The sequence below is a fragment of the Paenibacillus sp. GL_099_B genome (genome assembly GCF_057835695.1).
This window is the reverse complement of sequence record NZ_CM174430.1, coordinates 1,787,259-1,843,041: the sequence shown is the minus strand read 5'-3', so window position 1 is coordinate 1,843,041 and position 55,783 is coordinate 1,787,259. Positions and strand designations below refer to the sequence as shown.

Below are 55,783 nucleotides of genomic sequence, written 5' to 3'. Positions count from 1 at the left end.
CGGACCCATACCCGTTCCAGGAATGCTGCTGTCTAATGAAGCTACATAAAGTGCATCAATCTCAAGAGGTTGCTCACGAGCCTGCTGTACCCAAGTTCCCAGTCCGCCTGTGTTCGTTTTGTATGCGGCAAGTCTTCTTGGAATGGTATCCGGCTTGTCGATCATCTCATCCAATTGTTGGGCCATCGTTTTGATCAACGCTTCCTGATCGCTGGACTGGCCTGACAGAAGACGAAGTTGCCCTGCCACTTCCTTCAGACGTTTGCTTTCTCCGCTAAATACCTCCAATAGATTCGGAATCTGCTTCTCCACCCGATAATCCCGGAATTCATCCGGCTTGGTGCCTGTAATCATCAGAATTCTCCGGTACATGGAGTTCAGGTTGTACAGGCTGTCTTCCACATTGCGAATAAGTGGAGCGAAGTCGCCCAGGCTGTTCTCCAGCCGAATGACATGTTTGCCTTTATCCAACTGAAACTTGTAAGCTTCCTCACCGCCCAGCACATCAATGCGATAGTCGCTTTGGTAACGGAACGGCGCCTTTGTCATCTCCGCAAACGGAATCTCGCCATCGATGGTCAGCTTGCGTGTGGAATAAATGCCTTTGACAAAATTTTGCTGAGCGGTAAAACCGATATGATAAAGTCCACTCTCCGGTACTTCCACTTCCCATTCGATCCACTGTCCTGGCAGACGCCAGTTAAAGCCACCAATCGTATTAATACGCACCTGGGAAGCGCTGTACGGAGATACGGCAGAACTTGATCTTTCACTGGTTGGATATAACGTAGGTGAAGATTTGGCAACAGCCGCTTCCCCTTCAATTCGGATGAGCACATCCTTAGGCTGACCGGAAGAATCCGTCTGCTTGGCTCCTGCGGTTTCCGCATAAGCAACGGCTGGCTTCTCATTGAATAGTCGTATGGATCGAATTACCATGGGTTCGCGGGAGGATTTTAGCGTTAACGTGTGCTTCCCCTTTTCCAGATAGAACTTGAATGGAGCCTGTTCATACCCGTCCGAGTCCTGAAATGTTTCTTCCATCCAGCGGGGCTTCTCCACTTGTTTTGGACGAAGATCATTGCCCTGATTATCCTGTTCAACAGCTTGTTTCTCATTGCCCCATACCCGGTCAAACTGCAAATAGGCGGCTTCCGCAAACGGAAGTTCACCGTCAATGTACAATGCACGCTCAATGGCCGAACTCTTGCCTTCTACGGGAAAATAGACAGCAGAGAGGTTGTACAGTCCGGTTTCCGGTACTTCAACTACCCAGTCGATCTCACCTGTCTCCCCGGTATGCAGCGATACACCCGGCTTGCCCTCATAATTATTCAGCTTGCGTACCTCTTCACCCTCTGCCCGTATGTAGTCTCCTGCTTCGATAGTCATATCCACATTCGGTCGTGAGGCCTCGCCTGCTTGGGACAGATATTGTTCATATCCGTTCTTCTGCCTCGTCTGCTGCAAGATGGCATCCACCTCAATGGCAGGCAAACTGCCAGAAGGCACAACTGCACTCTTTACACCTGCACCGGAAGTAAGCAAAAGTATGACGCAGGCTGCCGCTGCTGCAATGACTATGGGCAGGATCCATTTCTTTCGTTGTAGAATTCCAGCCATCCTACGAGCCCTCCTCATCAAGGCTGATGCCAGCAATGCTTAATTGGTGATACAGGAAAAGAGGTACCCGTGCGTTAGCCCGGACACGAGGCACCCCTGTCTGAACCATGCTGGTATTATGGTTTGCCAAGTTTATCGACTGCCGCTTGTGCCTGCGCTTTATACTTCTCGGCTGTTGCTGTAACGGAAGCATTGTTTTTGATAATGTCGTTTACATAGTCACCGATTGGATAGCCCGCGTAAGCGTCATCCAGCAGGATGCGGCCTGTTCCCGCGATATGCTCGCGAATCATGGCGATGTCCTTCTCGTCGGTATAACGGCTTTCCAGGTAATCCTGACCTGGGTACTCTTCAATCTGCGGAATGTCGAAGGTTTCTTCATAGATTTGGTATACAATTTTAGGATCTTCTACACCTTTTGGAATGAATTTTGCTGAGGCAGCGTTGTTGGCGTATGTTACATCTTTGTTGCCCTGAGGACCGTTCGGAATTGGTACGACTCCAGCAGCAAAGGTGATATCGCCCAATTGCCATTCCGCAGCAGTGAACAAGGCCACATCTCCATCCTTGAACGTGTTGCTTTCCTCCCAGTTCGTTTTGTCACCAGTTTTGACTTTCACAACATTCTCCACGTTATACAGGCGTTTGACGAATTCGGCAGCTTCAATCGTTTTCGGATCGGACAATCCTTCTTTTGAATGTTCGTCATCTACGATCGTGCCTCCATTGGCTGCAGTAAAGTGACGAAGCACGTCAATGGCCCAGCCGGAGAACCCGTATACGTCAATTTTCCCGTCGTTATCCGTATCTTTGGTCGCCTGTTTCGCCAGTTCCATGAATTTATCCCAATTCCATTCGCCTTTGTTATAAAGCTCCTGAGGATCAGGCAGCGACAACTTCTTGAATAAGTCACGGTTATAGTGAAGTCCCAGACCGATGCTGGTCGGAGATTCAAATGCGTAATAGTTGCCTGCGATGGCAGGGTATTTCGTGATCAGGTTTGCCTCTTGGTTGATGTTATTCTCAGCTGTGGTGAATTCGGAGATTGGCAGCAGTTGCCCTTTGAGGATGGCGGGTAGTGCGGATTTGTACTCCATCTGAACCATGTCTGCGAACGGTTCGCCAGCCAGCGCAGTCGTTGTAAATTTGTTCATGTATTCTTCGAATGGCACGTTTACAAACTCGATTTTCACGTTGTATTTCTTCTCGACTTCAGCGATTTTATCCAGTCTCGCCTTATCCGAAGCGGTCTCCCCCGCTGGCTTCAGATCCCACCAGGCCGCAACCTTGATGACACGTCCACCCAGATCAGGTACATCGACTGCCACTTCTTCTGTTCCGCCTTCTTTGTCTGTCTCGACGGTTCCAGTGCTATTGCCCGAATTCGCTGGTGCATCATTAGCCGGCTGAGCCGTTCCCCCACCACTGCAAGCGGATACAAAAAGCATTACGGCCAATAACATGAGCGGCAAAACGTTCCATTTTCTAGTCACGATTTTAACAACCTCCCCGAATGTGTATACAAATCATGGTCCGGCATAACTCCCTGACTTTCATTCACCCTAATAAAATTCGATCACCACCACCATTTGTTATTTTACCGTTTGGTTTTGACAAACAAAATTTAACATAGCATAATGTAAGCGTCAACATTTTTATTGTTAACATTTTCTAATTATTCTGATAAAATGCTGTTATATCGCTTTAAAACCTTATGAAATAGCATATTATCCAAATACCATTCTGAGTACTTTCATATTCAAAACGAAATCCATTTTGCTATTTTTGTTATTTTATAAAATAACAAAAAGATAATATCTCATTCAAAATTCGCCTTTTTCTCCTGCAACATGTCCATCGCCGAGGTCTATTTGCGTCGTTACATGTATGAGACACTAACATTTCCACTTCTACAGCCGTTATTAGATTAAGAGAAATACATCATGATATACTATATAAAATGAACTTAACATTTACACGATAACGGAGAGGACAGAAAAAATCTGGAGAAGCGAAGCTAAAAGCTTTCTGAAAGAAAGCTGCTTCGAAAGCATAGGCTTAGCCTTTATCACCGGATTTCCCATTTGAGAAGGGATTCATAAAATCTGGGGATTACAGCGATCGAAAGATTGTTCTGGCCGCGTAGTAGTCTAGTGTAAAATCATTCGTTCAACTTATAGAGAAGCAGATTTATTTCGCAATGTAAGGAATACGGCAGAACTACGAGTGTAAGGATGGTATGATGAAGACGAAGGTAACAATTCAGGAAATTGCACATTTTACAGGTCTGTCGAAATTTGCGGTCTCAAGAGCACTGTCCGGAAAATCAGGTGTTAGTGAGCAGACACGGGACGTTATTCTTAAGGCCGCTGGCAAACTTGGATATTTCAAAGATAACAGCATGTTGTCTGGTGATATGTATAGCAGCAATGAACTTCAGGACCCGCAGAACACGCGGTGGAGCGGCACCATTTTGATTTTGTTTCCTAATGTTCGTTATCAGAATCAGGAATCCGTATATTGGGGGCCTGTTTTTAACGGGATATCCTCCAGACTGAACCAGAAAGGCATCAATATTCTTACTCTGACAGAGCCTTCTGCGGATCAATTATTCACATTGCTGAATCCGGATGCCATTCGGGGCATTATTACGGTTGGTTCCATCTCGACACCTATTCTGCTTGAAATTAAGCGTCTGGGCATTCCTGTTGTCATGGTGGATCATCTGGACCCCGTCTTTCATAGTGACAGTATTTTCACAGACAACTTTGCTTCCATGCGTGACATTATGCTCTATTTGCTGCGCAAGGGATTCAAACGGTTTCAGTTTGTTGGAAATACCAGTGATGCTCACAGCTTCTATGAACGATGGGTCGCCTATACTTCGGTATTGATGGGTCATGGATTGGAAATGAATCAGATCCCCGAACTAAGCAGCCCGGATGTGGATGATTTTCGCAAGACGTTCACTTCGGTCATTCATGAGGGGAATTTGCCTGAGGTTTTTGTCTGTGCCAATGACTTCTATGCGTTATACACCATCGAGGCTCTGGAGAGCATAGGGATTAGTGTACCCGATCAGTGTGTAGTCACCGGTTTCGATAATGTGTACGACAATATCCCTGTGCTTGCCACGGTTAATGTAAACAAGGAACTACTTGGTGCGCGTGCGGTCGACCAGATGTTATGGCGTATTGTGAACCCGGAGAGTAATGTAGAGAAAAAGCTGATTCTCGCTGATGTGATGATTCGGGAACAGTACGGAAGACATAGCGGATAAAACGGCAAGGTACCCATAGACACCAAAACACCCCCATAACCAGTGTTCGGCTGGCTTGGGGGTATTTGAATTTGAATGCCATATAAAAATAGTTAATGTTAAAAGTCCATTCTACGTATCTGTCCGTACATCATCCCAATCCTGATCCAGATAACAGATCAGCCAGTTCAGCGCACGGTGACGTTCGTAGGCCACCCCGCCATTTAGCCCACCGGGAGGTGTTTGATCCTTCATACGACTGTCTACACACACCCAGTTGTACCGGTAGATTAGGTCCGCTGCATCCAAAATCTCACTTTTTGAGCGAAGGTGTGACCCGGCTACAAAAGCTTCAAGATCGTCACATTGCTGCAAATACCCCACATCTTGTCCTACGTTACAAAGATTTACCGGAGCTCCAAGTTCCTCGACATAGCCTAGCGCCCATAACATCACATGATAAGCCTCATATCCCCATGAAAAGGAGATAACCTCCTGATGCTCTGCCCCATGCTGCTCCACAAATCTTCTCTCCACAGGTGAAAAAAATGAAGCTGCATCATACTTGTCGATTACTTCCTGGACCAGCGCTGCTGTATCTTCTGCGCTCTCCCCCGCTCCCAGGCATTCACCTTTGAGAGCTGCAATACAAAGGGCTACCGCGCGCTCTGCAACTTGTTCCACACTGCGGATCGTAGTATGCTCATCCCCCGCTCTTGTAGGCAAATGAACATTGAATGGGATTCCTTGCTCCGTTAGAAGTTGCTCGGAGCGCTCTTTGCGCAGCATTGCAGATTCTGACGGGGGTCTGACATCGTCCAGAAAACTGGTGTGCGCTGTTACTTTGTAATCCTCTACTTCGGATTCTCCGTTGACATCCAGCAGCAGCTGACCTTGCGCATTCAGTAAGGAGCCACCTCCCCAGAAGATGACTGCATCCAGAGCATCGGCCAAATGCAATAATTCATTAAAGAATTCTTCGGAAATGTCCTCTTCTGTCTCGATTCCAACAACCATATTCAGTGTAGAGCATTTAATAAGTACCTTTTCCTGTAGCGAAGCATTCTTTCCCTCAATCTGACTCAGAAATCCCAGCATCCCCTGAATCATTGCAGTAAATTCTTCAGGGTGGGTCTGGCTCGTCATGATATTGAAGCCCTTTGTCTTCTTACTAAATAACTTCTTGCGTGTAACTTGAATATGAGTTTTGTCTTCCTTACGCTCAATTGTATCCTGAGGGTATATGGATTGAATCATTTCAAACAACTGATCCAGGTCAAACTGCGAGCTGTATATCGCACAATTTCTCATGAGGTTCACCTTCTTCTTTCTATATAAGTTCAACTAATAAATATTTACACTCGCACTCCGATGACAGAACAACCTTCCGATCGCTGTTATCCCCAGATTTTATTGATTCCCTTCTCCTAAGGGAAAAATCCGGGGATAAAGGCGAATACTTCGCTTCTTCAGGTTATTTCTGCCCTCTCCGTTATCGCGTAAATGTTGAGTTGAACATATATAACTAGTCCTTATACGGATCGAATTCGTTCCCTCCGGCCATCGCGACACCTACGGGGCGAAGGGTATGGTTGATTTTCAAGGTATGCGCATGCGCATTCAGCACGTCCTGCAGCTTTTTGTACACAAATGGACTTTCATCCGTTCCTGCACCCCGAAGCTCCACACCATAAGCACGAATCGCCGCTTGCATCTGTTCCTCGCTGATCTCGCCGCCCATGCGTGTACGCAGCTTATAATTCATTTTGCCAGCCGCCTGGGTTCGGCTCATAGTGCGCCCTGCACCATGTACGGTGCTGCGGAAAGACTCGGTATTCTCTTCGCTGTGGACTCCTTCCACAATCACTGAGATATCTCCCATGCTGCCTCCCACAAAACCGAGCTGGCCCGGTGCCAGCGGCGTTGCTCCTTTGCGGACCACCATCACTTCTTCGCTCATATGCTGTTCTTTCCAGGCAAAGTTATGATGGTTATGAACCGAATACTCTGCACTCGCCCCAAGAATGCCGAGCACCTGTTCAATCACATAATCGCGCCCTGCGTATGCATACCGGCCTGCCAAAGTCATTCCGTCCCAATACATATCACCCAGTTCACTCTTGAGATCAAACAGTGTTGGTGGTTGGTCCATCGATTCTCCCGGCGCTTTGCCACTGAATGCACGTCCGGCAGCCAGATTCAGAAACCCACTGGCGACCTTATGCCCAAATCCACGGCTGCCAAAGTGGTTTGCAATCCATACTTTACCCGTCGCCTCTTCAACAAAAATATCGACAAAATGATTGCCGCTGCCTACCGTCCCGAGCTGGTTGCGCGCGAGTGTCTTCAACTTGTGCTGTAGTCCAGGCTCAATGGAATCAAACAGCTTCCAGTTGGCATCATCGAACAGCTCATGCTCGACAGGATTTGGATTGTTGCGTCCTACACCGAAGGATATGGTCGCATTAATTTTATCCATAATGACAGCAATCTGATCCCGGATATCCTCCCACATCAGGTTGGTGCGCACAGCCTTGTTTCCGCAGGCAATATCATATCCAACCCCTGACGGACTGATCATGTTCCGGTAGGCAACGACGCCCCCGATGGGCTGTGAATATCCTTTGTGATGGTCTGCCATTAGAGCCACGCCCAGTACATCTCCATACTGCGAGCAAGTCACCGCCTGACTGACCGCATTCTCCAGCGGCTCCCCCCAGACTTTAATGTTATCTACAATACGCATGATCTGGTTAACCTCCTTTTGTCTTTACTAAAACTTCCAATGAAATATGTACGTTGAAATATATACGTCCCTACTCATAACTTTCTTTATTTTACCAAAGAGAGGCCCTTCCCGAAACTATACATTCCTTCAGTTCAATGATATCCGTATAAAGTAAAAAAAGAGAGCTAGGCTCTCTTTTACATGATCAGTCCCTATTTTATTTCTTACTGATCTTAAACTTGAACTCCCACGTCGCTGTGTTACCCGAATAACGGCCTCTGTTCTCCGTCACGACAACCGATAGAGTCTTGTTGATTGATTTGGAAATGGAGGAAACTTTAACGTTCATACTTTTGCTTCCCAGATCAGGGATTTTGTCCTGCTCTTCGGCATTCGCTAGTAATTTCAGCGTATCTGTAGGTTTCAGATTCAACGTGACCGACGAACCCTCGTCCAGGCTCTTGCCGTTCACACTTGCCCCTATGGCCCATTCATTACCAACGGAATTGTTCTCCACCAGTTCTGCACTGACAAGCGCCACGGTTACTTTAACCGTCTTGGCAGCGGCATAGGATGTTGGGGAACATACAGCGAATACCAAACTCAGAATCATCAAGACATTAGCCCATTTTTTGAACACGAGAGTGCCTCCCTCATATCAGTTCATTTATTTCAAGACTATGCCTTATTCGCCCTGCTCCTTAAGTAGTCCTTCTACCTATTAGACATTTCCCGTGCTATATTGATTAATTAAAATGCTTCCGGTAACCCTGAACTTTCTCATCCTTGAAACCTAGTTTTTCATAAAAAATATGAGCTTCTTTGCGCTGATCGCCAGACACCAGAATCATGTATTCACATCCAAGATCTCTCGCAATGTGCTCAATCTGAAGCATAAGCTTCTGACCAATTCCCTGTCTGCGTACCTGATCGGATACAATTACATTCTCCACAACCATGAAGGGGTTGCACTGACCCGCCAGATCCATACATTCAATACCCATAACCGATCCGGCAAGTTCGCCGTTGTAAAATGCACCGAGTACATGGTAGTGTCCATTTTGTTGGATATAGTGAAACATCTTCTGCATTTGCTGTTCATTGGTCGGTGTACCCATCAATTCGTTGTATAACTGGCTTAGTGCTGGTAAATCCTCAAGTTCGATTGCTTTAATGGAAACCATAATAGCCCTCCTGATTTTGTCCTATTTCGCATACGTTGTCTTAAGTTAGGTCCTTTTTAAAATAATAATGGCTGTGTCCGGTAGGTGCATTCTCGATCGTTGTGATCAATTGGTAGCCATGCTTCTTGTAAAATTCAGGTGCCTGATACGAGAATGTGTTCAGTTGGATGAAGTCACAGGATTTCTCACGCGCAATGCGTTCAACCTCACGCAGCAGTTGAGAACCATAACCTTGTTGCCGCTGATTTGCATCCACCCAAAGAATATCAACCTCCAGCCAGTTCCAGCAAAGTGTACTAAGCACACCTGCAACAATCTCGCCGACCTCATTTTTGATATTGAAATTCAATTCTTCATAACGATGCCTTAATTCCTCGCTCACATGCGCAGCATTAAATGCGATAAGTTGCTGGCGAACATACTCTGAATCCTCTGAAGTACTTGGATTGATGTTTATTTGGGACATCCTCTTCTCCTCCTTCTCGTCATTACTTCGTGGTAAACATCTGAATAGGACCTTCCCAGTCAGGCACTCTAACCTCTTGGTATTTATTATGGGTATAGCGTGCAATGACTTTACGCCAGAAAACCTGAGCAGGCTCATTCGTCTCCATTTCCGCTACTTTCCATGTCCCGGGAAAAAGGTTGAACATATCAATGGCGGCTTGCGCACCAATTCCCAGCTTTCTGTATTTTTTCATTACAAAAAACTCTGCCATTTCGTATATGCTCGTTCCCTGTTCACTCTCGATTTCACGAACCAGTGCGAAGCCGGCCAATTGTCCTTCTACCCGAAACAAAAAAGGGTGTCTGCCCGCTTCTGTCCAATAATGATCCAGATACTCATACTCATATAACCCGTTTTCGTTGACGTCTTCCGGGTCATATTCACTAAAATCATATTTGTACAATTCCATCAGATTGCGCAAAGTTGATTTATGTTGGTACTCCGCTTGATGAATCGATAACATGAGTGTACTTCCTCTTTCCGTTAAATTCTGCAGGGGTTCTTTATTCAGTAGTCTCAATACCCCGCTCTGTACCTTCATCAACACTTCTCCACCTTTGTACCATCCTCCTTTTTTTCACAAAAAAAAGAAAGGACAGACTGTATATCATACAGCTGCCCTTCTTCCGATTTCTTTAATGTATTCCTCTGTAGCCATCCTCTGTCTACAATGAATCTTTTATCACTCGCTTGTAATACCATATGGACAACAGGCCGAAGATTGAATACAACAACGTATACACAATCATAACGATTACAGTCGGTGTGGCAAGTTCTGTACCGAAGAAAAACCAGCCTGATTTCACGGCAAAATAACTATGGCTCAGTCCCACAACAAGAGGAATGCCGAAATTAAACAACTGCTTGAACTGAATTCCGCGTAACAGATTGCTTTGCGTAAACCCGAGTTTGCGCAGAATCGTATAGTTTGATTTCTCTTCTTCGCTCTCATTCATTTGTTTGAAATAGAGGATACACCCGGATGTAATCAAGAAGGTGAGTCCCAGGAAACCAACAATGAACATGATTAGGCCCATACTGGTACGTTGATTATTTCTGAATTCAATCTGGGAGAAACTTGGGGCCTTCAACTGCAGATCTGCAAAAATGGCATACGCATTCTCTTCTTGTCCCGAATCTGTAATTTGCACACCGTAATAATCGGTCGCTCCCCCTTTTTGAAGTTTCGGATCAAGATCCTGCGCAAGCTCCGCATAAACCGATTCATCCACAACCGCCACGGGCGTACCCTGGGTATAGTATACGGGAAGGACTCCCTGTTTCGTGGTCCCGATTAGCTGCTGGTCAATCGTTTTCTTCAACCCGTGTAGAACAATGGGACCTTCATCCCGAATGGAAAAGAATTGCTGAATCACATTGCCATATCCCATGAAAATGACTTCGCCTGGTTTCAGATCAATGTTATCTACCATGCTGTCACTTACTACACTGCTGAACAATCGATCTTCCGACAGGGAATCATTCATCACCTTGGTTGCATCAATTTCAATATACAAAGGTTGTCTGTGCTTTTCTTCATATGGAATTTGTTTGTTATCCAACTCAGCTACAAAACGATTTTTCGCATTCGCCTGTGCAAATGAAAAATCTTCCGGCAGGCTTTCCTTGGCTTGTGCCTCTGCCGAATAATAGGAAATGTAACTGAGCGACAACAAACCTATGGCGAGTGCCGATACGGTAGTAATAATGGTCAGCAGCAAGGCATTCGACCTCATGCGAAACATGATGGAGGATAACGACAATACCTCATTAATGGAGAGATAGCCTTTTTTACTTTTGCGAATCAGATTAAAGAGAAAACTGACGGAACCTTTATAGAACAGATATGTCCCCAGAATAACCGAGAACAAAATCAAAATCATTGTGTACATTAACTGCTGCATATCCAATTTCTCGACACTAAACAGCCGCGCAGACAGTATGTAACCGAATACGATCAGAGCAATACCCAAGATACCCATCAGAATCTGCCCCAAAGATAACTTCTGTACCTGCTGCTCCGTTGTAGAAGATACTCGGAAGAGCGATAGGATGCTCTGTGCTCGGATAAACAGGTAATTCATCAGCATGATGAGCAAGTACATGACCGCAAAGACAATCAGCGTTTGCAACAGCGCCATCGGTGAGAAATATAGTTTTGTTATCGCATCAACGCCAATAATTTTGAACAAAATCATCAATATCAGCTTGGAACCCAGAAACCCGATTAGAATACCGATAACCATAGAACCAAAGTAGAGAATGCAATTTTCCGCACTCAAGATGCCAAATATTCTCCCTTTCGTCAGTCCGATCAGCTGAAACAAACCGATCTCCTTACTGCGTCGCTTGATAAAGATTGTATTGGCATAGAGCAGGAAAATGCCCACAATGACAATCAGTAACACGGAGGATGCGCCGATCGCAGCCGCTCCTTTCGTTGATTCAGCAACCTCATCCATGGAGGGATCATACTGTAGTGTCACAAAGGAAAAATACAGCGCCACACTAAAGATCAGGGCGAAGACGTAAAGATAATAATTCTTCAGGTTTTTCCTCAGATTGCGAAAAATGATGTAGTTCAGACTCATGGCTGCACACCACCCAATACGCCCTGAGTTTTGATAATATCGTTGAAGAAGGATTGCCGGGACTCGTCTCCTTTATTTAATTGAGTGTAGATCTGACCGTCCCGAATGAAAATCACCCTGCTGCAATAACTCGCGGCAAACGGATCATGGGTGACCATAATAATGGTGGCCTGATGTTTGCTGTTCATATCACTTAATTTGCCAAGCAGATCCGAAGCCGATTTGGAATCGAGCGCACCTGTCGGCTCGTCAGCGAAAATAATGCTTGGATCATGCACAAACGCACGCGCGGCCGAAGTCCGCTGCTTCTGTCCACCCGAAATCTCGGACGGATATTTGTCTTTCAGCTCATATATGCCCAGTTCACGGGCAATTTGTTCGAACTTCAGGTGTGCCTCATGCTTCGGCATACTCGTAATCGAGAGCGGCAGCATTACATTTTCTTTCACTGTGAGGGTATCCAGCAGATTATAATCCTGAAAAATAAAGCCGAGATGAAATTTGCGGAATTCAGCAAGCTGTTTCTCCTTCATGCCAGTGAACTCCTGGCCCTCAATATCAATCGTGCCCTGACTTACCCGATCGATCGAAGAAAGAACATTCAACAGCGTCGTTTTCCCCGAGCCCGAGGGTCCCATAATCCCAACAAATTCACCTTTACTTACCCCGAGATCAATCCCCTTGAGGACTTCCTGTTTATTTAATTTATTGCCATATACTTTATGAATTTTTTTGGCTTCCAGTATCCACATATCCCACTCACTCCTCTTTGGTATATCTCTATCATAGGCGGGATGTTTCAATTTATCGTGCGATTCACCGAACAAAAGCAAAAAGCATGTGACAATGTTGTCACACGCCTGCAAGGTGGATCATGTCATTTTTTCGCGGGAAGGTTAGCTTGACGCTAGTACCCTCTCCGGGAGCAGACTGTACCTTAACGTCTATACGAAGTGCTTGTGCCACCTGTCTACTCAAATACAAGCCCATTCCCGTAGCCGTCCCTTCCAGTCTGCCTTGAGTTGAAGTGAAGCCTTTATCAAAGATACGCGGTAAATCCTGCGCTTCGATCCCTCGTCCATAATCTTGAATGGTCAGTATGATATGCCCATCCTGTTCCTTGCTTTCAATGACAATGTCAGAGGAATGACTGTATTTCACCGCATTGCTAAGCAGCTGCCGTATGATAAAACCTAACCATTTGCTGTCGGTCAGCACCTTGGTCACATGTAATGACACGTCGAAGCCAATCCTTTTGGATATACACCACGACTTCAAGGCCCTAATCTCGCCATTCAAAATCGGTTCAAGCTCTGTTTCTTCCACAAACAAATCATTATGCATAAATGGAATACGCTTCTGGTGAAGCTGCTGATCGAGCAGTTGGTGAATTCGCAGCCATTCATACGTCATCTGGCCCTGCAGCTTGTCATCCGGCATACGTTCAATCATCAATTGCAGCGCGGTTAGCGGTGTCTTCACCTCGTGAATCCAGGCCAACATCTCATCCTTCTCCTGCTCCAGCAAAATAAACTGAGCTGAGGACTCCTTCCGATAACGTTCGGTCTGGGAAGTCACAGCATCGTGCACAATCCGTTCATAAGGGCTTTCAGCGATATCCAAATCTCCTGGATCATAGGTATGATCCCAGGCAGTTAATCTTTTGTAGAAACGCGTCTCTCTTGGATATCTCGCCCAGATAAACACGATGCATACGACCACATTCAGCACGACGATATATGATACAGATCGGAATGGAATGGACGTGTCGATATAGGCTACAAATAAAAAGATGAGCTGCATGCTTATAAGCAACACTAGCCAGCTTAGCTTTTCCCGTATGTACTTACCAATCATGTTTCAGCCTCTTCCGTTGCCATGTAGCCCTGACCAACTTTCGTTTCGATATAGCCATCGAGTTCCAGCGGCTCCAGCTTTTTGCGAAGGCGATTGACGTTGACCGTGAGTGTGTTGTCACTCACAAAATGTTCATGATCCCACAGACTGCGAATCAGGTCTTCCCGGGTCACAATCTGATTTTTGTGCTCAACCAGCACTTTGAGAATGAACATTTCATTTTTGGTCAAAAGGACAGATTCATTGTCATAGGTAAGTGTATTTTTCACATATTCAATGGTAGCCCCACGCCATGTGCGCAGCTCAACCCGCTCTGTATTGTAGTTATATACCCTACGCAGGATCGCCTGGATCTTGGCAATCAGCACATCGAAATGGAAGGGCTTCTGGATAAAATCATCTGCGCCCAAATGCATTGACATGACCATATCCGTAGGATGATCCCGTGAGGACAGAAAGATAATCGGCACATTGGAATGGGCTCGGATCATGCGACACCAATGAAATCCGTCATACTGGGGAAGCTGGATATCAATAATGACCAGCTGTGGCTGAATGGCACTGTATTCCTGCAAGACTTTGCCAAAATCCTGCACGCCATACACGTCATATGACCACTGGGATAACCGTTCTTTGATTTCACTGAATAACGATTCATCGTCTTCAATGAGCATAATTTTAAACATACCCTCACCACGTTTCTGTTCTTCTTGGGCCGACCAAACAATAAATATACAGCAAAATGACCGTTCCGCGTACGAATCGTTCTTCCGATCGCTGTTATCCCCAGATTTTTTTATTCCACCTTTCAAAGGTGAAAATCCGGGGATAAAGGCGAGCACTCCGTTTCTTCAGAATCGATTTCGTCCCCTCCACTACTTTCGCTGCTTATTGAACAATAAAAATTGTCGAACCAAATAAAATAATTAATTCTCACTACGTTTCAGCGCTCAAACAAAACACATGCTCCAGATTCATCAATAGAATTCTGGAACTATATGGAGCAACTCAAACGCAAATTAGTACATTTGATTACCCCTCCAAGGTGTGTAGAACCTTGCTTGGATCACTGATTTCTTCCATCCGTTCGATCAATTGCTTTGCGACATCTTGTGGCGATCTTAATTGGCCTGCTTCATAGACCTGACCGAATACCTCAGACAGTGCAAATTCCTCTGCACTTTTGCCTCTTGCCACAGCCTGTAGCTCAGTATCTACCATCCCTGGATCGAATGCAATCACTTCAACGGGATTGGGTTGCCCGGATTGTTCCATCGCTACGCACTGGGTGAACATGTTTATTCCAGCTTTGGAAGTACAGTAAGATGCCATTGAAGGTGCCGGATAACTGCCAGACCCCGACGATACATTGACTATTTTTCTGCGTGTGTTCAGGTGGTTGGTATGTTTTATAAAAGATGAAGTCAGAATCATGGGCGCTGCCAAACTGATGTTCAGATTAAGACTGATCTCCTCGGCACTGCACCGATCTATCGATTTCAACGGTTCCAGCATCGCTGCATTGTTTATGAGCCCGATGAATTCAACTTCTTGCGGTAGAATCTGTTCCAATATGCCTGAGACAAGATCGTCGATGCTATGAATATCTGCCAGATCAAACTGAACATGCTGGTAACGCTCGTAAGCTTCCTCCAAGTCAGACGTTCCGCGTGCAATACCGTAGACGTGATCTCCCTTTTCCAATAACAATTCCGCAAGCTGTTTGCCGATTCCTTTGGATGTACCTGTAATGATAAAATACCTTTGTCCCATATTCTCCCCGCCTTTCTCTCACTCTGTGCAATATTGGTTAAACACGTCAAATCTATGATCCTTCATCTATGACTACACGTTTGGTTTTCTCCACAATGTCACCCACAGGATGGGCAAGCCAAAACAATCTTCATCCTGATCCATCGCCTTCATCGGTCGCAGCTCCACGCATTCAAAAGGATCTTCAAGCAAATAGCGAAGCTTTTCCTCCGTAAAAGCCAGCCCGCCTTTCATCGACTTCTCACGGTATACCTCCCAATCGTCCATAACGCTCTCCGGTCCACCCTGACCGCCAAATCCTGGAGCAAAGCATGTCATTCCAAAATACCCTCCAGGTTTAAGTCCGTTCTGAATCATCTGTATGTAGGGAATTCGCTGATGTGGCAGCAGATGGTGAAGACAGCCCGAATCATAGACCAGATCGTACTCTTCCTGTGGCGTGAGTTCAAATGCTGATTTGCATTCAAAATTCACTTCAAGCTGTTCCTCCACAGCTCTTTCCTTGGCCCAGGCAATGGCTGCCTCTGAAAGATCATAAGCATCTACTTTATAACCCTGACGTGTTAGATATATTGCATTTCTTCCCGGGCCACAACCGAGCTCCAATGCTTTGCCCCCAGGTAATATTCCTGAGTTCACATGTGCTACCAGATTTTAATCCGGTTTGTTTGGAAAAAAGGGAATCGGCCGGTCTCGATCCTCGTAAAAAGGTTCCCAAAATTGCTTCGCTGATCTGAATTCTGCGTCATGCATGTCATATAGATCCTGGACATTTTTAATCGTCTTCTCCATAACCACATTCCTCCTCGAATCCATATAAATTATCTTTCATATTCCCTCTTATGTTTCGATCTCTGTGCTCACCATTTGCCCGCTTCATCACGGTTTATACGCTAAATCAACTACCCTCTATTATAACATTTTTACCCAATCCAACTCTATTTTTCTTGTATGATTCCGAGCCAAAAATGGTCTATTTACATGTAAAAACGACGTTTAGAAGAAGGAACTTCCTGTCTCCCAGACGTCGTTTGAATCATTTGTATTCATGACTCGATCAGCTTAACTTCTTCGTTAGATACAGCACCACATCGTCATCGATAATCGTTTCATCGCCCCACTTTAGATAACGATCATGCTTGTGAATGCCCTGACCATCCGGTATATATCCACGACGGGCATACAGAATTTGAGCTTTGCCATAATCGGAAAATATCCCGACACCAATCCCGGCAGTATCGGTTCGTTCCTGAATAACTTCCTCTGCCCGGTCCATCAAACGTGATCCAATTCCCTGACGCTGATACTTGATCAGCACATTGAAATCATTAATTTCCGGAATGCCTTGTTCCCTGAACGACGGGTAATACGAATTCCACAATACATTTACGTAACCGGCAAAAGCTCCAGCGAGCTCCGCTACCAAAGTCACCCGTTCACCATTCTTCTGTTCTGCAAGATATTGAATGTACTGCTCTGCCGATTTCACCCAACCCTGTTCCTGGAATGCCTGCGAAATTACAACCGCATCCCCTTCATCCAAAAGTCTGATATGTATATTCATCGATGTAATCTCCTTAATAAGTTATTTATTTCACTGCTAGATTCCCAATCTGCTTCTAAGCGAGGTAATATGGGCAACGTGGTGTCTGCCATGCCATGCATATACGCCCAAATTGTAGTCCAGTCTGGTCGTTTCTTTGGAAGCGGGATGATAAAAGGTTTTGGCATAGTCTACATCTGTTAATGTGTTCAGTAGCGCTACCCAACGTCGATGCAGCGCATCCAGGATTTGCAGGGAAAACTCGACATCCAGCTCCCGCGAATCACTCAGTTCAGCCCATCGCTCCTCGTAATATGGTCTTATCGTGGGGTTATCCTCCGTCAGTGCCAGCTTGAAACGAACCATGCTATTCATATGGCTATCTGCCATATGGTGTATGACCTGTTTGAGCATCCAGCCACCTTCCCGGTAGGGTAACCTCAATTGGTCTTCACTCAATCCTTTGACCGCTTCGCGGGCGCGCTCCGGCAACTCCGCAATATCCTGAATCCACTGCTTCCGCTGCTCTGATGTGACCTCGCCTGTATATTCAAATGTTCCAATCGGGTACCTCAAATCCATCGATCATTCCTCCTTGGTTAAATGGTTTAAATATACACAGTGCACCGCCTATGGGGCATACTCCATCAGCCAGCAGTCTCTCATCTGTCCTTCGTGCAGCTCATGTTCTGGTAACAGTCTGACCTTCCTGAGACCACACTTCTCGTAACAGGATATGGCTCGTTCGTTCCATGATTGCGGGTCCATGACCACTTTCCGAGCTTGCTTTTCGTTGACTAGATAGCCCAACATTGATTTTACTAGTTGTGTACCAATACCGCGGTTCCAGTAATCAGCTTCTCCAATAAACTGATCTGTTCCATAGATGATTTCATCGGTGTCTCCATAACCATACTCATTCCGTTCTTCCTCCTCCAGTTCATAGAACTGGATATAGCCGATCGGTTTACCTTCGTGTTCGACCATACAACGATGTGCCGTATCCTCTTGTCTATAAAAGTGCTCTCTGACCAAATTCAGATCATGCGGCCGATCACGGCCTTCGTAATATTGAAGTACTGCTGGGTCAGACAACCATTGAGCAAGGCGCTGTTCATCCTTTTCATCCAGTAAACGTACCGTAATCATCTCATTCCATTGATAGATTAGCATCACTCTGCATACTCCTTAATGATTTCCAGAGGCTCTCCTGAGACCCAGCTCAGGTCTTTGCCCAGTAATTTTTCCTGATGAACATAATAGATCATCGGTTGCCGAATCAGTTCTGCCTCCTCACCCAAAGGATGAATGGTAAAACGAACCTTGTACGTGCCCACTGCATCAGGTATGGAGAACCCCGCAAATTCAGTAATCGCTGTTGATGACAGCCTCTGTAACACTTGACGAAGAATCTCTTCCATTGCACCTGTGCTGCCGACGGAGCTAGGTCGAATAAATCGGTTGTCCTGTTTGTCATAAAAAGATATTGAACCCCAGCCAGCTACAAGGGGATATATAGTGTGCTGACCTTTATCTTCTTTTGTGCGTGTAATGGCTATTTGCACCTCGTATTCATCCGTAGCTGTCTGCCGAATCGTCCCCTTCATGTTAACATCCTGCGCTGTAATGCTTGGAGCCAGATTATTATATACAATGAAAGCTGCTACAATAATAATCGCAATGCCTGTTAGCCAAAATATCGTACTTTTTCGCATGTATTCAACCCCCAAGCTGATTAACCGTAAGTCTGAAGTAATTCACTCTCCATTAGCTTCTGTGTAACGCTGTCCAGTTCCGGAGAAGCAGACCAATCACTATGTGTATACAAACCATATTTAATCGTATGGATAACGCTATTAGCTGACATATATAAATTATGGTGTACTCCTGGTTGCACAATGATGTGATTTCCTTCGCCCATAACTCTGATTTCAAGCGTCTGATCTTTTACAAAATTTGCATAAGCAATCCAACCAGACTGCACAACATAGAACTCGGTTATATGGTTATGAAAATGGCTATTTTGCCATGCTCCCTGAGATGAAGCTATCGTTCTGCAATAATAACCGCCATCCTCTGAAACCATCTTGTATTTCCGTTCCCCGTTAACCATCTGCTCGAAGCTGGTATTCACATTATCTGGTCCTAAATTTTGTTCTAAAGTTTCTCTATCCAAAACACAACCTCCAGATCTGAAATACGAAGTCAGGCAATCATATTTTATAATCTTTCTTTAACGCCTTACGGCCTTCCAGATATATTTGTGCTCACGCACAGCAAGTCTCCCCTCAATCTGAATTTCCTTCAGCTTAACTTGAAGCTGCTCATGGTACTCAGGCTGTGTGTAATCCGGGTTGCCAGGGATATCGGAAAGAAAAATAGCGAACTCTGTTTCATCAGGGAAGACCATTAGGGCCTCATTGAATTCCTCAATTTCAATGTTTTCATACTGATTTGTATGCAGCCTTTCTCGTACCTTGCTTACATCGGTATGAATGCCAAAGATCACGCCACCCTTTCGCAGCAATCTCCCATGTTCAATAATGGACGTAGGTCCTCTGCGGTCATAGATCAGGTCGAACTGTTCGTCTTCGAAGGGCAACTCTGTTTTGGTTGTAGCGCAGACAAATTCAACATTGCCAACGTCACCGGCCACAAGCCCAGCCTGAGCGATACGCAGTAGCTCCTTCGAGTTGTCAAAACCCGTAATATGATCGGTATAGGCCGACATTTTTAATGTGAATTCACCATGACCACAACCTGCATCAAGCACAGATTTATACTGAGGCAGCAACTGCATTAAGCGCGCTTCAAATACATCTTCTGCGGAATTGCCCTCCCATGTAAATACCGATCTGCCCTTGTATCCTCCGTTACGTTGTCCGATCATGTCATACCATTCCATGCCCAATAGATATCCCCCCAGAAGAAAATCCCATATTAAACAACATTCGACACAGATAAGTCGATTTCCCTGTCCATAGGTTAACTTTTTTCTCACTTAAGAGTTTTATCTATCCTCATCTTGTGCTTGTTAAAATTTGAAACGCTTCTCTCGTAGGCGCCGTATTATGCTCGAAGTCGTATTTTGCCACTTGGATAAACCAATAGGATGTGGAGGTTGAATGAATGTCTTTTTTTAAGAAAATGTTAGCCAGTGTAGGTGTTGGAGCAGCCAAAGTAAATACAGAATTACATACACCTGAGGTTACGCCTGGAGGAGTCATCTCTGGGATCGTGTACATCGAGGGTGGAGACGTGGAACAGAATGTAGACCGCATCTACCTTACGATCAAAACCCATTACATACGGGAGCACAATGATCGAAAAGTAAATGAAACTGCCGTTGTAGCCAAATACTTGCTTACCGAAGGTTTTATATTACAGCCTGGCGCCAAACTGGAGAAATCCTTCTCATTTGATCTACCAGAAAACCTTCCAATTACACTGCATCGTGCAGAGGTATGGGTTGAAACTGGGCTCGATATCTCCAGCGCCATGGACCCCTCAGACCGGGACAGACTCCATGTAGTTCCTACAAAAGATATGAACACTGTGCTTGATGCGATTGATCTCCTTGGTTTCAAACTGCGTGAAGTGACCAATGACTATGCTCCAAAGCTTGGTGGCAATCTTCCATTTGTACAGGAATTTGAATTCGTGCCAACGAGTAAGTTCCGTGGTTATTTGGATGAGCTGGAAGTACTATTCTACCCGATGGGAGATTCACTGGAACTGTTGCTCCAGATCGACCGCCGCGCACGTGGACTCGGTGGCATTTTCTCGGAGGCGATGGGGACGGATGAGAGCTTTGTCCGACTGCATCTCTACGAGAGACACCTTGCACGGGGTGCGGATTCGGTTGCCCAAGGTCTGGAAGAAGTCATCTCCAAGCATCTATAATCTATTAAAAATAGATCCAAAAACAAAAAACAGTTCTCCTACCAACTTTCATTGGTGTAGAACTGTTTTTGGCTATGTTTTTCTTTTATTAATAAACAATCAGGAACGCTGTGTCCAGCGCTGTATCCCCGATCGAAGTCCATAGTATGCAGCAGCAAGCAAGAGAAATCCAACGGCAGCGATCAGAATGGAAGTAGAATCCCAACGGGCGATGGTGCCAAAAGCAACCTTGGACTGCAACATCATAACGGATGAATCGGTGTTCATCATTTCAGGTGTATGATTCAGCGTCATTAACATTCCTTGAACGACATTCCAAGCCATAAAACCCAGTGTGAATAGCAAAGTTACCAACAGGGATTCCACACCTAATTGTTTGTTGATACTCATCATTTTGCCTCCTCATTTACGGTTTGACAACACTTTGGAAGTTATAAAATTCACTACATCATCTGTTGTTTGCCCATCCGTCTGAATGTACTCTTCAAAGCGTGATCCATGGAATGCTTCGACACACTTAACTGCTTGTTTAAAAGTCCACCCATCAGGCTTATCCCCGCGCTTCAACAATCTCTCATGTAATGTTTCCATGGATGTCATCAGGGTAAAATGAAAAAGGTCAGTATCTAGCTCTTTCAGGCCCCGATGGATGTAACTGAACTGTTCTGACTTGTAGATGGTCATTGGAACAATCAGATGTTTGTCATACTTTTGCCTGATTTCACGGGCGACTTTCACGGTAAGGACTTTCCACAGCTCCATATCCTGAAAATCGTCCGTTTTCTCCACTTCCATTCGGACGTCATCCGCAATCACGTTTCTTAACATGTATCCAATCTCTTCAGGATCGTAGATCATGCTGTTCGGAATTAGCAGCTGCAGCTTGGTTGCAGCAGAGGTTTTACCCGAGCCAAATGCCCCATTAATCATCACAATCATAGTGACGCCCTCCTGCGTATCATATTCAATTAGACAAGAGGTGCTCCAACTCCTGTTTCAGGCGATCTTTGTTCGTATCCACATATTGATAAAGGAGTTCAAATACCTCTTCATTATCCGATTGCATACTTAAATTACCCGCTTCCAGCTCCACCCGTTGCAAAACCTCATGGATCTGCTGTCCATGCGTATTCAGGGTCGTCGTTACATCCTGCTCGGAGAGTGCATTCACATTTTCTCTTAACTGCTCAGGCGTTACACCACTTTCGGATAACATATGCTGGATATTCTTCAGAATCTCTGCATCTGCATCATTGCCTATGCGCTGCATTGCTTCCGTCGTTTCACCCAGAAACTGCCCACTCGCATTTTCAAGAAAACCAGTAATGCCACTCATGGATAGCTCTGTATCCAGATCTATGATCAGGATGGTATCTCGCAATACTTGTGGAAGTTCAGGTCCACACTCCCGAATGGTCGTAAATTCCGTACGATACAGATCCATGGCAACACTCCCCACCACTTCCTCACCCGACATGCTGTCAAACTGATCCAAGGGTAATAATTGCTGCAATTCTTCCTGTAATTTGTTCATCTCTCTGCCTCCTGTATCTCTCTATCTATATAAGTTCAACTAATGAATATTTACACTATCACTCCGATGACAGAACAACCTTCCGATCACTGTTATCCCAGATTTTTTTGACGCCTATACATCATAGCAGAATATATTAAATAAGTTTATCCGATGCAAGTTTGCACCAAATCACTTCCCCGCACACTTTACACGGAATATGGATAAAGTTAACCTGCACTTGACCTTTGGAAAATGATCCGCTGTTATGATCTTGTCATCAAGAGTCTTGGGAGGGGTTATGATGCGCCTGGCCTTGTTCACCGACACCTATGTTCCGGAAACCAATGGTGTTGCCGGTACGCTGCACCGCTTGAGTAATCACTTGAACCGCAAAGGAATTGAGCATCTGTTATTCACACCGCAGTCTGTTATTGAAGGCAACGATGCCGCTCCGGTCCGTTCGGTTACCAACATCCCCTTTTTCCTCTATCCGGAATGTCGTATCGCCTTACCTAATCGAGCATCCATCCATCGAGAGCTAAATACCTTTCAGCCAGATCTGCTGCATATTGCCACTCCGTTCAATATGGGTCTTTTCGGTCTCAGATATGCGCTCAAATATCAGCTTCCACATGTCATCTCCTACCATACTCACTTCGATCGGTACCTCGAATACTACAAGTTGAAAAGTGTCATTCCTCTGTACTGGAAGTATATCCAATGGTTCCACCGAGCCTGTGATGCAACATTGACACCGTCTCAGGAGACCTTAAACTCATTGCAATCAAAAGGTATTCAACGTCTGAAGTTATGGTCCCGCGGGATCGATTGCAGCCTGTATTCACCTGATAAACGAAGCTCCAATATGCGTACTCGCTACAACATAACGGCTCCTCTAATTTTACTCTACGTTGGACGAATTGCCCCGGAAAAAGATATCGCTACCCTCACCCTTGCCATGCAGCAGTTGCCAGAACATATGCAAGCCCGTGTACACTGGATCATTGTAGGCGATGGGCCATTGCTTCCCAAAATGCGTATGCAATCCCCACCCAATGTCACTTTTACGGGGTATCTACATGGTGAAGATCTTGCTGCTATGTATGCTTCGGCAGATCTCTTTGTGTTTCCTTCCTCAACAGAAACATTTGGCAATGTGGTGCTGGAAGCGATGGCTTCGGGATTGCCGGTTCTCGCTGCGAATGGTGGCGGTGTCAAAGACTTGGTCACACATCATCGAAGCGGTGTTCTGTTCGAGCCGGGTAATGCGGATGCATTGATTCGAGAGATATGCCTCTGGGGAGATCATATGGATCAACTGAGGAATATGGGTCTTGAAGGCCGAAATCTTGCTGAGCAGCGTTCGTGGGATCACATTTTTGACAGGTTAGTTGGTGATTATGAGGAAGCCATTGAGAATCGGAGAAGACGCACGAAAGATCGAATCATTATAGCTTGATTTTCATAAAATAACCGAATTGAATAATGGATGATCACTGCTGCTCCAAGATCCGCCTATTGAAGTTTGGATATTCATATCCTTCCTCCTTCCAATGAGGAAATTTATATTTAATACGAAGTATTAAAAAAAGAGCGGAGATGGCTAATATCCTCGCTCTTTATAACGCCGTCTACAGACGGTTAAACGTATGGCTTTTTCGATCAGAGATAGATCCCTTCCCCGGTCAAGACGTCTAACATTACACAACTGGTTCAAAGGATATCGTGTCTTGCATAATACTCCATTCTACCCTCGGTCTAGCCGCTGCCCCTTCTGCATTCAGGACATTACCGATCCATATCTCATCGGTCTCCTGATTCTGCAAAAAGTGCCGGATCGCTGCTTTAATCAGAATGGATGTATGTAAATCCAGCAGCTCATCCAAAGGTACCCAAAATAAATCCCCTTCGTCTGATGGAATAAAGGCTCGATGTGTCGTCTCACCAAAATATACAAACTGCTGCCGAACTTCACCTTCGCTATACTGCAACAAAACATATCGAAGACGGAAATTTTCAATTTCCGCTTGCTTGAACCCCGTCTCTTCTTCGATCTCCCGGTAACTGGCAGTCATTGGTGAATTAAGCTCGCCGTGCTCCAAATGCCCACCAATACCACCCCAGAACTCAAAATCGAACAGCCTGTTGCCTGCTTTTTTCATCATCAACATGTCGTTGCCATTACTTAAAAACGCCGTAGCCATTTGTCTAATCTCCATGTGCACCTACCTCACTGTTCTGTTATGTAATATTGTGTTGTTTGAATCTAATCTGACGATCTTTTCTAGAGTAGGCCTTTTAGTTCACCAAGATGCTCAATAGCATGCAATGGTTTGGTTGTAATGCTGTCCTGCCAAGGCTGATTGACCTTCATCCAGATCGTGCTCATGCCTACTATTGCCGCTCCTTCAACATCATTGACGGGATGATCTCCAATGTAGATACACTGCTCGGGAGAGAGGTTGAAATGATCCAATGCCAATTTAAAAATACGAGGATCGGGCTTTTTGACTCCAGCCTCTTCCGAAACGATAATATGATCAAAATCATCCCGGATACCAAGTTGATCGATTTTGCCGTACTGAATCTCGGTTTTACCATTGGTGATTAAACCTGTTTTATATTTTCCTCTTAGATGCTGAACCACTTCTCGCGCCTGCTCCATCAATACAGCACTTCTCACATACTCTCTGCCATAGAACTCCATAAGCTCCGCGTGAGGTGGATTCTCAGCCCAAGGTAATTCATGGAGCAGCTCGTTGAACAACAAATCTTTGTCCTTGTAACCGTCCTCATCAAGCTCAATAATTCGTTTAAGAATATCATCCGTAGTCTCAAGATGAGCAAAATAAGTGTTGATCAAGCTCTGGCTGAAGCCTACAAAGGTACTTGTTCTGTTGAGAATCGTATTGTCCAGATCAAAAATAATTGCTTTAATATGATCCATCGTCATACTCCTCCTGTCTGGTCTGTAAAACGTTCTTTCCTCAATAGTTGCTCCAGTTTCCGATTGGTTTCGGCCTGCTCTTGAATTAACCGTTTCGTATTACTTTCTATGCTGATGAGTGTGACCGTCATAATAATTACACAAATGATCCCAATAAACCCCATAATACTACTCACCTCTAACGTAATGTTTATTCTATTCTGTTAGCTGCGACTACCATGAATTATAAACATGCAAACCCAACCTTAGATCAGACCAGGGCTGGGTTTACCTTGTAAAACTCATTTTCATTTCTTCTTTTTGTGATAATGGTAGCCTGTGCAAAGGCCCTTTTGTTTGGATTTCGCGGAACAATTATGTCCACCATTTTTGTCCAGTCTACCTGGATGGGCATAAGCTGAAGAAGATACACCAATAAGTACGACAAAAGACAAGATTACAATGACAACCTTTTTCATAAGTCACCCTTCGATCACACCCTATGCTTTAGGGCTTAATTCATCCTCCATCATTCTACATGAAAACCCATAATTAGGATATCCTTATTACTCCAAAATTTGCTTATTCTATGATTTTAAACTTCCTCAACGCATGTGTGATGCCATCCTCACTTGCTCGCAGTGTGACATAGTCGGCACTTTGTTTGACGCGCTCTCCTCCGTTTCCCATCGCAATGCCAAGTCCCACATACTCTAGCAAATCAATATCATTTTCACCATCGCCAAAGGCCATTGCTTCCTCTTTCGATATATTCAGGTGGTCGAGCACTTTCCCTGCCGCTATCGATTTGGATACTTCGTTCTCTTCCAGTACGTTAGACACGTAAGGATGAAACCTCACGAATTTTAATGCAGGGAATCTGGATTGGAATTTCTCCACTTCGTCTTGATCGGCATATAAACAAATGCAATACACTTCCTGTTCCAAAGAACTGATGCTCAAGGGGTACTCCATCAGACCAAGCGTATCTCTCAATGCATCGATGACACGCACATCCGTTGTGCATAAGCCATTCATTTCGAATGACTCTGTAAAATAAGAAATACTGCTGCCGTTCAGCTCGGCAAATTCACTGAATTCTTTAACCATTCGTGCAGAAAGCACCGATTTATGTATCACTTCTTCACCGCTCTTGATCAATGCCCCGTTAGCCGAAATCATGGTATCAATACCGAGTTTCCTGAAATCTCCGCATAAATTGTACGGTCTGCCAGTGACCAGCACGACCTGTATGCCCCTACGAACCAATTGTCGAATCGACTCCTCTGTACTTGGAGAGAGACTTCGATCCTTCTCACTGAGTAATGTACCGTCCACGTCCATAAATACGATTTTAATCAATGGAACACCTCCTATGCTATATCAATTGAACTAAAGCATATTTACACTTGCCACTCCGATGACAGAACAACCTTCCGATCGCTGTTATCCCCAGATTTTTTTTGATTACTATTTTCAAAGGGGAAAATCCGGGAATAAAGGCGAACACTTCGCTTCTTCAGGTTATTTCTGTCCTCTCCGTTCTCTTGTAAATGTTTAGTTCAATTGATATAGAAATTAAAAATTTCAATTCAAAAGGCAAGTGCACAGTAAACTTAGTAGTCTTCCTGCACTTGCCTTTACATTATCGAGTCTGGACGTTCTGGCTCCGCTCCATATACCACAGCTGAAACGCCTCTACCGCTTCAAGCGGTATATCGTTTAGCGTATGATGCAGAACAGGTTTGGCACGATTCACGGTTTGAATCGAAGCAACTCCAAACCAACGTTGCAGTAGATTCCGGGTGATCTGTACCTCAATGACTTTCTCTCGCTTGGAGATGTATAGTGTCGAGGTTAATGCACCCGTTCGCAATTGGATAAAGTTCTGATTCAGGACGTATCGAGTATGGAGAAAATCAGTTATTCTGCATATGCCAATCCACAGTAACAGAATAGCGGAAATCATCCACCAGGCCTGACTCTGTCCCAGAATCACTGGTTTGAAATAAAACAGTAACCCTGTTGCAATGATCCACACCCAGCTTGGTGTCAGCATGCGCAGCCATAATGATTTGCGTGGAAGCTTTTGCATCTCCTGCGTAACCTGATAGGATGGCAGAATCTCTGAGATCATATCGTAAGCTTGCTTCACAGGCAGAAAAGGATAGAGCGAGTTAACTTCCTGTTCGGATTCTCCCACACCACCTGCTGTCGTTAGTTCCACTTCTGCCAATCCTAGCAGTCTTTTCATCGGAGACTGTGTGATTTTCACCGCCTGTACTCGTTCTTTCAGGATCGAAAATGCGGTCTGTTCCAACATACCCTTCGTAATGTAGATACGTTTGCGATCAGAGGATATTTGGAAATCACCATACTTCACAAAGGTTCTGACAATACCTAGCATAATGGAAACAGCAATAAGTCCAGTAATGATCAATGCGGTAATCCACCAGGTATCCAGCCATGTCAATAGGATGCTTTCCGTCACTTTTTCATCGGGAAAGAAATCTTTTATCGACGAATAGAGCGATCCAAGAATCGGAATAAGCACCAGAAAGCTGAGCGACGTAAACGAAGCTTTGAATATATCTTTTCGAGTGGACTTGTAATGGACATTCCGTTCAACCTCTTCTTTTACAGGTAGTTGAATATCTTCTTCCAGTGTTACGTGTTCAGGTCGCGTCACTAGTTCCTCATTTGGTTCTACAGCATCACTGACGACATTCGCTTTCGACATATGCCCTGCTACAACCTTTTCAAGCCGATCCGATTCCGTAAGTGAAACGACTTGCAGCTGAAAAGTAGAATCTTCTCCCTTGATGCCCGTCTCAAAACGGATGGATGTGACTCGGAACAAACGATGAAACAGCGACGTATGCCGGTTTACGTTCTGAATTTTGGTATAGGGTATCGTTCTTCTTGTGCGATTAAACACCCCACTGTAGATCTGAAAAGCCTTATCATCTGCGGTATAACGTAGTGTAAACCAACTCCAGATGATGCTTATCACACTAACCGCGATAGCCACATAGAAGACGATTCTGCCATACATAATCCACGTGGACGCCGAGCCATGACGGAGAATAAATAAAAAAACGATAAATGCAAAAGAATTTTTCACCAGTTTCCACAAACTCCAGAGCATGGCTAACGGGTGTTGTCTTTTCATCTCGTTCATTCATCCACCTCATTAACCCTTGCATAGGACGCAATCTGATTACGCAGTTCAAGCGCCACTTCCTCTGGCAGCGCCGGGATCGTATGAGATGAACCCATCGTGCCAACCGATACAGAATATAGGCCATATTTTCTCAAAAGGGGACCTTGGTTCGTCGTGACGGATTGTACTTTGGCCATGGGAATGATCTGATGTACCTTTTTCAAAGCCCCATGTTTCAATTGCAAGAACTCCTCATTCGCATCGTAATACCAATGCTTGTATAACAATGAAGGCCGGATAAAAATCTCCCACACCGCATACAGCACTGATATGGCAGTCAATCCCCACAGCAACCAACCAATCCACGCCCTCCATCCATAGACGGAATCCAGAATCAGCAGTGCTGCAAGCACAATCAACCCTATTCCGTTCGATATACTCGCACTGATTCTCCATATGGTTATGGCATCCGGCGATAAACGTTGCTCGGGTGTACTCTGTATGTACTGCATATCTTCACTCCTTTTTCTTACTGTACGAAGAATAGTCCTCTATCGATGCAGAAAGATTGACTTAGTAAAAGAGATGACCCCCGTTCAATACAGGTCGTCATCTCTTAGTCATTTTATTTTGCAGCAAAATCCTTCACATCACATAACCACACCATATGGTCCGTGCCTTCACCCCAGTAGTTCTTTGCCACGGCATAGGATTCTCCAAACTTCCGCTGCCATTTCTTCTGCGCTGTCCGGTACCCACTATCCAGGCAAAATTGCGTAATCTCACGTCTCTGAAGTTCAGTAGCCAATGCCTGAATGAGAGCAGAGCCAATTCCCCGACCCTGAACCTCTGGCAGAACGTAGAGACTACCCAATTCCCCTACGTGGTTCAGTTGGTGGTCTGTGCATTCTTGAATCTCCTCGCCGCAAGGTCCATACGAAATGGTGCCCACGACAGTGTCTTCCCTTTTGGCCAGCAAGAAGAAAACATTCGATTCCTGGTTGTTGTCAGGATGCAAAGCTGAGTAAAGCATCGCTTTTTTGTGTTCAATTTCATCCCGTATGTCTTCGTGCAGGGAACCCAGCCCTTCCTGTGTAAATGCATTCGTTATGGATGTCTCGAATACCCGCCAGGCACCCTCTATATCCGATGATGTTAAAGGTTGAATGGTAATCAGGTGACTCATATGACCGTCTCTCCGTTTCAATAGCTATATAAATTAAACTAAAGAATATTTACACTTGCCACTCCGATGACAGAACAACCTTCCGATCGCTCCCCAGATTTTTTTGATTCCTATTTTCAAAGGGTAAAATCCGGGGATAAAGGCGAACGCTTCGCTTCTTTAGGTTTTTTCTGTCCTCTCCGTTATCGTGTAATTTTTTGATGAATCTATATAGTAAACTGACTTACCGATGTAATTTGTAATCTTCTATGTCAGTCCGTATAACTTTGAATCAGTTTCCTCACTCGGTTTGCATCCTCTATGGGTATGCTGTATCCTACGTGGGTATCCTCATGGTTAACCAGAAGGGCTGACTGCTTGGGATCTTTGCCTATGGAAAAATCATACTTGGTTAAGGACCCATCTGCATCTGTTAAGTCCATCTTGTACTCCACGCTATAATCAAGACTTCCCGCTATACGCTCCGCTTTGTTTATAGCCTCGATTACGATTCCAATCTCAACCGGATCTTCGAATTCCACATCCTCACACGCTTCAATCGTGAAGTTGGGGTTGCAGGTTAATGTAATGAGCGAAGGCAGAGCTTCTTTCGGAATAGAATTAGTTCCATTTGGAGGATTGCAACCTGCAAGTAGCACTACAAAGAGACCTAAGAGAATCCCTGCTTTTTTTATTAGCATATGAACCTCCCGATTCTTACATAGAACATGAGCGTAAACGCTCTACGTAATCATCTGTATTTAGCTCTAGATGCTTATGCTGACATGCTGCAACTCGGTGTCCCATCCTTAGAGCAACACTTTTAAACCCTGGGCGGTATCGGCCACGAAAGCACTTATCTTTATGTCTGTAATGAATTTGGGGAATATAACCAGTGTTCAAGCCTGCACTCGCTCTGTTTGTATCCTCACAAATAACTGCTCCAAATCCGTATGAAGATCCGGCTGTTCGTTAACGAGCAGGCTTATGTATTCCGACCCGCACTCATAGAAAACAAGACGATTAAACGGAGCTGAATCCCCCATATGATTGATTTCCAGTCCCAATTTCTCCCGAATTCGATTCTCCAGATAGCGCGCGTAACCTTCGTTCCATTCCAGCCAGTTGAAGTACTCCCCTTGTTCTTCACTCAAAGAGCTGATCAAGGCTACTCTCGCCTCTTTCACTTGCATGAGATCCTTACTCTTCAAGGCTGACAGCAACGAAGTGATCCGCTGGACAACCATCTCATTGTCATAAGGAAACTCATAATCCAGTTCCCATGTTACACGTTTGATTTGCTCCATCTTATGTTTGATCTCAAGTCGGTCACCCATGTCGGTGTAATGCTCATTTACGTAACAATGGACAAATTCATGAAAGAGGTAGACTTTCTGCTCAAAATTTTGGAACGCCGCATCCGTCACCACTGCGCACATCCGCTCATCCATGTGATGCACTCGAAACGCCGCAAGGCATCCTTCGGGAATATTCAGGTCATCCGGGACGGTTTTCACCCATTCATATTGCTGCGTCTTGGACGAATAATCATAGATATATAATAAAGTTTCAAATGCCACAACCACGGGATAATAGTCTGCGAATAAAGGATGTATACTGACCAAATCTTTTTGAAGCTCCTGCAATTCGTTGATTTGCTCTAAAAAAGTATCCATGTCATTTACCCTCTCTTTAGTTGAATGATGAATTAATCATATCAATAGAACAACAATAAAACACTGAGAGAAAAATGATAATTCTATTGTTGAGTGATATTTCTACAGCTTAGAACCGTTCTCCTCGTTTCTCATATAGATAAATGTCCAACGCCTGAATCCCGAGTTTAGCAAGTTTGATAAATAAAATGAGGGCATATACACCCAAACCGAATAACACCAAGTTAAATAAAACTGCGAATGTTGAAAAGAATGAAAAGCTCATCACACTTCCTCCTTTTTTATCAACGTACTGAATTCATAATTCATATGATCATCATTATTTATAAATAATCAATTTATTAATTCTCCAAACTATTTTAGCATATTTTACCTCCCTTTACTTTCTTCAATCAAATCACTCATTCTTGATAGGCTGAATTCTAATCATTAAAATCAAAAAATCTTCCCCCGAACATCCGGCAGGAAGACTTTACTTAAGACTTTTTTTATTGGATACGTTCACCGCTTACCACATGCCAGTGTTGATGCTTCGAATCCTGGTAAGTCCCCAGGTTAGTTACGATTTTGGAAGAACCCGTCTGGACAACCATGTCCGCAGCAACCTTTTTGATAACGCGCATAATTTCCAATAATAGTTCATCATTATTATCTTCTTCCTGTGAAATGAATGATTGGATATGGATCTTTGGAATAACAACAATATGATGCTTGTAGTATGGTCGGGTATGATGATAAGCCAGCACCTTGTCTGTTTCCATAACGATATTTACTTTGGTATTACCACTAAGCACTTCATCACAATAAAAATCCTGTGTCATATACGATCCCCTTTCACTACTTAGTTAATATATCCCGCTTTTTTCAGCACATATTCCGTGAACGGGTTAATTTCTGGGATTGGTATACTCAGATCAAAATAACGCAGTTCCAGTCCTTCATCATCCATGACGGTTGGTTCGCCCTGAATTTCAGTAGCTTCATAGACAGCCATGATATTATACACTTCATCTCCATGCGGATACTTGTAATACATGTCCTGACCTGAGAAAACGGTAATGAGTTTATATGCACCCGCTCTCAGTCCAGCTTCCTCATATAATTCACGGGCAGCAGCTTCCTCCAAAGATTCTCCCGGTTCCAATGATCCGCCAAGGGTTCCCCAATCCAGACTATCTGCACGTCTCTGCAACAGCAGATGGCCCTGCTCATTGAAGACCAACACACATGAACCAGCCATGATTAGAGGACGCGAACCCACCAGCTTTCTCAACTCCATGATATATCCCATAAAGATTTTCCCCCGTCTGTAATCAGATAAGTTCAGCAATGTGCTCTAAGACTTGGATTTAGTCAAGATTCCTTTGTCTACGGAATTTTGGATAATCTGCTGTGCGTACGTCCACAATGTTTCGGAACCGTTCTCAATCTCCCGATTTCTATTTAACACCTGTTCACTTGTAATATTGTATTTCTGCCACGTATCTCCCTCATTCTGATGATTGTGGATCAACGGCTGCAACCGATCCATCGACGAAGCAAACTGCGCTTCATGGGTCTCCTTTGCCTCAAACTCTAGCCACAGGTTCAACAGTTCTTGGGCCTGTTCCTCCGGTAAAATCCCAAATAGTCGATGCGCAGCCTTGATCTCTCGGTCATATTTATCCGCATGCCCTACCGTATCGTAGGCAAATGTATCTCCGGCATCGATCTCAACGAGGTCATGAACAAGAAGCATCTTAATGACTTTGAGAATATCCACCTCCTTGTTGGAGTGACTCTGCAAAATCAAGGCCATCATCGCCAGATGCCAGGAATGCTCTGCATCATTTTCAAGTCTGTCGCCATGGATGATTCTCGTTTTTCGTTCAATCGTTTTCAGTTTATCAATCTCAATAAGAAATTGAATCTGACTCTGTAATGATTCGTTCATTTAACTCTCCTTTCAGCATTTTTTTCCAAACCCCATCAAGAGAGATTGTACCAGTAAACTCTGTAATCAAAGTTCAGAGACATACCCACACCCTCTGCCAAACGGATTGAACCTTCATTATCTGGGGAACAATCCCAATACGGATGAATACCTTTAATCCTGCATTCTTCTACAAATGCTCGCGCTACCCTTTCACCGTAATTTCTTCTCTTGTATGCTTCGATAGTTTCAATATCAATTGCATGCCACTGATCTGATATAAACGCCGAAAAGCAAACACTCGCGATATCCTCGCCTTGTACTGCAATGTATCCAAAGCCATGTTCCAAGAACTCATCCATGTTATCCCAAAAGCGTGAGACTTTGTCCTTCAGAAAAGATAGATTGTTGAACTTCCCAGCTTTCAGTAATGCCTCGTCTAATTTGAGAAGCCTGACAACCTCATTCTGAGAAGCATACCCTTCATGAATACCCTGATGACTTAGATGTTCAGTCATACCTTGGTCTGAATCCAATGTGAATACATGCTGAATATCGCTATGGAGCTCTTTATTCGCGGCCATATGATGAAGTACATCTTCCCAGCTTTCATCCGCCACACCTACCTCAACTGTGTGGATATTTAATCTTAATAACTCAGGTTCTATGTGTTCTTTCATGAATTCTTCCAATTCGTTCAGGAAGGGTTCACTTCGAGCGTCTCCGATCAACTGAAAACCGTTTTGTCCCGTCACCCAAATTAACGCTGCTGTGATATTCGCTGCATCATCAACGTAGATTCGGCCAGGATTCAACCCAGATACCACGGCCTTCACCTCAATATTTCTGTATAAGTCCGTGAAGTGCCTCAACTTATAGAATTCATGCTTATTAAGCTCGCTAATCATCAGTTCATTCCCTCCCGAACGACACTCAGGAAATACTCACGATGATCCGGATGACAGGCAATCAAATATGGCTCTGAATTCATGCCTTCAAAGGGAATCCCTTCAAAATCCATAACAATGGCACCTGCTTCTTTCGCCATTAATATGCCTGAATACAAATCGTCTCCTTCCGAATTGTAGAGCACAATGCCGTCAATATCCCCCTTAGCTAACATGCACCACTGTAAGGTTGGAGCCCATAATCGCATCATTCGTTTGAAACGAACATCCAGATGTTGACGTAGCCGTACAGCCTTCTCCTCATTTTGCACCTGATGTCCCTGAATCCATCCAATGGTCCCTTTATGAATATGCTCTTTCTTTTGGACTTTCATGGGGTTCTGATTACAACTTGCCCCATTCCCACGTGATGCCACAAACAAACGATCCACCAGAGGTTCGTAAATAACTCCGAGGACGGGTTCTAAACGATACATTAATGTAATGGAAACGGAAAATATCGGTAGGCCAATGGCAAAGTTGTTTGTTCCGTCCAACGGATCAATCATCCACAGCCAGCCACTCGGGCTAAACGAATGGTTTGTTCGATGACAATCACTCCGTTCGGTTACTGGATCCGTATTTCCCTTTTTCTTTTGTTATTAAAGCTTTCCTTTATATGCATATTTCATAGATCCGAGTCTCTTCATCATCTAGCAAATATCCTTTACCGATATACGCCCAGTTATTTTTTTCATAATAGTCCGTCAAATCCGTACATAAATACAGCTTATCGTAGCCCTTCGTCTTCACCTCATTAATCGCATGATTCTGTAGTTGCCCACCAAGGTTCTTGCCTCGGTATTCTGGATCAACATGAAGGCACGCAAACCACGGGAACAGATCCTGGCGGCTATTCAAATCACTCCTTAACAGAGCATATCCTCCAACAATCCTGTCCCCATCCAACAGTACATAAAATCGGGGTACATCACTCTCGGTTTCCACGGAACGCTCAATGCAATCCCGGTAAAAATGATAACTTGATTCCGAGCCCCACTGCTTCCAAAAGTATTGTACAGCTGTCTGCAGCATGTCCGGCTTTTGCCGAATATCAACTATCTCAAACATCACAGTCTACCTTCCTTATTATGTTCTTGTATATTTTTGTGGTAATAGCTGCCCAATCGTTGTTTTAGAATAACCCTCTTCTCCCTGCAAGATGACCTGTGTGTCCTTCCCATAATCACTAATCAGTTCTCTGCAAATACCGCAAGGAGATACCACATCTAACTGGATTTCCGCTCCGTTCGGTGCATCATTAGGATCAACTTCGGGATGTCTTACGGCCACGATCGTTTCGAATTCATGTTCCCCTTCCGAAATGGCTTTACCTATAGCAATCGCTTCCGCGCATACTGAGACACGACCGATATAGGCTTCCAGATGTACCGCCGTAAATATTTTTCCAGATCGAGTTCGTACTGCTGCCCCAACGTGATGCTTGCCCTCCTGATACAAACGCAAAATTACGTTCTTTGCTGCTTCAATCAGTTCCAGATCCTCTGTCGTTATAATCATCATGATGTCTCCTTTTTATTTCATCCAACATGTACTTCGCATAATCCAGAAGTAAATCATCACTTAGATTCACGCTTTCCAGCTCTCCGTTATATTTTGCTATACATTGTGAGATGACTTCTTTGTACTTCGGTAAAATATGAATGAGTGCCCACTCGCCTGCTTCTCGCTTGGAGTATATAACCGACTCTTTCACATACAATAGAACCCGTGATAGGTTCAGAACATAGTAGACAGGATTCTCCGTTATTTCTTCCATAGCTGAACCAACGTCAGATGTAATAGAGGCCAACATATATTCACGTTTTACGGGCTGGAATAACTCCTTAATCGGTTTGCCGACAAGCACAATTCCACGGTCAACAATAACGGCCAGGTGTGCTACCAGATCCGGATCTTCGTATCCACCGCAAAGATATTGATCATCAGTTCTATACTTTTCCCGGTGATACCCCGAGTAATGAAACTCAAATGGAGTCGGAAATGTCAGTTTAGCAACCGTAGACTCCAAAACAATACTAAGTTCAAACCCTGTGACAATATGCATTTCATCTTCGGTCTGCATCAATCTCTTCGCAATCCTTCGATAGGTATCAGCAGACAGCTGCTCCCGGCATACCACCAGTATATCGATATCGCTTTGATTGGGATGGAAGCACCCCATAGCCATGGACCCGTGCAAATAAATTCCTACCAAAGAGTCCGAACATTCTTCTTGTAACAAATGAGAAACTGTATGTAGTATCGCCTGTTCATCCACCTAAACCCTCTCCTTCATTTACGTTGTTACGTATCCAACTCCACTTTCATTTCTTCCACAAAAACAGCCGTGCCTCGTATTCTGACATCCATGTCCTGTCCATTTCTGACCACACTGACATGAACTTTCCCATCTCTGCCAATCTCATGCCCTTGCTCCACAACAAAATGAGTCTGATCCATTCCAGAATTCATATACTCCAAATAATAGGCACCCATCACACCGGAAGCTGTTCCCGTAACCGGATCCTCCGTAGTTCCCGAAAAGGGCGAGGAAAAATGTCTGGCATGCATTAGCGCATCTGAATCGCGGGTTTCCAAAGCAAATGGATGCAGAGAAGCTTTCGGATTTTCATCTAATATCTCAGGAAATAGAGAAGAATCCGGTTTCATTTGTTGGAAAGAAGTCAGTTTGCGAATCGGTATCAACAAAGTCCAGGTGCCTGTACTTCCATAAACTATAGGTGTGGATAGATCAATATCATCCGTGGTTAGATTAATGGATTTTGCCAGCTTCTCTATGTCACCTTGAATGGCATGAAACGGGGTTGATCCTGCTTCATCTCAATGTTGACCGTATCGCCATCCTGCTGGAACTGAATCGGCAATATGCCTACATTAGTCTCAATAGTGATCGACTGTTTATCCTCCAGTAGCCCTCTAGTCTTTAACCCATACATGGATGCCATTGTTGCATGGCCACACAGATTAATCTCATGACCCGGTGTGAAATACCGTAATCTAACGTCTGCAACTACTGAACTCATCACGAAGACCGTTTCATTAAAGCCGACTTTATGCGCAATCTGCTGCATCGCTTCTTCACTGAGGGAATCGGCATGAAAGACGACTCCAGCCGGATTTCCTTTACCAGGAACCATGGAAAAAGCATCATAATGATATACAGTGATTTCACTCATTGTAGTCCCACCTTATTTTCAGTTTATACGATGTGCATCGCCATATGACTCTACCACTTCACCATCGATAATAATCCCGCTACCATCTTTGCAAGCATAGATTGTTGTAGAATTGGCACGCGCGTAATCTCGTAATGATTCCAGAGCTTCTTCCGTTCCATCCCAATGTGGTGAAAATTCAAAATCAACGAGCGCCAGAGCCTGCTTGTCCATTAATCCAACATGGTTCTCGTCTGCATCTTTACCATATCCGGCCATTTCAATCGTTGGTGTAGTTAGAATACTACCCGCGCTAACTCCAATCAGAATGCCGCCCTTGTTCACATAGGAACGCAACAATCCCATTGCATTTCTCTTCTGCAATAAACTTAGAAAATAAAATGTATTCCCTCCAGATAAATGAATCGCATCGGTTTCAAAAATCGTATTGAATCTGTTTCCCTCGTATTCTAGGTCTAGATCATAATAATCAATTGATTTGATTCCCAGTTGATTATAGTAACGTCTCGTATGCTCGAAATATTTCCGTCCCGGGTCGGAACACGAAGGTACATAACCAATGGAAGGCTGGTCAGAGTTGAACAAGCTCAATATCCTCTGATTTAGTTGGTGGTTAGATTCGAAATATAAATCACTTAACAAAACCAACTTGGTCATCTGAATTCCTCCCTCTTTGTTCACTAAACTCTTTTTCTAAAATGGAGAAGAAATATTGATCCGTCCATTGATTGTTCCACCAAAGTTCTTCCTTGAACACAGCTTCCCGTGTCATACCTACATTCTGCATCAGCGCAGCCGATCGGACATTCTGAGCATTGCACATACCTATCACTTTATGGGCGTGTAACCCGTTGAATGCAAATTCTAATAAAAGATTCGTAGCCTCACTTCCGTAGCCCTTCCCTACATAATTCGGAAGCAGCGCGAATCCGAGTTCCCAGCTTTTTCTATGACCTACATAGCTCCACATTTGGATAAGGCCAATTGGTTCACCTTCTGGATCTTCCAAACGACGAATAATGAAATCATAGGCATACGGCTTTTCCTCCACAGTAAAAAAATGACTACGATATTTATCGCGAACTTTCTCCGTATCCGTTTCAACGGTCTCCTCAAAACTCCATATACTCGCATCACATTCAATTTTGCTTATAAAGTCGAGGTCATGTTCTGTGACAGGTGTTATTCTTATCTTCTGTCCTGCGAACTCCATTTCAAATTATCTCCTTTGTTTGTTTAGGCCGTCGTTCCCCTAGGACTATTGCATCTGCCCATTAATATATCTTCTATGACTTGAAGATGCGTCCTGAGCCCACAATTCCAACTCGATTCTACTAACCAAAAATTGATCTTGAACCTTGATGAAAGGAAACATTTTTCCTTCAAAGAAACCCGATGCCGAGAAACTTCCTTGTTCGGCCTTAATAATGTCCATCACCTGTTCTTTAGTCATACTCAGATACTCCGCCGTTTCTTGGATCGTCATTAATGTTTTATTATTGTTCGGCACATCCTGTTCCACTGCCTGAGTCGATTCACTAGCTCTCCCCTGATTTGATAGCAACAGGCAGCCAACTATGAACGATATTCCCAAAATGACACTGGCTAGTAAAATGGAGATCGGAATGGATTTCATTGTTTGGGAGTCTCCCACTCTGTATTAAGCATACCTCTACCAATATTCCATTGGGCAAGCAATGCTCGCTGTCTATTTTCCAAATCAAGATATGGTGCTGCAATACAGGAAAGTGTGTCGAACAGATGGATAAAATGAGGGCCCTCCTTAAAACGTCTAAGCCCGCCATACCCTTCATCATCCGCAGCCCATACGATCTTTTTGATCCCCGACATTAATATGGTGCATGAACACATGGGACAAGGTTCACATGTGGTGTAGAGAGTCAGGTCATTCTTCGTGTAGCGCTTCTTACTTACATCCAGCAAATGTTGCCCTGCCTGACGAATAGCATCGACTTCAGCATGTGCGGTGGGATCACATTCGGAGAAGACTCGGTTTCTTCCTTTACTAACGACATCCCCATCCGCATCCACAATTATCGCACCAATCGGATATGTTCCTTCTATTAGCGCCTGATCTGCTTCTTCCAGAGCCAAAACTAAATATTCATAGTCCGATAATCTCACGAAAAATCCCCCTTAGTTTAGATATTGATCTTTTATATTAGAGATCTCTAATCGTGTAATGCCCAGCTTCGCCTAGAAAGTCACTTCGGGTTAACCCCTGCTCTCCAAGAAAAGCTCTATAACTTGTTATCGTACCATCATGTGAAATGATAAAAGTACTCCCGCCCTGCTTTCTGCACCATTGAATTAGCTGTCCAGCATAAACCTCAAATAGATGTTCTTCCATTCGATTAATCCCATCCAACCAGCAGTCAAGTTCAAAATCAAGAATTTGCAACCCTGTATACTGAGTATTTAATTCGTCTTTCGAATAGATTTGATCACAGCGCAGAACAGAGAACTCCGGATTTTGAGGGAACATTCTCGGGCCAACGAGTGGACAGACCGTCAGTTTAGCTCTTGATGTTAAGAGGGATGCCGTTTCTATTGTTCGTTTCGTAGGACTCACCAACACTATGTCTTCTGGTAAGATTTTAATCTGATTTCGTAATTCAGTGGCCTGCCTCTTTCCTTGTTCAGTAAGTCCCGGATGCAACTGGTTTAGCTGATAAGGATAATGAAGCAAATGTTCAGCGTGACCATGACGAATAAATGTGAGATCCACATGCCCCTCCTATTTCTGAACGTAATGCTTAAGGCTCCCATAATTTTAACTGCTTCCAGGTTACTTTGCCGACCAGCCCGAAGATAATCCCTCCACAAATCCATTAACAAACGATGGAATAAAAAGTACAATCAACAAAATTAAACTCCCTATACCCCATCTAATCCATGTTTTGCGTTTGCTCCTTACACCTATGATGAACAATAGAACGGTAATGACGATTAGTGTTGCCTCCAGAAATAACATGAAAATAAACCTCCATTATGTATTGTATTACCGCACGAAGAAATCTCGTACTTGTACTTTAGTATCTCAAAGTGAAATTTTCAGAATCTTCTCCAGTTCCTCCTGGCAAGCAGCGCGGCTATATTCTGAATTGTCCAGCCAGTGCTTGTCCATCTTCAATAACTGATAAATCTCGGTCTCCAACTCTTTTCTTGCCTGAAGAACTTTCACCGTGCCTTCAACACCATGATATCCTTTCGCGAGTCCCCATCCTTGATTTGTGTAATATTGTACGAATCCAGCTGACCATTCCTTGGGTCTTTCCTGGATCGCCTTGTTAAAGGTATGTGCAAGATCCTCCTGATGAATATAGATTAGGAGCGGATTCAATGGTTGAACGATGCGCTCCAATTCCAGAACATATTGCACGTTTTCTTCTCTGGATTGATTGGTTTTCACCATACCTATGGTCAGTGGGTTTTGAATGAAACAACATTCGAATATGGTGATGGAATCATCATCCGCACTTATCACGCTTTCGGTAAAACTCCGCCATTTTTCGGTGATCAGCTTCACATTTTGTTCAAAAGGCAGTTCATAAATATCTTTGTTAAATATCTCCTGCACCACATAATCAGGGAAATCCACTCCGGATTCCTCTTTCATTTTGCGATACGGAATCAGGAAACCATCCTGATAGGCTGTAGCTTTACTCTCCAATATATGTTTACACGCCACGTGAGCATCCACCAAAGACCTGAACTCTTCCGCAGAATAAAAGGCAACACCATCATAATCAGCAGGGTGATCCAGATTCCCCTCCTGGATGAGTCGCACCTTTTTGCCCTGCTCAATCAGAATCTCGGATACCATCTTGGCAATCGTCGACTTTCCTGAACCCGGTAATCCCTCAATAAGTATCAATTGTTTTGTCATGATTTCATCACCCTTAACTTCATTCCATTCAGTTGTTGTTAATCGATGTCTGCAAAAATCCATTTCGCAGCATCGCCATCCGCTTTCTTTTTCCAAAACACCATGCTAGAGCTGACCTCTTCCTCGTTCTCTCTTAATTCAGTAACCATCACAAGTGCTTCATAAAGCTTCTTTTGCTCTCGAATGTTGATATCACTCATAGAGATGACCTTGCGAACTTTAAAACCTGAGAATCCTGAAGCTGGCACGCCTGAGACTGGCGACTGTGGATCAAAAAGGCTCATATAGCCCTTTTCATCCTCTTCCCATAAATAACGCATGCGGGAATTCATCAGTTTGACGATTTCCAGTTCATCACCTGTATACTTCGTTTCATCAAGGTAAACAGGAGGAATGCCTCTGTCTTCTTTGGGTGTTTCTGCTTCATCGTCCTTCTGCTTGATTGCTTCATCAGTAACGCTTTCCGTCACTGGAATCGTTGGTTTCTGTACAGCTTCATGGTTTGTTTTATCCTGACAGGCGATTAAGAATAGAAATAATAATGACAACGCAATTAACTTTTTCATATCCAAGCCTCCAACATATGCACAACTTCGCCAAGATCTTTGCACTCATAATCCGGTGTAATCTGTTGCGGTTTGGATTTACTTTTCCGATTCAACCATACAGCCTTAATTCCCGCATTTTGTGCTCCTTGTACATCACTGACCAGAGAATCCCCTATATGGATCACTTTATCTCGCTGCAAACCATACCTATTGATCGCTTCATCAAACATCTCTGACCTTGGCTTATAAGAACGAACATCCTCGCTGGTAATCACTCCGGCCACTTCAATGTTATGTGCCTTCATTGCGGCTTTCACGTCATCCGTATCGATATTGGAAAGGATATATACCGGAACTTCAAGAGAATGAAGAAAGGGAATTGAATCAGCAAATATACCAGGGTTACGCCAATGTGCCAACTGTTCCTGATTAAGCGACTCAGCTTGTAGATCCGATTTGAAATGGAGAAGCGTTTCTGCCAGAGATTGCACATTCAGCATTCTTTGCGTGGTAAACTGGCTGCCGTGGCTTGCATAAAACAATGTTGAAAAAGCCTTCCACCAGTAAGCACCGATCTCATCCGTTGTACATTCCACCTGCGCTGTCGCTTGAACTTGTTTATAAATTACGGGTAGAATATCATCATCTTCATGAACAACTGTCCCATAGAAATCAAGGAAAATAGCTTTCATTCTATTCCTCCTACTGGAATAATCTCAATCCCCGAAAAACTTCCTATGTATGTTAAATTTTCTCTGTAGGTACATCATAACCCATAATGTGGAATTTGCGAATGAACCAAATAACGTAATCCTCCCCCTCCTTACGGATTTTGCTCAACACAAAAACCACGATGCTCTGCATGTTTTCATCATACAAAGAAGCGTGGTATGTATAACCCCTTTCCAACATCTGAACAGCAACCAACTATCTTTTAAAAAACATGTTCATTACACCAGTGGCTTTAATGTTGATCTCATTACCCTCAACATCCATAAAAGTCTCATTATACGTAGTAAAGATTCCCACATGCTGTATATGCCCGCTTCTGAAATTAAGATTTTTTTCCTGGCCGTTCGTGATCTGTGTATACGTCGTTCCTTCATTAACATCGTAGGAGACATGTATACCATGCTCGCTTTCCATCCATTTATAGAAATCGGTTCTGGATGGATTGGTAAAAGCCAGAATCACAATTATGATAACTATAACACTAATAGCTATGGTTAATTTACTTATCCCATTTGCTCTATAATTAGCTGCTTTGTTATCATGCGTACTTGCCATTGTATGACTCCTTTCAAAGTTCCATTTAACTCATTGGTTGCTTTGCTTGCTCTGACTATGATCTGTTAAGCAACTGCTCGTCAAACCATACATCCTCATAATCTTCTGCAATCACAAACCGCCATCCCGGCGCAAGTCCGAGGTACTTCTTGATTTTGGGGTCCCAGTCATCGATGTGTATGACATGTAAAGGTACGAAAAAATCATCTGCCTCCGAGTATTCTTCCGCCCAAATATACCATCCGGTTGTATCTCCCTCGGGCTGAATACGCATTCCATGGATCGGTTCCAACTTCTCTTTGACGTTCCAGGCGATTCCGATCTTATGGTGTAGTTCGCTCGGTACATAGTCGGCATTATATTTCTGACACATCTGCATCTGTTCCTGGATGGAATCAGCATTTGTCATCATTAATCACCTCACTTCTCACATGTTGGATATGACTAAGGTTGTTCATAATATTGTTTATAGTAAGAGACCCATTCCTCCTTGGAAAAATCAACAAAGTCATATGGCTCACACTTTCTAAGATAGTTCAACTGTTCTCTCACTTGATCCCCATCCTTCTGTTCCAGATAGGTCACTGTCTTCTCATAACCGGCACCACACAGAAGCTGCACATCAATATAACTGCTCGTATCCTGATTCTTGCGTTTTGCCTTCCAGATCAGCACAGTGTCCTCTGCATTTCCGATGCAGAACACCATAATACATAAGGTTTTGAGATACTCATGATCTACTGCTTCTTGATTCTCAATCTCTTGCTGCAACAACTCTCTGATTTGCTGCCTATGTTTGGTATCTGGATCTAAACCATACAACTCCAAAACCTTTTCTTCGTTCATTTCAGTACCCCTTGCTTACTTCAGAATATTATTTAATTCTTCCGCTTTTTTCCTGCTATCTATTCTAGCATAGAAATAGAAACCAATAATGTGCAGTACGATGGATAGGACCCACATTCCAGGGAACCAGGGAGCAATCAATAGGAACATGTCTGTAGAAAATAACCATACGATCGCCATTCCTCCTGCAATATTAAATGTGGAAGAAATGACGATATTCCACACCGGTTTCATCGTAAAGTAGTTCCAAAGTGCATTGTACATTACGCCAAACAGTATAGCGGCAATAGCTGAAATCCCGGCAATATTCCATAGGTAACCCATTTCAAAGGACTGACTTTTAGAGAATAGTGTCAATAACAAGGTGACCCACAACGAAGTTACTGTAAAAACCTGAAAAAATGAATGCTTCAACTGACTAATCATGATAATTTCCCCCTAAAGTTTTTAATATAGAATCGGCTAACAAAGTAACTGGAACCATCGTTCAGATCAACCTGGATCCTGGCATGGTCTGTTGATGAAAATTCGCTAATACAACGTGTGTTGATAATCGTTTGATTGTTGATTTTCACAAAATGGGATGATCCCAAATCCTGTTCCACAAACTTCAGACGTTTGTTGAGCAAATACCTTTCGCCTGTGATGACACGTACACAGCACAACCGATCCTCTGATTCAATCGCGACCACCGAACTCAACTCGATTTGCACATTGCGATTGTTCTTGGCATTGATGACAACAAGTTTTGTTTCCGATTGGCAGATCGCTTCTTGGATACTGTCCCAATGGGACTTCTCATCAGGACGGGTTATGACCTTGGCCATGCTTTTTTCCATTAACAGTTCCTCTTCAAAAATGACTTTCATTTGCTGTTCCTCCTCTCACAACTCATATTACAAGCAAAGCCACGACAAACCCACAGTATTGCGTTTTGTTGCATGAAATTGCAGGTTTGTTACATCGGTACTGATTTTTCAGCGTATAGACACGATAAAAAGGACTACTCATTCAAGAGTAGCCCTCCGTGTCTCTCTTTCAGACTGTCATCTGGAATCAGGTTACCGAACTGTTCTCCAGATACATCTCCTGATTTTGCCGAATTATTTCATTCATGTGTAAAATAGCTTCCTGAGCAGCGGCTCGATATTTAGCGTATAGTTCTTCCGTTCTTTGCAGCAGGATTGGGTCTTTCTCCAAATCCGCAGGCAGGACCTCACGCCACGTATCTCCAACTTTATTTTTATCTGTAATCAAACGCTCGATGTCATCCAGCAGAGTTACCATTTCATTTTGGTTAAAATAGCGCATCCCATTCTTAATTCCATTCCAGCTCTTCATGTCAATAATGTTATACGCCGAAAACCAATAAAACTCTGCCAAGCTCTTCGTATGGTTATGATAGGAATAGAACAAAAATATCGCTTGTTGTCCTTCATGTAATCGCCGATATACCTCTACTTTTGCTGCAACATCTTTACCCCGAACGGAGATCAACATCGGTTGGACGCACAGCCAGCTAAGCTGCTCAGAGCCTAAATCTTCTGGTTTGACATTAACTTTCAATAACATGCTCCTCTCTACTTGCGATAATTGTACATTCGAACTTCACTAGTCATATGTTAAGGATTCTTTGGTGTTTCTACTGCGGGATCACTCTCTCCACCCATTCTACGTCTGGACGTTTCTTTCCTGCCTGTCGCTGGAACATGGTTAGACACTTTAGCCAATCCGAATTTGGGCATATTCGCATAGATGGTCTCATATGAACCGGATTGAGCTTTGTACGTTTCATGATAAATCCCCACGCTTCCATCCGATCCAATGGATTGGTTAAATCGTTTCCAAGCATCCAAGTGTAGGCCACCGCGTGCGTATTTCTCCAATTCATCATAAGATCTCCAATATTGCAGCAGAGTCACTCCACGCCAGCTCATAAAAAATTCCGTCCCCAGAAACCCGGTATCTGGGTTCATGTACAGTTCTTTAATCATCGGGCCCATGGATTTAAAAACAGGTAACCACTTATGTATGGCCCACAAGCGATTAACTCTCATTCCAATAATAAAAACAAAAAACTCGCCTTCGATCTCAGCCGAATATCTTCCCTTGTGTATGTTCGCCACATTAGTCCTCCTTTTTTAAAATTGATCTAACTAGCTAATATTAAAAGTTTCACTGGGCGTCACACCCTCTTTAATCACATGATCAGAGCACTATTCGGTTTGTCCACATTAACTCCATCTTTACCACTCCAATCTGACTCTTCGATCTTGGAATGATCATAATTCTACCGATACCTGACACTTTAAAGAAAACAATTTCATCCATGATATAGGAATGAAAAGTTATTACAAAAGCAATCTGAATTTCCGATTATTTATCTCTTAACTTAATACTATATTCACGCTAACGTTATACTTTTTTAATGAATAAAGGACTTGTATTTTGGGGAAAAGTAGAAGATGCGACACTATACAATTTGTACAATGTCGCACCTTTTCTGTATATAATCATAAAATAATATTGTGCATACAACCATCCATAATTAAGATTATATTATTTCTGATACTTATTACGTTCTTATTCAAAATTTATAAATCCAGATCCATATTTATCTCTCATTTTTTTCAGATTATTTAATCCTTCTTCATATGACTCTCCCGTAACAATATAGATAGCCTCTTTTTGATTCGCTTCGGTATTTACACCTAAAATTCCAATATCTCTGAAATTATTATCAAACCAAATAATACCAAGTACTGTAGCGTTTTGAGTGTTATTATAGATCAAATTCCCCATATTAATTCCATTCATTCTTTTGAGTACCTCAGTGTCAATTGTATCGTATTTTTCTGTTATTTCTATGCCGTTTATTATAATGGAACCCTTAAAAACATGCTGCCTAAATAACGGCCTGTTAAATGTTCCTGCTATATGGATAGAGGTGTTTTTAAGTGATTCGGGATTATTATCATTAAAAGAAACTGCAGGACGAATGATATCGATTTTTTTAGGGAATTGGTAAAATAATAGAATCATAATGATTAATACAATTGGAATAATAGAGAATTTCATTATTCTTTTCATGTATTGATGTCTCCTTACCTTCTAAAAATAAATAAGATTTGTGTAATTTAACAATACACAAATCTTATTTCTAAGCGATAGACAAATTAAAACAATATATTTATGGCATTACAACAGGTGATGCAGGAGTAGCAACAGGTATTAATCCAATGTTTTTGCCCCCAACTCCTATTATTGCGGCGTAGGTCACATAAGCGTTTCTAGCCGCAGAGGGATTTAAATATGCTGCAACCCCCATAGATCCATTTCTATGTGCTACGGTGTTATAATAGTTAAATGTATTAGACCCCACTACGTTTTTAACACTTTTTGTAGCGCCACTAACTTTGTAATTAAATGTTGGAATTACCCAAGTAGTTTCTCCAGCAACTGCGGAGGACATAAACGTCAATTCTTGGTTGTTGTCTGACTCACCCTGTTTCTTCACATACATGAAATCAATATTTTGATACCAAGATACCGTGTAGTTTGTAGTAATATCAGGAATTATTGTAGTTCTTCCAAAGTTTGCATCATTAACAAAACTTTTAAGAGCATCATAAATGGTTATTGTCACATCAATTGGTTTCCCTAATTCCGTAGCCCCTTCTTTAATAAGTGAAGTCACTAAATTTACGGAAGCTGCTTGAAGATTTATAGAACTTTGGATGACTTTAGCTTGTGTGCCCTTAAGAATAGAGGCATTACTATTAGATTCTGCGGTCAAATGTTGAACTTCATAAGTAACACCATTTTTTACCCAAGAATTTCGAATGCTTGACCATGTGTATTTCCCATTTGCAGGTATGATTACTTGAGGTGAAAAACCATTGTAAGATTTTTTAGCAATTTCCATTTTTTCTTCTACTTGTGAAGGAGATAAGAATTCGACTCCTAAAGATTCCAGTTCTTTACCCAATCTATCGTACTCCTCAAGGTAACCTTCTTTTTTCTGTGCTAATACAAGACCCCGCTTTTCATATATTTTATTTATTTGCTCATCGATGCTAGAAGATTGAAGGGGTTGGATACCAGAAGAAGTCATCTCATCGGAATTAGCACTAACAACACCTGAAAAGCTCATCAGCATTAGACAAATAAGTGTACTTAACACCATTCCTTTTTTTACCTTAGCCCACAATTTGTGAAGCATTAGCTCAACTCCTATAAATATATTTATCATACAATTTCTATAAGTTTCCATAAATAAAATATGACACTATGAATAATACATAATATTACAAAAAAAAATCAACAAATTATAGAAAATATAAAAAATAATAGATATTACCCATCAATAAAAGTTTATGATGAGCATTTTTTCTGCTTGTTTTATTCTTTTTTTAATAGCTTTACTATTATATCGATATTTAGAATCTTTTTTCTGTTATCAATTAAACGAGTATTGTTTCTTCGCTTATATTCATGTACCTAGGATTTATTAGTCGTTAGCATCAAAAAAATACTCCATATTAGTAACTTTAAATTCTTTTTCAATATAGACAACAGAATCTATCCACTGTTAGAAACATCCCATGTTGATTGTTCATATTTGTTCATATTTGATCCTTTTGATTCAATTATTAATGAATATCCATTATATCCGCATGAACATCGAATCCCCGCTCTTTGTCTAGCGATCAGCAACTTTCAGTATTTTTGTCTTCTTTCTATTTGAAAGATTGCATTTGCTAAAATTTACTTTCTTGCATGTATTAACGTCTGTGACAGAATCCGGTGGCTGCCAGCGATGTTTTCAATTTCAATACTATACTCAGACTCTAAATATTCAATGTGATGATGTTCATAGTATTTTTTCCAGAATGAAACAGCTGATCGGTTATTAGCCAGTTGCTCCACTTTGAATCTGCCCTGAAATTGTGCAAACACCAGTTCAACCGCTTGAGCCGCCAATCCTTGCCCACGATACTTCTTGACCAGAAACAGTTCTTGAACTGTAAAGTCGACATCATCATCTACATATGGAGGAGAGCAAACCAGCACAAATCCTATTACCTTTCCTTCAAATAGAATAAAAAACGGATGTAATTCAGCCCGTTCCAGATAGAGATAGGTATTCGTTGGATCGAATTTCCCCTCTTTTAGCAAATCCTCACCCGAGAATTCGGAAAGATCATACAGATAAAGGTTATACAAGTTTAAAAATAATTCTTTCTGACTTTTATCGATTCTGGTGATCTGTACATTCATGTCATTACACCTCACTTTATTAATGAACCACACTTTTCTATCTTTAGTTGCATATCACGCCCCTACTTACCACTTAAATGTATCGCTTCAACTCCAGTAAATATAGGTAAAGTTTAATTTAAACGATGAAGAATCCTTCCCATCATAAAAGGTTATGTTTAACCAAAAACGGACACGACATCGTCGCGTCCATGAGTAATCTCACTTATTTGATTAGATAATTAACTACAGGATAAGAAATCACGTTCCGGTCTCTATAGGTTGAGATCACTGCTTCGGAATGCGTACTTAGAATCCCATTTTGCAACATGACCGGTCTAAATCCTCGCTCCATCGCGCCATTATAGGTAAACAGAACACATTCCTCGGCGGCAAATCCCGATATGATCAACAGCTCAACACCGTGACTCTTCAGAATCTGCTCCAAGTCTGTCTGCCAGAATGCATTGGAGCTCTCCTTCGTCACCGTCAGATCCTTCTCATTCACATCAACCTCAGAAATAATACGATACGCCTCAGAATTTGAATTCTCCAGCCCTTCCACGTCTTGTACATGAACTACCACATGGCCGCTCGAACGAAGCACGTCTGCAACATGATTGATATATTCACAAGCGCGGTCTATTGCTTTTTGATCTAACTTATCCCGTACAATACTCTCTTGCATATCCACGATCAGAAAACCTATTTTCATATCATCTCTCCTCTTACTTTCTTTCTCAGCATCATGATCTGTCCAATATGATACGCATTATGAATACACAGATTGGAAATGACATTCCACCATGCAGCATTGAAGTACGATGGGATGGTCATCCCTAGTTTTACTTCATCACTTTCCTCTATAGCCTGTATCCAGCGACTAAATGTTGCACCAATCTGTGCAATGCTTTTCTGCCAATCTTCTTCACTTACCTGGGATGGGTTAATAATGAACGTCTCATCATTATTTATGCTATTGTCCATAACCACTTCACCCTTAATGAACCGATCCAACCAAGTTTCATTCCAGAAAGTCAGATGATTCACCAACCTCCAGATCGACTGTCCCTCATCATTCAGCCATAAAGCCTGCGCAGCGGTTACATCACGTAACATCTCATCCAGCGGCACAAACCAGCTCTTGTCATGATGACAGGCAGCGAGTTGGTCCAACAGCACCAATTTGATACTCATGTTCGGCTCCTGTCTCCTTTCAAAATAAAAACAATTAGTCCTTGAACAACTCATTCAGCATCCGGTTGCGATTTTCCAGGAAACTGCGGGTGATCTGATAATGTTCTGTATCTTCATACTCTACGTCCTGAATACCACCATCGTCAAAACTCAAAATGCGTGCACCCGGATAACCCAATAGAATCGGCGAATGCGTCGCGATAATGAATTGGGAAGTGCCTGATAGATCATGAAGAATGCGCAATAAGGAGAGTTGACGGGCTGGCGATAAGGCGGCTTCGGGCTCATCGAGCAGATAAATGCCTTTGGAATTGAATCGGTTCACGAACAGATTGAGAAAAGACTCCCCGTGGGATTGTTCATGCAACGAACGCCCACCATAATACTTGAGCGACTCCGGCCCCAATTCATCTACATGCGATGCAAATTGATAAAAGGACTCCGAGCGCATGAAGAAACCATTCGTGATTTTGGGCAACCAGGATAGACGCAAATAGTCACCTAATGATGATTCAGCAGCATCAATCTCAAATGCATTATTTTTCCCGCCCCCTGCTGTGTTAAATCCACATTGATGAGCGATACCTTCGAGCAGTGTGGACTTACCCGATCCATTTTCACCAACAAAGAAAGTAATGTTATTGTTGAATTCCAATCGCTCCAGAGACTGTATGGACGGTATGTGAAACGGATATTGATCCGGATTCTCGACTTTAGCAGACAGTAACTCCACACTTCGAAGATACATAGACACACTCCTATTTTATAAAGTTCGACTCCTGCTGGTTTCAGTCCTGTTTATTGATCCACGGATGGATGATTTCTTTGCGGGTGATGATCTCAATGGTCCTGATAAAAAACCAGGTGAACCCGGTATAAAAACCGATATGCGGAAATCGGAATGCCGCCGGTTTGTTGCCTTCGAAATAGAAGTGCCCAATCCAGGACAGGGCGTAATGGATAAGTGCCAGAACCAGCATGACTTTAAAATTAATAAACAAGAAAATCCAAGCCGCAAACGCCGATAAAAATGCGAAATAATGCAAGATGAGGTTGTTCCGATCCTGATGTTCCTGAAGATAATAACGCAAATCTTTGCGAACACGATTCAACATCCGGTCACACTCATTTCACCCTAAAATGTGATCATGGCTCCCTTTTCATCGAATACGGCAGTTGGATTCCAAGTGACTTCCCAGCAGTTATTCTCCGGGTCCAGAAAATAGGCGATTCTTCCGCCCCAGGCAGCGTCGTATGGCTCTTTGATTACATTCCCTCCGGCTGCACGAATTTTTTCAATAGTATCATCAACATCTTCCGCTTTATCCACATTGATTGCCAGCAACGTTCCCTTCAACCCATCAGATGCACTGAATTTCATACCCGTATCTTTCTCAAGCTCCTGAATGGGATATAACGATAACAATACACCAGTCGTTTCAAAGACACTGTACTGATCTGAACTGATTGCTGTCTCACTCCAGCCAAGCTTCTGATAGAACGAACGCAATTCAGGCAAATGCATCGCACCAATGGTGACCAGACTCACTCGCTGTGGAACCATTTTTTATTCCTCCCATGTACTGATAACGGTATGAATTCATCCATATAAGCTTCCAGTTCATTACATAAAAATGGCTACCTCCATCGTACCCCATAACGCGGTAAACATGAAACGGTTTTGAATGAAAAAAAAGAGAGCAAGCGGTATGCTTACTCTCTCTGTGTTAATATACAAATCTGCGCTGCGCCCAATAGCTGAACACAAAGATCGATACCTCTGTTAACAGCTTGGCTGCAATCAGCGGGATAATCAATTTTTCATTGTAGAAGTACAACAATCCGTAATTTAATAGCAGCACCAAGATGACCAGTGAGAAGTATTTCGGTAAAGACTGACGGACTCTGGACGTTTTCCCTGCTGAAAATACATACTTCCGATTGATCGTATAGTTGAAGATGGAGCTGCAAAGTCTCGCTGCAACGACCGATAGGAACAAATTATGCGTGAAGTACTGGATCACGAACAGTAAGCCAAAATCGATCAAGGCCGATAACACCGAAGACGTACTGAACATCAGAATCGGCATATAAATACGGAATGAATCTACCAATGGGCGAAAATGAGAGGATTTGTTATGATCCAGATAGACCGTATCAATAAACTCCTCCGTGATCTCATACCCTTCTTTATGTGCTGTTAGCAGCATGTTCATTTCGTATTCAAATCGTTCCCCCGGTATCTGGCACAGCCAGTCCAGCATCGAGTACGGAAAACCTCGCAGGCCTGTCTGTGTATCGTATACTTTCGTACCTGTCGTGAGAGAAAAGACGCCTCGTGTGACCGTGTTGCCGAAACGGCTGCGCGCTGGAATGGTTCCACTGAAACGACGACTTCCCAGAACCATGCCCGGGGTCGTTTGCTCCAATAGTACATCAAAGATGCGTTTGATATCATGCGGCAGATGCTGTCCGTCACTGTCTGCGCACACAATACCGCCCTGTGGGCCATGTTCCTTAATATGTTGGAATCCTGTCTTGAGCGCACGTCCCTTGCCCAGATTAACAGTATGTGTCAGGACTGTACACCCATAGGCTTCTGCCGTCTCGAAAATCCCCCTGTAACCCGAACCGCTGCCATCATCTACAATGACAATGGGTCCTAACTGAAACGTCTGCAACTGTAACACGAGATTCAATAAACGAACATCCGGTTCGTATGATGGAATTAATATGGTCATGATCATTGTCCCTCTTTCAGATAAAGGATGTCACTTACGCCGCGTTCCTGGTTTCTCCCCAGTGGATTATTAACAACCCGGCCCATGAAATACATCGTGGATGAGCCGCCGCCGTCCAGATTGTAGGCTTCCGTTGCTCCAAGACCTTTCATGACATCAGCGAGCTCTGCCAGTGTCATGCCACGGCTGTCATCCTGCCGTCCGTCCACCACAACGAATACATAATGATTCGGGGCGATCATGCCGATTGCTGTTCTCGGATTGGCATCCTGGATCGACCGGTTGCCGAAGTTGTTATCGATTTTCACACTGCTGAAGTCACTTACAATCTCACCGTCCTGAATCAGAATTGGCCCAAAAGATAACGTATTGGTCGCGCCTTCCGCCAGCAGTTCTGATGAGGATACTTCCGTCTCGTTATATGTCTTCATCGTGCCATCACTGAACAATGCCATCGCATCACGCACCGGATCATCCCGATATACCGTACCATTGCGGATAATTACGCCGTCATCACGGAAGCCGTAGTAGTCACCATTGATCGCAAAGATGGCATTGTTGGCCGCTGCTATCTCTGAAGTATTTTCGGTAATATTCGTGCCAAAGCTGTTATCTGCCAGAGCCGAGCGCAGGCTGCTCGCATCTGTCAGCTGTACATCTGCGACGTAATACGTAATCTGATCTGAGCCGGACCCCGTCTGCACCTTGTCGATTTTGACCTGCATATCATCGCTGGAATAGTTCCAGTCATCTGACGTTGCACTCACTTCTGTCGCCGTGGTTGAAGTATCGCTGGAGGCGCTGGTTGCTGATGTATTGTCATCCGCTACAACAACCTGTACATGCCGGATTAAGTAGCGATCTGCTAGGCTGTATATCACGGTACCAAGGCCCAGAACAATAACAAGGGTGATTATCAGCCATTTGCGCCTTGGTTTTGCATTTTTATATGGGTCGTTCTCGTTGGTTTTTGGATAGATCTTCATCATGTGAAGTTCACCTCTTCATCTAAGTTCTTAAGGCTCATCATAGGCGGGCTAGCTTAAATGAATCTGAAACAGGCTGAACGCAAAAAAAGAAGGTCATCCTTTCCCCCATGAGGAGATAAGACAACCTTCCATATAAGTGATAATGATGGATCTCAATCTATATATGTACCCCAAATAGGGACAAGTACGATGCTAAACAGCTTTTATAAACGTGACTATTCACCCGCAAAAAGAGCATCGTATGCAGGGCAGGGCTTCTTTTCTAGATAATCCGTTAACGCTTGTGGTTGCTTGGTATAAATATCCTTCAAAGACGTGCCCTCGTAGATATTACCGATCACGACCGGATGGCATAACTCACAGATGAGAATATCCCCATTACCGTGCAAATGCAGCTGTTTGGTCCCATCCACACAATTAGAGAAGTAGACACCAGGCTGTTCACGCAAACCCAGTTGTTCAGCAAAACGATCCATACAGGTAAAATATAACGTCGTATCTTCCTTCTTGTGCTTAATAAGCTCGTTTACGGAGTGGATGAGTGATTCTTTGGAAGCAATCTGGCTCCATTGACTATGTGACATCACAATGCTGTTCTGGATCTCATGGATGCGCACACCCAGTTCATAGACTTTATTGCTAATAGCCTGCATGTTCGCTTGGGTGGCTTCAAATAGCAGCGTTTCTAGCACAGTTTCCAGCCCCGCTTCAGTACAAAGACGAATGTTGTGCTCCAATCGCTCATACATGCGGGGATGTACACGGTAATACGCAGCATATGCATCCCGATCTGTATAGTTAAAAGATATATGAATATTGGACAAGCCTGCATCACGCAAAGCATGAATTCGTTCTTCCGTTAGCAGGCTGGCATTGGTATTTAATTGCGTGTCGATACCATGTGCCCCGCAATACGTCACAATTTCCAGGCAATCCTGATATTTCAGAGTCACCTCTCCCCCGGACAAACGCACCCGCTTGAGCCGCGGAAGCTCACGAATGATTCGGATGACCTCTTGACCACTTATGCATTGCCCATCGTCCCGATTGTAGGCGCAGCAATAGTCGCATTTGTAATTGCAATTTGAGGTCACGCCGACCTCCAGTCCTTCCAGTTCATATACGCCGGGTGTTTCAAGTTCAAGTGATTTATATTTGTTTTTCGCTGTCAATTCGATGTACCTCCCGATTCCTTATCCATGTTTTTTCAACTTGGAGATTATAGCGGATCTCGGTAGATGCACGATATGACATTGTGTACGTTGGGATGTAAAAAAACAGAGTAAACCCCAGCCATTTTATTGAGTTTCAGTCCATCTATGCTCAGGATGATATGCAAATTCATAGTCTGCAATCATCAAGAATGACACACGACTTTGCTGATCAAGCACCATGGATAAAATCATCAAATTTTCATAGCCTCCTTCAAGTACGAATTTATCAAATGACGTTATTACACTGTAGTTGCCTTGTTTATCTCTCTCCATGAGATACGTAATTGAGCGTACTTTTCTTTGATTAGAATCAATAAA

The 55,783-nt window shown here is 43.4% G+C and carries 72 protein-coding genes and 2 pseudogenes (2 of these 74 only partly in view); 3 read left to right on the top strand and 71 right to left on the bottom strand.

Annotation, left to right across the window (positions count from 1 at the left end):
- Both AC3ITG_RS08645 and AC3ITG_RS08640 read right to left on the bottom strand, forming a co-directional pair.
- A protein-coding gene (locus AC3ITG_RS08645) for an extracellular solute-binding protein (protein ID WP_489253480.1) crosses the window boundary here: on the bottom strand, window positions 1-1,623 show its 5' portion. 1,305 nt of this gene lie to the left of the window's left edge; only the first 1,623 of its 2,928 coding nucleotides appear in the window; its start codon is at window positions 1,621-1,623; its stop codon lies off the left edge, out of view.
- Between the two features lie 116 nt (window positions 1,624-1,739).
- Window positions 1,740-3,116: an ABC transporter substrate-binding protein gene (locus AC3ITG_RS08640; protein WP_489253479.1), complete on the bottom strand. Its 1,377-nt coding sequence runs from the start codon at window positions 3,114-3,116 to the stop codon at window positions 1,740-1,742.
- Window positions 3,117-3,862: 746 nt separating this feature from the next.
- Between AC3ITG_RS08640 and AC3ITG_RS08635 the strand changes: the two genes are divergently transcribed.
- Window positions 3,863-4,903: a LacI family DNA-binding transcriptional regulator gene (locus tag AC3ITG_RS08635; RefSeq protein WP_413376698.1), complete on the top strand. Its 1,041-nt coding sequence runs from the start codon at window positions 3,863-3,865 to the stop codon at window positions 4,901-4,903.
- 111 nt (window positions 4,904-5,014) lie between these two features.
- Here the strand turns inward: AC3ITG_RS08635 and AC3ITG_RS08630 are convergent, their stop codons facing one another.
- From AC3ITG_RS08630 to AC3ITG_RS08540, 19 genes are all read right to left on the bottom strand, one after another.
- Complete coding sequence (locus AC3ITG_RS08630) at window positions 5,015-6,193, bottom strand: DUF4272 domain-containing protein (protein ID WP_489253478.1); 1,179 nt, start codon at window positions 6,191-6,193, stop codon at window positions 5,015-5,017.
- 214 nt (window positions 6,194-6,407) lie between these two features.
- Entirely contained in the window at window positions 6,408-7,628 is a 1,221-nt protein-coding gene (locus AC3ITG_RS08625; protein WP_489253477.1) for an RtcB family protein, read from the bottom strand.
- A gap of 199 nt (window positions 7,629-7,827) precedes the next feature.
- Window positions 7,828-8,250, bottom strand: a complete 423-nt coding sequence (locus tag AC3ITG_RS08620; protein ID WP_489253476.1) for a hypothetical protein — start codon at window positions 8,248-8,250, stop codon at window positions 7,828-7,830.
- Between the two features lie 106 nt (window positions 8,251-8,356).
- Window positions 8,357-8,794: a GNAT family N-acetyltransferase gene (locus AC3ITG_RS08615; RefSeq protein WP_489253475.1), complete on the bottom strand. Its 438-nt coding sequence runs from the start codon at window positions 8,792-8,794 to the stop codon at window positions 8,357-8,359.
- Window positions 8,795-8,834: 40 nt separating this feature from the next.
- Entirely contained in the window at window positions 8,835-9,260 is a 426-nt protein-coding gene (locus AC3ITG_RS08610) for a GNAT family N-acetyltransferase (protein WP_489253474.1), read from the bottom strand.
- A gap of 22 nt (window positions 9,261-9,282) precedes the next feature.
- Entirely contained in the window at window positions 9,283-9,843 is a 561-nt protein-coding gene (locus AC3ITG_RS08605; protein ID WP_489254443.1) for a GNAT family N-acetyltransferase, read from the bottom strand.
- A 124-nt stretch (window positions 9,844-9,967) separates the two neighbouring features.
- Window positions 9,968-11,893, bottom strand: coding sequence for an FtsX-like permease family protein (locus AC3ITG_RS08600; protein ID WP_489253473.1), 1,926 nt, complete (start codon window positions 11,891-11,893; stop codon window positions 9,968-9,970).
- Window positions 11,890-12,645 carry an ABC transporter ATP-binding protein gene (locus AC3ITG_RS08595; RefSeq protein ID WP_079696476.1) on the bottom strand — a complete coding sequence of 252 codons (756 nt, stop codon included), beginning with the start codon at window positions 12,643-12,645 and terminating at the stop codon, window positions 11,890-11,892. Before AC3ITG_RS08595 ends, AC3ITG_RS08600 begins: the two co-directional genes overlap by 4 nt.
- Window positions 12,646-12,745: 100 nt before the next feature.
- Window positions 12,746-13,750, bottom strand: coding sequence for a sensor histidine kinase (locus AC3ITG_RS08590; protein ID WP_489253472.1), 1,005 nt, complete (start codon window positions 13,748-13,750; stop codon window positions 12,746-12,748).
- Window positions 13,747-14,436 carry a response regulator transcription factor gene (locus tag AC3ITG_RS08585; protein ID WP_489253471.1) on the bottom strand — a complete coding sequence of 230 codons (690 nt, stop codon included), beginning with the start codon at window positions 14,434-14,436 and terminating at the stop codon, window positions 13,747-13,749. Before AC3ITG_RS08585 ends, AC3ITG_RS08590 begins: the two co-directional genes overlap by 4 nt.
- Before the next feature lie 346 nt (window positions 14,437-14,782).
- Complete coding sequence (locus tag AC3ITG_RS08580; RefSeq protein ID WP_489253470.1) at window positions 14,783-15,523, bottom strand: SDR family NAD(P)-dependent oxidoreductase; 741 nt, start codon at window positions 15,521-15,523, stop codon at window positions 14,783-14,785.
- A 72-nt stretch (window positions 15,524-15,595) separates the two neighbouring features.
- Complete coding sequence (locus AC3ITG_RS08575) at window positions 15,596-16,162, bottom strand: class I SAM-dependent methyltransferase (protein ID WP_489253469.1); 567 nt, start codon at window positions 16,160-16,162, stop codon at window positions 15,596-15,598.
- Between the two features lie 15 nt (window positions 16,163-16,177).
- A complete protein-coding gene (locus tag AC3ITG_RS08570; RefSeq protein ID WP_489253468.1) occupies window positions 16,178-16,315 on the bottom strand; it encodes a hypothetical protein in 138 nt (45 codons plus the stop codon).
- 265 nt (window positions 16,316-16,580) lie between these two features.
- The gene (locus AC3ITG_RS08565; protein ID WP_489253467.1) at window positions 16,581-17,087 is read right to left on the bottom strand and encodes a GNAT family N-acetyltransferase; all 507 of its coding nucleotides are present in this window, start codon (window positions 17,085-17,087) and stop codon (window positions 16,581-16,583) included.
- Window positions 17,088-17,123: 36 nt separating this feature from the next.
- Complete coding sequence (locus tag AC3ITG_RS08560) at window positions 17,124-17,648, bottom strand: YfiT family bacillithiol transferase (RefSeq protein ID WP_489253466.1); 525 nt, start codon at window positions 17,646-17,648, stop codon at window positions 17,124-17,126.
- Between the two features lie 48 nt (window positions 17,649-17,696).
- Window positions 17,697-18,239, bottom strand: coding sequence for a GNAT family N-acetyltransferase (locus AC3ITG_RS08555; protein WP_489254442.1), 543 nt, complete (start codon window positions 18,237-18,239; stop codon window positions 17,697-17,699).
- Entirely contained in the window at window positions 18,239-18,781 is a 543-nt protein-coding gene (locus AC3ITG_RS08550; protein WP_489253465.1) for a hypothetical protein, read from the bottom strand. Before AC3ITG_RS08550 ends, AC3ITG_RS08555 begins: the two co-directional genes overlap by 1 nt.
- A gap of 20 nt (window positions 18,782-18,801) precedes the next feature.
- Window positions 18,802-19,242, bottom strand: a complete 441-nt coding sequence (locus AC3ITG_RS08545; RefSeq protein ID WP_489253464.1) for a cupin domain-containing protein — start codon at window positions 19,240-19,242, stop codon at window positions 18,802-18,804.
- Between the two features lie 57 nt (window positions 19,243-19,299).
- Window positions 19,300-19,971 carry a class I SAM-dependent methyltransferase gene (locus tag AC3ITG_RS08540; protein ID WP_413028032.1) on the bottom strand — a complete coding sequence of 224 codons (672 nt, stop codon included), beginning with the start codon at window positions 19,969-19,971 and terminating at the stop codon, window positions 19,300-19,302.
- A gap of 224 nt (window positions 19,972-20,195) precedes the next feature.
- Between AC3ITG_RS08540 and AC3ITG_RS08535 the strand changes: the two genes are divergently transcribed.
- Complete coding sequence (locus tag AC3ITG_RS08535; protein WP_413027103.1) at window positions 20,196-20,969, top strand: sporulation protein; 774 nt, start codon at window positions 20,196-20,198, stop codon at window positions 20,967-20,969.
- A gap of 99 nt (window positions 20,970-21,068) precedes the next feature.
- On the opposite strand, the gene AC3ITG_RS08530 is transcribed toward AC3ITG_RS08535, so the two are convergent.
- From AC3ITG_RS08530 to AC3ITG_RS08520, 3 genes are read right to left on the bottom strand one after another with little or no spacing between them, the layout of a single operon-like run.
- Window positions 21,069-21,362 (bottom strand): hypothetical protein, encoded by a 294-nt coding sequence (locus AC3ITG_RS08530; RefSeq protein WP_489253463.1) that lies wholly within the window; start codon window positions 21,360-21,362, stop codon window positions 21,069-21,071.
- A 9-nt stretch (window positions 21,363-21,371) separates the two neighbouring features.
- Complete coding sequence (locus AC3ITG_RS08525) at window positions 21,372-21,908, bottom strand: AAA family ATPase (protein ID WP_489253462.1); 537 nt, start codon at window positions 21,906-21,908, stop codon at window positions 21,372-21,374.
- 25 nt (window positions 21,909-21,933) lie between these two features.
- Complete coding sequence (locus tag AC3ITG_RS08520) at window positions 21,934-22,503, bottom strand: DMP19 family protein (protein WP_489253461.1); 570 nt, start codon at window positions 22,501-22,503, stop codon at window positions 21,934-21,936.
- A 280-nt stretch (window positions 22,504-22,783) separates the two neighbouring features.
- On the opposite strand from AC3ITG_RS08520, the gene AC3ITG_RS08515 reads away from it, so the two are divergent.
- Window positions 22,784-23,944 (top strand): glycosyltransferase family 4 protein, encoded by a 1,161-nt coding sequence (locus AC3ITG_RS08515; protein WP_489253460.1) that lies wholly within the window; start codon window positions 22,784-22,786, stop codon window positions 23,942-23,944.
- A gap of 241 nt (window positions 23,945-24,185) precedes the next feature.
- Here the strand turns inward: AC3ITG_RS08515 and AC3ITG_RS08510 are convergent, their stop codons facing one another.
- The 47 genes and pseudogenes from AC3ITG_RS08510 to AC3ITG_RS08280 all read right to left on the bottom strand — a co-directional run.
- Entirely contained in the window at window positions 24,186-24,704 is a 519-nt protein-coding gene (locus AC3ITG_RS08510; RefSeq protein ID WP_489253459.1) for an NUDIX domain-containing protein, read from the bottom strand.
- Window positions 24,705-24,769: 65 nt separating this feature from the next.
- Window positions 24,770-25,432 (bottom strand): HAD family hydrolase, encoded by a 663-nt coding sequence (locus AC3ITG_RS08505; protein WP_489253458.1) that lies wholly within the window; start codon window positions 25,430-25,432, stop codon window positions 24,770-24,772.
- A gap of 287 nt (window positions 25,433-25,719) precedes the next feature.
- Window positions 25,720-25,890 carry a YHYH domain-containing protein gene (locus AC3ITG_RS08500; protein ID WP_094030628.1) on the bottom strand — a complete coding sequence of 57 codons (171 nt, stop codon included), beginning with the start codon at window positions 25,888-25,890 and terminating at the stop codon, window positions 25,720-25,722.
- A gap of 103 nt (window positions 25,891-25,993) precedes the next feature.
- Window positions 25,994-26,773, bottom strand: coding sequence for a Cof-type HAD-IIB family hydrolase (locus AC3ITG_RS08495; RefSeq protein WP_489253457.1), 780 nt, complete (start codon window positions 26,771-26,773; stop codon window positions 25,994-25,996).
- A gap of 283 nt (window positions 26,774-27,056) precedes the next feature.
- The gene (locus AC3ITG_RS08490) at window positions 27,057-28,592 is read right to left on the bottom strand and encodes a PH domain-containing protein (RefSeq protein ID WP_489253456.1); all 1,536 of its coding nucleotides are present in this window, start codon (window positions 28,590-28,592) and stop codon (window positions 27,057-27,059) included.
- Complete coding sequence (locus AC3ITG_RS08485) at window positions 28,589-29,086, bottom strand: PH domain-containing protein (protein ID WP_489253455.1); 498 nt, start codon at window positions 29,084-29,086, stop codon at window positions 28,589-28,591. The genes AC3ITG_RS08490 and AC3ITG_RS08485 overlap by 4 nt, the downstream gene beginning before the upstream one ends.
- Window positions 29,087-29,199: 113 nt before the next feature.
- On the bottom strand, window positions 29,200-29,760 hold the full coding sequence (locus AC3ITG_RS08480) for a GNAT family N-acetyltransferase (RefSeq protein WP_489253454.1): 561 nt from the start codon (window positions 29,758-29,760) through the stop codon (window positions 29,200-29,202).
- 251 nt (window positions 29,761-30,011) lie between these two features.
- The gene (locus tag AC3ITG_RS08475; protein ID WP_489253453.1) at window positions 30,012-30,440 is read right to left on the bottom strand and encodes a hypothetical protein; all 429 of its coding nucleotides are present in this window, start codon (window positions 30,438-30,440) and stop codon (window positions 30,012-30,014) included.
- Between the two features lie 198 nt (window positions 30,441-30,638).
- A complete protein-coding gene (locus AC3ITG_RS08470; protein WP_489253452.1) occupies window positions 30,639-31,415 on the bottom strand; it encodes a hypothetical protein in 777 nt (258 codons plus the stop codon).
- A gap of 109 nt (window positions 31,416-31,524) precedes the next feature.
- A complete protein-coding gene (locus AC3ITG_RS08465; RefSeq protein ID WP_489253451.1) occupies window positions 31,525-31,680 on the bottom strand; it encodes a hypothetical protein in 156 nt (51 codons plus the stop codon).
- Between the two features lie 223 nt (window positions 31,681-31,903).
- Window positions 31,904-32,236 carry an HIT domain-containing protein gene (locus AC3ITG_RS08460; RefSeq protein ID WP_163754937.1) on the bottom strand — a complete coding sequence of 111 codons (333 nt, stop codon included), beginning with the start codon at window positions 32,234-32,236 and terminating at the stop codon, window positions 31,904-31,906.
- A 20-nt stretch (window positions 32,237-32,256) separates the two neighbouring features.
- Window positions 32,257-32,706: an NUDIX hydrolase gene (locus tag AC3ITG_RS08455; protein WP_489253450.1), complete on the bottom strand. Its 450-nt coding sequence runs from the start codon at window positions 32,704-32,706 to the stop codon at window positions 32,257-32,259.
- 45 nt (window positions 32,707-32,751) lie between these two features.
- Window positions 32,752-33,348, bottom strand: a complete 597-nt coding sequence (locus AC3ITG_RS08450; protein ID WP_083678959.1) for an HD domain-containing protein — start codon at window positions 33,346-33,348, stop codon at window positions 32,752-32,754.
- Between the two features lie 35 nt (window positions 33,349-33,383).
- Window positions 33,384-34,235, bottom strand: a complete 852-nt coding sequence (locus AC3ITG_RS08445) for a GNAT family N-acetyltransferase (RefSeq protein ID WP_489253449.1) — start codon at window positions 34,233-34,235, stop codon at window positions 33,384-33,386.
- A pseudogene (locus AC3ITG_RS08440) lies at window positions 34,235-34,798 on the bottom strand (inositol monophosphatase family protein); the annotation flags it as partial. The gene AC3ITG_RS08445 and the pseudogene AC3ITG_RS08440, both read right to left, overlap by 1 nt.
- 91 nt (window positions 34,799-34,889) lie before the next feature.
- Window positions 34,890-35,345 carry a GNAT family N-acetyltransferase gene (locus AC3ITG_RS08435; protein ID WP_090954312.1) on the bottom strand — a complete coding sequence of 152 codons (456 nt, stop codon included), beginning with the start codon at window positions 35,343-35,345 and terminating at the stop codon, window positions 34,890-34,892.
- A gap of 18 nt (window positions 35,346-35,363) precedes the next feature.
- Window positions 35,364-35,798 (bottom strand): cytidine deaminase, encoded by a 435-nt coding sequence (locus tag AC3ITG_RS08430; protein WP_090808490.1) that lies wholly within the window; start codon window positions 35,796-35,798, stop codon window positions 35,364-35,366.
- On the bottom strand, window positions 35,761-36,555 hold the full coding sequence (locus AC3ITG_RS08425) for an aminoglycoside adenylyltransferase domain-containing protein (protein WP_489253448.1): 795 nt from the start codon (window positions 36,553-36,555) through the stop codon (window positions 35,761-35,763). The genes AC3ITG_RS08430 and AC3ITG_RS08425 overlap by 38 nt, the downstream gene beginning before the upstream one ends.
- A 26-nt stretch (window positions 36,556-36,581) precedes the next feature.
- Window positions 36,582-37,474: pseudogene (locus AC3ITG_RS08420) on the bottom strand (PhzF family phenazine biosynthesis protein).
- Window positions 37,475-37,492: 18 nt separating this feature from the next.
- On the bottom strand, window positions 37,493-38,131 hold the full coding sequence (locus AC3ITG_RS08415; RefSeq protein ID WP_175383868.1) for a Type 1 glutamine amidotransferase-like domain-containing protein: 639 nt from the start codon (window positions 38,129-38,131) through the stop codon (window positions 37,493-37,495).
- Window positions 38,106-38,687, bottom strand: a complete 582-nt coding sequence (locus AC3ITG_RS08410; protein ID WP_489253447.1) for a GNAT family N-acetyltransferase — start codon at window positions 38,685-38,687, stop codon at window positions 38,106-38,108. The genes AC3ITG_RS08415 and AC3ITG_RS08410 overlap by 26 nt, the downstream gene beginning before the upstream one ends.
- A gap of 45 nt (window positions 38,688-38,732) precedes the next feature.
- Complete coding sequence (locus AC3ITG_RS08405; protein ID WP_072734132.1) at window positions 38,733-39,110, bottom strand: MerR family transcriptional regulator; 378 nt, start codon at window positions 39,108-39,110, stop codon at window positions 38,733-38,735.
- The gene (locus AC3ITG_RS08400) at window positions 39,107-39,619 is read right to left on the bottom strand and encodes a nucleoside deaminase (RefSeq protein WP_076290029.1); all 513 of its coding nucleotides are present in this window, start codon (window positions 39,617-39,619) and stop codon (window positions 39,107-39,109) included. Before AC3ITG_RS08400 ends, AC3ITG_RS08405 begins: the two co-directional genes overlap by 4 nt.
- Before the next feature lie 37 nt (window positions 39,620-39,656).
- Window positions 39,657-40,223 (bottom strand): histidine phosphatase family protein, encoded by a 567-nt coding sequence (locus AC3ITG_RS08395; protein ID WP_489253446.1) that lies wholly within the window; start codon window positions 40,221-40,223, stop codon window positions 39,657-39,659.
- 60 nt (window positions 40,224-40,283) lie between these two features.
- Window positions 40,284-40,469, bottom strand: a complete 186-nt coding sequence (locus tag AC3ITG_RS08390; protein ID WP_376032409.1) for a hypothetical protein — start codon at window positions 40,467-40,469, stop codon at window positions 40,284-40,286.
- A 66-nt stretch (window positions 40,470-40,535) separates the two neighbouring features.
- Window positions 40,536-41,384 (bottom strand): adenylyl-sulfate kinase, encoded by an 849-nt coding sequence (locus tag AC3ITG_RS08385; protein ID WP_489253445.1) that lies wholly within the window; start codon window positions 41,382-41,384, stop codon window positions 40,536-40,538.
- Between the two features lie 38 nt (window positions 41,385-41,422).
- Window positions 41,423-41,950 carry a hypothetical protein gene (locus tag AC3ITG_RS08380; RefSeq protein WP_489253444.1) on the bottom strand — a complete coding sequence of 176 codons (528 nt, stop codon included), beginning with the start codon at window positions 41,948-41,950 and terminating at the stop codon, window positions 41,423-41,425.
- Window positions 41,947-42,624 carry an HAD family hydrolase gene (locus AC3ITG_RS08375; RefSeq protein WP_489253443.1) on the bottom strand — a complete coding sequence of 226 codons (678 nt, stop codon included), beginning with the start codon at window positions 42,622-42,624 and terminating at the stop codon, window positions 41,947-41,949. The genes AC3ITG_RS08380 and AC3ITG_RS08375 overlap by 4 nt, the downstream gene beginning before the upstream one ends.
- A 235-nt stretch (window positions 42,625-42,859) precedes the next feature.
- A complete protein-coding gene (locus AC3ITG_RS08370; RefSeq protein WP_489253442.1) occupies window positions 42,860-43,219 on the bottom strand; it encodes a hypothetical protein in 360 nt (119 codons plus the stop codon).
- 55 nt (window positions 43,220-43,274) lie between these two features.
- Window positions 43,275-43,631 (bottom strand): immunity protein Imm33 domain-containing protein, encoded by a 357-nt coding sequence (locus tag AC3ITG_RS08365; RefSeq protein WP_489253441.1) that lies wholly within the window; start codon window positions 43,629-43,631, stop codon window positions 43,275-43,277.
- A gap of 32 nt (window positions 43,632-43,663) precedes the next feature.
- A complete protein-coding gene (locus AC3ITG_RS08360) occupies window positions 43,664-44,065 on the bottom strand; it encodes a hypothetical protein (RefSeq protein WP_489253440.1) in 402 nt (133 codons plus the stop codon).
- Window positions 44,066-44,080: 15 nt separating this feature from the next.
- A complete protein-coding gene (locus tag AC3ITG_RS08355; RefSeq protein ID WP_064639689.1) occupies window positions 44,081-44,491 on the bottom strand; it encodes a hypothetical protein in 411 nt (136 codons plus the stop codon).
- A complete protein-coding gene (locus AC3ITG_RS08350; RefSeq protein ID WP_489253439.1) occupies window positions 44,488-44,934 on the bottom strand; it encodes a LytTR family DNA-binding domain-containing protein in 447 nt (148 codons plus the stop codon). Before AC3ITG_RS08350 ends, AC3ITG_RS08355 begins: the two co-directional genes overlap by 4 nt.
- Before the next feature lie 187 nt (window positions 44,935-45,121).
- Complete coding sequence (locus AC3ITG_RS08345; protein ID WP_310852375.1) at window positions 45,122-45,631, bottom strand: hypothetical protein; 510 nt, start codon at window positions 45,629-45,631, stop codon at window positions 45,122-45,124.
- Between the two features lie 56 nt (window positions 45,632-45,687).
- A complete protein-coding gene (locus AC3ITG_RS08340) occupies window positions 45,688-46,191 on the bottom strand; it encodes a DUF4188 domain-containing protein (protein ID WP_489253438.1) in 504 nt (167 codons plus the stop codon).
- Between the two features lie 457 nt (window positions 46,192-46,648).
- The gene (locus AC3ITG_RS08335; protein WP_326065230.1) at window positions 46,649-47,155 is read right to left on the bottom strand and encodes a hypothetical protein; all 507 of its coding nucleotides are present in this window, start codon (window positions 47,153-47,155) and stop codon (window positions 46,649-46,651) included.
- Window positions 47,156-47,255: 100 nt separating this feature from the next.
- A complete protein-coding gene (locus AC3ITG_RS08330; protein WP_326065229.1) occupies window positions 47,256-48,287 on the bottom strand; it encodes a hypothetical protein in 1,032 nt (343 codons plus the stop codon).
- A 545-nt stretch (window positions 48,288-48,832) separates the two neighbouring features.
- Window positions 48,833-49,345 carry a GNAT family N-acetyltransferase gene (locus tag AC3ITG_RS08325; protein ID WP_489253437.1) on the bottom strand — a complete coding sequence of 171 codons (513 nt, stop codon included), beginning with the start codon at window positions 49,343-49,345 and terminating at the stop codon, window positions 48,833-48,835.
- 205 nt (window positions 49,346-49,550) lie between these two features.
- A complete protein-coding gene (locus AC3ITG_RS08320; RefSeq protein ID WP_489253436.1) occupies window positions 49,551-50,039 on the bottom strand; it encodes a cysteine hydrolase family protein in 489 nt (162 codons plus the stop codon).
- Entirely contained in the window at window positions 50,036-50,521 is a 486-nt protein-coding gene (locus tag AC3ITG_RS08315) for a DinB family protein (RefSeq protein ID WP_489253435.1), read from the bottom strand. Before AC3ITG_RS08315 ends, AC3ITG_RS08320 begins: the two co-directional genes overlap by 4 nt.
- 34 nt (window positions 50,522-50,555) lie before the next feature.
- A complete protein-coding gene (locus tag AC3ITG_RS08310; protein WP_063564078.1) occupies window positions 50,556-51,269 on the bottom strand; it encodes an AAA family ATPase in 714 nt (237 codons plus the stop codon).
- Between the two features lie 40 nt (window positions 51,270-51,309).
- The gene (locus tag AC3ITG_RS08305; RefSeq protein ID WP_489253434.1) at window positions 51,310-51,636 is read right to left on the bottom strand and encodes an Mpo1-like protein; all 327 of its coding nucleotides are present in this window, start codon (window positions 51,634-51,636) and stop codon (window positions 51,310-51,312) included.
- A gap of 20 nt (window positions 51,637-51,656) precedes the next feature.
- Window positions 51,657-52,085: a VOC family protein gene (locus AC3ITG_RS08300; protein WP_489253433.1), complete on the bottom strand. Its 429-nt coding sequence runs from the start codon at window positions 52,083-52,085 to the stop codon at window positions 51,657-51,659.
- Between the two features lie 163 nt (window positions 52,086-52,248).
- Window positions 52,249-53,262, bottom strand: coding sequence for a GtrA family protein (locus tag AC3ITG_RS08295; RefSeq protein WP_489253432.1), 1,014 nt, complete (start codon window positions 53,260-53,262; stop codon window positions 52,249-52,251).
- Window positions 53,263-53,264: 2 nt separating this feature from the next.
- Window positions 53,265-54,251 carry a phosphodiester glycosidase family protein gene (locus AC3ITG_RS08290; protein ID WP_489253431.1) on the bottom strand — a complete coding sequence of 329 codons (987 nt, stop codon included), beginning with the start codon at window positions 54,249-54,251 and terminating at the stop codon, window positions 53,265-53,267.
- Window positions 54,252-54,466: 215 nt separating this feature from the next.
- Entirely contained in the window at window positions 54,467-55,423 is a 957-nt protein-coding gene (locus AC3ITG_RS08285) for a radical SAM protein (RefSeq protein WP_489253430.1), read from the bottom strand.
- A 126-nt stretch (window positions 55,424-55,549) separates the two neighbouring features.
- A protein-coding gene (locus AC3ITG_RS08280; RefSeq protein WP_489253429.1) for a hypothetical protein crosses the window boundary here: on the bottom strand, window positions 55,550-55,783 show its end. The gene runs 396 nt beyond the window's last position; 234 of the gene's 630 nt are visible here — the last part of the coding sequence; its start codon lies beyond the right edge, outside the window; the stop codon is at window positions 55,550-55,552.

Coding starts and splice junctions, on each gene's coding strand:
- AC3ITG_RS08635 (WP_413376698.1), top strand. CDS start 3,863: ATGATGAAGACGAAGGTAACAATTCAGGAAATTGCACATTTTACAGGT.
- AC3ITG_RS08630 (WP_489253478.1), bottom strand. CDS start 6,193: ATGAGAAATTGTGCGATATACAGCTCGCAGTTTGACCTGGATCAGTTG.
- AC3ITG_RS08625 (WP_489253477.1), bottom strand. CDS start 7,628: ATGCGTATTGTAGATAACATTAAAGTCTGGGGGGAGCCGCTGGAGAAT.
- AC3ITG_RS08615 (WP_489253475.1), bottom strand. CDS start 8,794: ATGGTTTCCATTAAAGCAATCGAACTTGAGGATTTACCAGCACTAAGC.
- AC3ITG_RS08610 (WP_489253474.1), bottom strand. CDS start 9,260: ATGTCCCAAATAAACATCAATCCAAGTACTTCAGAGGATTCAGAGTAT.
- AC3ITG_RS08605 (WP_489254443.1), bottom strand. CDS start 9,843: ATGAAGGTACAGAGCGGGGTATTGAGACTACTGAATAAAGAACCCCTG.
- AC3ITG_RS08600 (WP_489253473.1), bottom strand. CDS start 11,893: ATGAGTCTGAACTACATCATTTTTCGCAATCTGAGGAAAAACCTGAAG.
- AC3ITG_RS08595 (WP_079696476.1), bottom strand. CDS start 12,645: ATGTGGATACTGGAAGCCAAAAAAATTCATAAAGTATATGGCAATAAA.
- AC3ITG_RS08590 (WP_489253472.1), bottom strand. CDS start 13,750: ATGATTGGTAAGTACATACGGGAAAAGCTAAGCTGGCTAGTGTTGCTT.
- AC3ITG_RS08585 (WP_489253471.1), bottom strand. CDS start 14,436: ATGTTTAAAATTATGCTCATTGAAGACGATGAATCGTTATTCAGTGAA.
- AC3ITG_RS08580 (WP_489253470.1), bottom strand. CDS start 15,523: ATGGGACAAAGGTATTTTATCATTACAGGTACATCCAAAGGAATCGGC.
- AC3ITG_RS08570 (WP_489253468.1), bottom strand. CDS start 16,315: ATGGAGAAGACGATTAAAAATGTCCAGGATCTATATGACATGCATGAC.
- AC3ITG_RS08565 (WP_489253467.1), bottom strand. CDS start 17,087: ATGAATATACATATCAGACTTTTGGATGAAGGGGATGCGGTTGTAATT.
- AC3ITG_RS08560 (WP_489253466.1), bottom strand. CDS start 17,648: ATGGATTTGAGGTACCCGATTGGAACATTTGAATATACAGGCGAGGTC.
- AC3ITG_RS08555 (WP_489254442.1), bottom strand. CDS start 18,239: ATGCTAATCTATCAATGGAATGAGATGATTACGGTACGTTTACTGGAT.
- AC3ITG_RS08550 (WP_489253465.1), bottom strand. CDS start 18,781: ATGCGAAAAAGTACGATATTTTGGCTAACAGGCATTGCGATTATTATT.
- AC3ITG_RS08540 (WP_413028032.1), bottom strand. CDS start 19,971: ATGGAATGGTATGACATGATCGGACAACGTAACGGAGGATACAAGGGC.
- AC3ITG_RS08535 (WP_413027103.1), top strand. CDS start 20,196: ATGTCTTTTTTTAAGAAAATGTTAGCCAGTGTAGGTGTTGGAGCAGCC.
- AC3ITG_RS08530 (WP_489253463.1), bottom strand. CDS start 21,362: ATGATGAGTATCAACAAACAATTAGGTGTGGAATCCCTGTTGGTAACT.
- AC3ITG_RS08525 (WP_489253462.1), bottom strand. CDS start 21,908: ATGATTGTGATGATTAATGGGGCATTTGGCTCGGGTAAAACCTCTGCT.
- AC3ITG_RS08520 (WP_489253461.1), bottom strand. CDS start 22,503: ATGAACAAATTACAGGAAGAATTGCAGCAATTATTACCCTTGGATCAG.
- AC3ITG_RS08515 (WP_489253460.1), top strand. CDS start 22,784: ATGATGCGCCTGGCCTTGTTCACCGACACCTATGTTCCGGAAACCAAT.
- AC3ITG_RS08510 (WP_489253459.1), bottom strand. CDS start 24,704: ATGGAGATTAGACAAATGGCTACGGCGTTTTTAAGTAATGGCAACGAC.
- AC3ITG_RS08505 (WP_489253458.1), bottom strand. CDS start 25,432: ATGGATCATATTAAAGCAATTATTTTTGATCTGGACAATACGATTCTC.
- AC3ITG_RS08500 (WP_094030628.1), bottom strand. CDS start 25,890: ATGAAAAAGGTTGTCATTGTAATCTTGTCTTTTGTCGTACTTATTGGT.
- AC3ITG_RS08490 (WP_489253456.1), bottom strand. CDS start 28,592: ATGAACGAGATGAAAAGACAACACCCGTTAGCCATGCTCTGGAGTTTG.
- AC3ITG_RS08485 (WP_489253455.1), bottom strand. CDS start 29,086: ATGCAGTACATACAGAGTACACCCGAGCAACGTTTATCGCCGGATGCC.
- AC3ITG_RS08480 (WP_489253454.1), bottom strand. CDS start 29,760: ATGAGTCACCTGATTACCATTCAACCTTTAACATCATCGGATATAGAG.
- AC3ITG_RS08475 (WP_489253453.1), bottom strand. CDS start 30,440: ATGCTAATAAAAAAAGCAGGGATTCTCTTAGGTCTCTTTGTAGTGCTA.
- AC3ITG_RS08470 (WP_489253452.1), bottom strand. CDS start 31,415: ATGGATACTTTTTTAGAGCAAATCAACGAATTGCAGGAGCTTCAAAAA.
- AC3ITG_RS08465 (WP_489253451.1), bottom strand. CDS start 31,680: ATGAGCTTTTCATTCTTTTCAACATTCGCAGTTTTATTTAACTTGGTG.
- AC3ITG_RS08460 (WP_163754937.1), bottom strand. CDS start 32,236: ATGACACAGGATTTTTATTGTGATGAAGTGCTTAGTGGTAATACCAAA.
- AC3ITG_RS08455 (WP_489253450.1), bottom strand. CDS start 32,706: ATGGGATATATCATGGAGTTGAGAAAGCTGGTGGGTTCGCGTCCTCTA.
- AC3ITG_RS08450 (WP_083678959.1), bottom strand. CDS start 33,348: ATGAACGAATCATTACAGAGTCAGATTCAATTTCTTATTGAGATTGAT.
- AC3ITG_RS08445 (WP_489253449.1), bottom strand. CDS start 34,235: ATGATTAGCGAGCTTAATAAGCATGAATTCTATAAGTTGAGGCACTTC.
- AC3ITG_RS08435 (WP_090954312.1), bottom strand. CDS start 35,345: ATGTTTGAGATAGTTGATATTCGGCAAAAGCCGGACATGCTGCAGACA.
- AC3ITG_RS08430 (WP_090808490.1), bottom strand. CDS start 35,798: ATGATGATTATAACGACAGAGGATCTGGAACTGATTGAAGCAGCAAAG.
- AC3ITG_RS08415 (WP_175383868.1), bottom strand. CDS start 38,131: ATGACCAAGTTGGTTTTGTTAAGTGATTTATATTTCGAATCTAACCAC.
- AC3ITG_RS08410 (WP_489253447.1), bottom strand. CDS start 38,687: ATGGAGTTCGCAGGACAGAAGATAAGAATAACACCTGTCACAGAACAT.
- AC3ITG_RS08405 (WP_072734132.1), bottom strand. CDS start 39,110: ATGAAATCCATTCCGATCTCCATTTTACTAGCCAGTGTCATTTTGGGA.
- AC3ITG_RS08390 (WP_376032409.1), bottom strand. CDS start 40,469: ATGTTATTTCTGGAGGCAACACTAATCGTCATTACCGTTCTATTGTTC.
- AC3ITG_RS08385 (WP_489253445.1), bottom strand. CDS start 41,384: ATGACAAAACAATTGATACTTATTGAGGGATTACCGGGTTCAGGAAAG.
- AC3ITG_RS08380 (WP_489253444.1), bottom strand. CDS start 41,950: ATGAAAAAGTTAATTGCGTTGTCATTATTATTTCTATTCTTAATCGCC.
- AC3ITG_RS08375 (WP_489253443.1), bottom strand. CDS start 42,624: ATGAAAGCTATTTTCCTTGATTTCTATGGGACAGTTGTTCATGAAGAT.
- AC3ITG_RS08370 (WP_489253442.1), bottom strand. CDS start 43,219: ATGGCAAGTACGCATGATAACAAAGCAGCTAATTATAGAGCAAATGGG.
- AC3ITG_RS08365 (WP_489253441.1), bottom strand. CDS start 43,631: ATGATGACAAATGCTGATTCCATCCAGGAACAGATGCAGATGTGTCAG.
- AC3ITG_RS08360 (WP_489253440.1), bottom strand. CDS start 44,065: ATGAACGAAGAAAAGGTTTTGGAGTTGTATGGTTTAGATCCAGATACC.
- AC3ITG_RS08355 (WP_064639689.1), bottom strand. CDS start 44,491: ATGATTAGTCAGTTGAAGCATTCATTTTTTCAGGTTTTTACAGTAACT.
- AC3ITG_RS08350 (WP_489253439.1), bottom strand. CDS start 44,934: ATGAAAGTCATTTTTGAAGAGGAACTGTTAATGGAAAAAAGCATGGCC.
- AC3ITG_RS08335 (WP_326065230.1), bottom strand. CDS start 47,155: ATGAAAAGAATAATGAAATTCTCTATTATTCCAATTGTATTAATCATT.
- AC3ITG_RS08330 (WP_326065229.1), bottom strand. CDS start 48,287: ATGCTTCACAAATTGTGGGCTAAGGTAAAAAAAGGAATGGTGTTAAGT.
- AC3ITG_RS08325 (WP_489253437.1), bottom strand. CDS start 49,345: ATGAATGTACAGATCACCAGAATCGATAAAAGTCAGAAAGAATTATTT.
- AC3ITG_RS08320 (WP_489253436.1), bottom strand. CDS start 50,039: ATGAAAATAGGTTTTCTGATCGTGGATATGCAAGAGAGTATTGTACGG.
- AC3ITG_RS08315 (WP_489253435.1), bottom strand. CDS start 50,521: ATGAGTATCAAATTGGTGCTGTTGGACCAACTCGCTGCCTGTCATCAT.
- AC3ITG_RS08310 (WP_063564078.1), bottom strand. CDS start 51,269: ATGTATCTTCGAAGTGTGGAGTTACTGTCTGCTAAAGTCGAGAATCCG.
- AC3ITG_RS08305 (WP_489253434.1), bottom strand. CDS start 51,636: ATGTTGAATCGTGTTCGCAAAGATTTGCGTTATTATCTTCAGGAACAT.
- AC3ITG_RS08300 (WP_489253433.1), bottom strand. CDS start 52,085: ATGGTTCCACAGCGAGTGAGTCTGGTCACCATTGGTGCGATGCATTTG.
- AC3ITG_RS08295 (WP_489253432.1), bottom strand. CDS start 53,262: ATGACCATATTAATTCCATCATACGAACCGGATGTTCGTTTATTGAAT.
- AC3ITG_RS08290 (WP_489253431.1), bottom strand. CDS start 54,251: ATGATGAAGATCTATCCAAAAACCAACGAGAACGACCCATATAAAAAT.